The sequence below is a fragment of the Acidobacteriota bacterium genome (assembly GCA_039028635.1).
Lineage (GTDB): Bacteria > Acidobacteriota > Thermoanaerobaculia > Multivoradales > JBCCEF01 > JBCCEF01.
Window position 1 is genome coordinate 1 of sequence record JBCCHV010000044.1, and the last position, 52763, is coordinate 52763.

At 66.6% G+C, this 52763-nt stretch carries 46 protein-coding genes, 2 rRNA genes and 1 riboswitch; of the genes, 26 read left to right on the top strand and 22 right to left on the bottom strand.

Translation table 11 applies throughout. The annotated features are described in order from the left end of the window. Both AAF604_16960 and rrf read left to right on the top strand, forming a co-directional pair. Window positions 1-2147 (top strand): 23S ribosomal RNA (locus tag AAF604_16960); the annotation flags it as partial. A 71-nt stretch (window positions 2148-2218) separates the two neighbouring features. Next, window positions 2219-2335 (top strand): 5S ribosomal RNA (gene rrf, locus AAF604_16965). 240 nt (window positions 2336-2575) lie between these two features. On the opposite strand, the gene AAF604_16970 is transcribed toward rrf, so the two are convergent. Continuing rightward, window positions 2576-3382, bottom strand: a complete 807-nt coding sequence (locus AAF604_16970; GenBank protein ID MEM7051364.1) for a class I SAM-dependent methyltransferase — start codon at window positions 3380-3382, stop codon at window positions 2576-2578. A 501-nt stretch (window positions 3383-3883) separates the two neighbouring features. Continuing rightward, window positions 3884-5695: a TonB-dependent receptor gene (locus AAF604_16975; protein ID MEM7051365.1), complete on the bottom strand. Its 1812-nt coding sequence runs from the start codon at window positions 5693-5695 to the stop codon at window positions 3884-3886. A 103-nt stretch (window positions 5696-5798) separates the two neighbouring features. Beyond that, window positions 5799-6021, bottom strand: a riboswitch (cobalamin riboswitch). Window positions 6022-6217: 196 nt separating this feature from the next. Here AAF604_16975 and AAF604_16980 point away from each other — a divergent pair. Then, window positions 6218-6949, top strand: coding sequence for a sulfite exporter TauE/SafE family protein (locus AAF604_16980; protein MEM7051366.1), 732 nt, complete (start codon window positions 6218-6220; stop codon window positions 6947-6949). A gap of 427 nt (window positions 6950-7376) precedes the next feature. Here AAF604_16980 and ahcY read toward each other — a convergent pair whose 3' ends face one another. From ahcY to AAF604_17000, 4 genes are all read right to left on the bottom strand, one after another. Continuing rightward, window positions 7377-8867: an adenosylhomocysteinase gene (gene ahcY / locus AAF604_16985; GenBank protein MEM7051367.1), complete on the bottom strand. Its 1491-nt coding sequence runs from the start codon at window positions 8865-8867 to the stop codon at window positions 7377-7379. Between the two features lie 86 nt (window positions 8868-8953). After that, entirely contained in the window at window positions 8954-9931 is a 978-nt protein-coding gene (locus AAF604_16990) for a metalloregulator ArsR/SmtB family transcription factor (GenBank protein MEM7051368.1), read from the bottom strand. A 118-nt stretch (window positions 9932-10049) separates the two neighbouring features. Continuing rightward, window positions 10050-10520 carry an FxsA family protein gene (locus AAF604_16995; protein MEM7051369.1) on the bottom strand — a complete coding sequence of 157 codons (471 nt, stop codon included), beginning with the start codon at window positions 10518-10520 and terminating at the stop codon, window positions 10050-10052. Between the two features lie 121 nt (window positions 10521-10641). Continuing rightward, on the bottom strand, window positions 10642-11928 hold the full coding sequence (locus AAF604_17000) for a hypothetical protein (GenBank protein MEM7051370.1): 1287 nt from the start codon (window positions 11926-11928) through the stop codon (window positions 10642-10644). 153 nt (window positions 11929-12081) lie between these two features. Here AAF604_17000 and AAF604_17005 point away from each other — a divergent pair, with 153 nt between their 5' ends. After that, window positions 12082-13695, top strand: coding sequence for a M20/M25/M40 family metallo-hydrolase (locus AAF604_17005; protein MEM7051371.1), 1614 nt, complete (start codon window positions 12082-12084; stop codon window positions 13693-13695). A 403-nt stretch (window positions 13696-14098) separates the two neighbouring features. Further along, window positions 14099-15667: a beta-ketoacyl synthase N-terminal-like domain-containing protein gene (locus AAF604_17010; protein ID MEM7051372.1), complete on the top strand. Its 1569-nt coding sequence runs from the start codon at window positions 14099-14101 to the stop codon at window positions 15665-15667. On the opposite strand, the gene AAF604_17015 is transcribed toward AAF604_17010, so the two are convergent. Together AAF604_17015 and AAF604_17020 are read right to left on the bottom strand one after the other, a co-directional pair. Then, complete coding sequence (locus tag AAF604_17015; GenBank protein ID MEM7051373.1) at window positions 15657-16529, bottom strand: hypothetical protein; 873 nt, start codon at window positions 16527-16529, stop codon at window positions 15657-15659. The genes AAF604_17010 and AAF604_17015 overlap by 11 nt on opposite strands. A gap of 75 nt (window positions 16530-16604) precedes the next feature. Next, window positions 16605-17159, bottom strand: a complete 555-nt coding sequence (locus tag AAF604_17020) for an RNA polymerase sigma factor (protein MEM7051374.1) — start codon at window positions 17157-17159, stop codon at window positions 16605-16607. A gap of 99 nt (window positions 17160-17258) precedes the next feature. On the opposite strand from AAF604_17020, the gene AAF604_17025 reads away from it, so the two are divergent. The 4 genes from AAF604_17025 (at window position 17259) to lon (ending at window position 22988) form a co-directional block, all read left to right on the top strand. Beyond that, complete coding sequence (locus AAF604_17025) at window positions 17259-17663, top strand: GntR family transcriptional regulator (GenBank protein ID MEM7051375.1); 405 nt, start codon at window positions 17259-17261, stop codon at window positions 17661-17663. Further along, entirely contained in the window at window positions 17660-18514 is an 855-nt protein-coding gene (locus AAF604_17030) for an ABC transporter ATP-binding protein (GenBank protein MEM7051376.1), read from the top strand. Before AAF604_17025 ends, AAF604_17030 begins: the two co-directional genes overlap by 4 nt. Then, on the top strand, window positions 18511-20388 hold the full coding sequence (locus AAF604_17035; protein MEM7051377.1) for a hypothetical protein: 1878 nt from the start codon (window positions 18511-18513) through the stop codon (window positions 20386-20388). Before AAF604_17030 ends, AAF604_17035 begins: the two co-directional genes overlap by 4 nt. 119 nt (window positions 20389-20507) lie before the next feature. Continuing rightward, on the top strand, window positions 20508-22988 hold the full coding sequence (gene lon / locus AAF604_17040) for an endopeptidase La (protein MEM7051378.1): 2481 nt from the start codon (window positions 20508-20510) through the stop codon (window positions 22986-22988). An 85-nt stretch (window positions 22989-23073) separates the two neighbouring features. Here lon and AAF604_17045 read toward each other — a convergent pair whose 3' ends face one another. Continuing rightward, window positions 23074-23919: a phosphosulfolactate synthase gene (locus tag AAF604_17045; GenBank protein ID MEM7051379.1), complete on the bottom strand. Its 846-nt coding sequence runs from the start codon at window positions 23917-23919 to the stop codon at window positions 23074-23076. Window positions 23920-23928: 9 nt separating this feature from the next. Next, window positions 23929-25239 (bottom strand): MmgE/PrpD family protein, encoded by a 1311-nt coding sequence (locus AAF604_17050; protein MEM7051380.1) that lies wholly within the window; start codon window positions 25237-25239, stop codon window positions 23929-23931. A 361-nt stretch (window positions 25240-25600) separates the two neighbouring features. Here AAF604_17050 and AAF604_17055 point away from each other — a divergent pair, with 361 nt between their 5' ends. The 3 genes from AAF604_17055 (at window position 25601) to AAF604_17065 (ending at window position 27257) form a co-directional block, all read left to right on the top strand. Further along, window positions 25601-26167, top strand: coding sequence for a hypothetical protein (locus AAF604_17055; protein ID MEM7051381.1), 567 nt, complete (start codon window positions 25601-25603; stop codon window positions 26165-26167). A 128-nt stretch (window positions 26168-26295) separates the two neighbouring features. Continuing rightward, window positions 26296-27069, top strand: coding sequence for a fumarylacetoacetate hydrolase family protein (locus AAF604_17060; protein MEM7051382.1), 774 nt, complete (start codon window positions 26296-26298; stop codon window positions 27067-27069). Next, window positions 27066-27257 carry a hypothetical protein gene (locus AAF604_17065; protein MEM7051383.1) on the top strand — a complete coding sequence of 64 codons (192 nt, stop codon included), beginning with the start codon at window positions 27066-27068 and terminating at the stop codon, window positions 27255-27257. The genes AAF604_17060 and AAF604_17065 overlap by 4 nt, the downstream gene beginning before the upstream one ends. On the opposite strand, the gene AAF604_17070 is transcribed toward AAF604_17065, so the two are convergent. Continuing rightward, a complete protein-coding gene (locus AAF604_17070; protein ID MEM7051384.1) occupies window positions 27233-27433 on the bottom strand; it encodes a hypothetical protein in 201 nt (66 codons plus the stop codon). The two genes, AAF604_17065 and AAF604_17070, sit on opposite strands and share 25 nt — an antisense overlap. A 23-nt stretch (window positions 27434-27456) precedes the next feature. On the opposite strand from AAF604_17070, the gene AAF604_17075 reads away from it, so the two are divergent. Further along, entirely contained in the window at window positions 27457-28203 is a 747-nt protein-coding gene (locus AAF604_17075; protein ID MEM7051385.1) for an HAD-IA family hydrolase, read from the top strand. Here AAF604_17075 and AAF604_17080 read toward each other — a convergent pair. From AAF604_17080 to AAF604_17110, 7 genes are all read right to left on the bottom strand, one after another. Continuing rightward, window positions 28166-28396 carry a hypothetical protein gene (locus AAF604_17080; GenBank protein ID MEM7051386.1) on the bottom strand — a complete coding sequence of 77 codons (231 nt, stop codon included), beginning with the start codon at window positions 28394-28396 and terminating at the stop codon, window positions 28166-28168. The genes AAF604_17075 and AAF604_17080 overlap by 38 nt on opposite strands. 87 nt (window positions 28397-28483) lie before the next feature. After that, window positions 28484-28843 carry a cytochrome c gene (locus AAF604_17085; GenBank protein ID MEM7051387.1) on the bottom strand — a complete coding sequence of 120 codons (360 nt, stop codon included), beginning with the start codon at window positions 28841-28843 and terminating at the stop codon, window positions 28484-28486. Further along, the gene (locus tag AAF604_17090; protein ID MEM7051388.1) at window positions 28840-29178 is read right to left on the bottom strand and encodes a c-type cytochrome; all 339 of its coding nucleotides are present in this window, start codon (window positions 29176-29178) and stop codon (window positions 28840-28842) included. Before AAF604_17090 ends, AAF604_17085 begins: the two co-directional genes overlap by 4 nt. After that, the gene (locus AAF604_17095) at window positions 29175-29918 is read right to left on the bottom strand and encodes an SDR family NAD(P)-dependent oxidoreductase (protein ID MEM7051389.1); all 744 of its coding nucleotides are present in this window, start codon (window positions 29916-29918) and stop codon (window positions 29175-29177) included. The genes AAF604_17090 and AAF604_17095 overlap by 4 nt, the downstream gene beginning before the upstream one ends. Next, a complete protein-coding gene (locus tag AAF604_17100) occupies window positions 29915-30283 on the bottom strand; it encodes a phage holin family protein (protein MEM7051390.1) in 369 nt (122 codons plus the stop codon). Before AAF604_17100 ends, AAF604_17095 begins: the two co-directional genes overlap by 4 nt. After that, the gene (locus AAF604_17105) at window positions 30280-30753 is read right to left on the bottom strand and encodes an NUDIX hydrolase (protein ID MEM7051391.1); all 474 of its coding nucleotides are present in this window, start codon (window positions 30751-30753) and stop codon (window positions 30280-30282) included. The genes AAF604_17100 and AAF604_17105 overlap by 4 nt, the downstream gene beginning before the upstream one ends. Before the next feature lie 50 nt (window positions 30754-30803). Further along, window positions 30804-31385 (bottom strand): YqgE/AlgH family protein, encoded by a 582-nt coding sequence (locus AAF604_17110; protein ID MEM7051392.1) that lies wholly within the window; start codon window positions 31383-31385, stop codon window positions 30804-30806. Between the two features lie 304 nt (window positions 31386-31689). Here AAF604_17110 and acnA point away from each other — a divergent pair, with 304 nt between their 5' ends. The 5 genes from acnA to cysS all read left to right on the top strand — a co-directional run bounded on the left by acnA (window position 31690) and on the right by cysS (window position 39045). Beyond that, a complete protein-coding gene (gene acnA / locus AAF604_17115; protein MEM7051393.1) occupies window positions 31690-34458 on the top strand; it encodes an aconitate hydratase AcnA in 2769 nt (922 codons plus the stop codon). 481 nt (window positions 34459-34939) lie between these two features. After that, entirely contained in the window at window positions 34940-35308 is a 369-nt protein-coding gene (queD, locus tag AAF604_17120; GenBank protein ID MEM7051394.1) for a 6-carboxytetrahydropterin synthase QueD, read from the top strand. After that, entirely contained in the window at window positions 35305-36015 is a 711-nt protein-coding gene (locus AAF604_17125; protein MEM7051395.1) for a radical SAM protein, read from the top strand. The genes queD and AAF604_17125 overlap by 4 nt, the downstream gene beginning before the upstream one ends. A 203-nt stretch (window positions 36016-36218) precedes the next feature. After that, window positions 36219-37490: a citrate synthase gene (locus AAF604_17130; GenBank protein ID MEM7051396.1), complete on the top strand. Its 1272-nt coding sequence runs from the start codon at window positions 36219-36221 to the stop codon at window positions 37488-37490. 22 nt (window positions 37491-37512) lie between these two features. Next, window positions 37513-39045 (top strand): cysteine--tRNA ligase, encoded by a 1533-nt coding sequence (gene cysS / locus AAF604_17135; GenBank protein ID MEM7051397.1) that lies wholly within the window; start codon window positions 37513-37515, stop codon window positions 39043-39045. Here the strand turns inward: cysS and AAF604_17140 are convergent. Then, complete coding sequence (locus AAF604_17140; GenBank protein MEM7051398.1) at window positions 39042-39353, bottom strand: PGPGW domain-containing protein; 312 nt, start codon at window positions 39351-39353, stop codon at window positions 39042-39044. The two genes, cysS and AAF604_17140, sit on opposite strands and share 4 nt — an antisense overlap. 127 nt (window positions 39354-39480) lie before the next feature. Here AAF604_17140 and AAF604_17145 point away from each other — a divergent pair, with 127 nt between their 5' ends. The 5 genes from AAF604_17145 (at window position 39481) to AAF604_17165 (ending at window position 45578) form a co-directional block, all read left to right on the top strand. Further along, the gene (locus AAF604_17145; protein ID MEM7051399.1) at window positions 39481-39996 is read left to right on the top strand and encodes a Fur family transcriptional regulator; all 516 of its coding nucleotides are present in this window, start codon (window positions 39481-39483) and stop codon (window positions 39994-39996) included. A gap of 358 nt (window positions 39997-40354) precedes the next feature. After that, on the top strand, window positions 40355-41359 hold the full coding sequence (locus AAF604_17150) for an extracellular solute-binding protein (protein ID MEM7051400.1): 1005 nt from the start codon (window positions 40355-40357) through the stop codon (window positions 41357-41359). 6 nt (window positions 41360-41365) lie between these two features. Beyond that, window positions 41366-42985: an iron ABC transporter permease gene (locus AAF604_17155; GenBank protein MEM7051401.1), complete on the top strand. Its 1620-nt coding sequence runs from the start codon at window positions 41366-41368 to the stop codon at window positions 42983-42985. Next, on the top strand, window positions 42982-44025 hold the full coding sequence (locus tag AAF604_17160) for an ABC transporter ATP-binding protein (GenBank protein MEM7051402.1): 1044 nt from the start codon (window positions 42982-42984) through the stop codon (window positions 44023-44025). Before AAF604_17155 ends, AAF604_17160 begins: the two co-directional genes overlap by 4 nt. Then, complete coding sequence (locus AAF604_17165) at window positions 44022-45578, top strand: alkaline phosphatase family protein (protein ID MEM7051403.1); 1557 nt, start codon at window positions 44022-44024, stop codon at window positions 45576-45578. Before AAF604_17160 ends, AAF604_17165 begins: the two co-directional genes overlap by 4 nt. A 9-nt stretch (window positions 45579-45587) precedes the next feature. Here AAF604_17165 and AAF604_17170 read toward each other — a convergent pair whose 3' ends face one another. Then, window positions 45588-45785, bottom strand: coding sequence for a molecular chaperone DnaJ (locus tag AAF604_17170; GenBank protein ID MEM7051404.1), 198 nt, complete (start codon window positions 45783-45785; stop codon window positions 45588-45590). 277 nt (window positions 45786-46062) lie between these two features. Here AAF604_17170 and AAF604_17175 point away from each other — a divergent pair, with 277 nt between their 5' ends. After that, a complete protein-coding gene (locus AAF604_17175; GenBank protein MEM7051405.1) occupies window positions 46063-47742 on the top strand; it encodes a DUF4388 domain-containing protein in 1680 nt (559 codons plus the stop codon). On the opposite strand, the gene add is transcribed toward AAF604_17175, so the two are convergent. Together add and AAF604_17185 are read right to left on the bottom strand one after the other, a co-directional pair. Continuing rightward, the gene (gene add, locus AAF604_17180; protein ID MEM7051406.1) at window positions 47739-48758 is read right to left on the bottom strand and encodes an adenosine deaminase; all 1020 of its coding nucleotides are present in this window, start codon (window positions 48756-48758) and stop codon (window positions 47739-47741) included. The two genes, AAF604_17175 and add, sit on opposite strands and share 4 nt — an antisense overlap. A 21-nt stretch (window positions 48759-48779) precedes the next feature. Continuing rightward, a complete protein-coding gene (locus AAF604_17185) occupies window positions 48780-49769 on the bottom strand; it encodes a carbohydrate kinase family protein (GenBank protein MEM7051407.1) in 990 nt (329 codons plus the stop codon). Window positions 49770-50147: 378 nt separating this feature from the next. On the opposite strand from AAF604_17185, the gene AAF604_17190 reads away from it, so the two are divergent. Then, entirely contained in the window at window positions 50148-50729 is a 582-nt protein-coding gene (locus AAF604_17190; GenBank protein MEM7051408.1) for a CoA pyrophosphatase, read from the top strand. A 233-nt stretch (window positions 50730-50962) separates the two neighbouring features. Further along, window positions 50963-52663, top strand: coding sequence for a DNA/RNA non-specific endonuclease (locus tag AAF604_17195; protein ID MEM7051409.1), 1701 nt, complete (start codon window positions 50963-50965; stop codon window positions 52661-52663). The last annotated feature ends 100 nt before the right edge of the window (window positions 52664-52763 follow it).

Here is a 52763-nt window from a genome sequence, read left to right on the forward strand (position 1 = left end):
GCTGGTTCTCCGCGAAATGCATTTAGGTGCAGCGTTGCGTGTTCAGCCATGGAGGTAGAGCTACTGGATGGGTAAGGGGGCCTACACGCTTACCAACCCCAACCAAACTCCGAATGCCATGGCTCCATAACGCAGCAGTGAGACCTCGGGGGATGAGCTTCGATGGTCGAGAGGGAAACAGCCCAGATCGCCGGCTAAGGCCCCTAATTCTGGACTAAGTGGTAAACGATGTGAGACTGCTCAGACAGCCAGGAGGTTGGCTTAGAAGCAGCCACCCTTTAAAGAGTGCGTAATAGCTCACTGGTCGAGTGGTCTTGCGCGGACAATGTAACGGGGCTCAAGTCCAGAGCCGAAGCCGCGGGCTCGAAAGAGCGGTAGCGGAGCGTCGATCTCGCAGTGAAGCGGAAGGGGTAACCCACCGTGGAGCGTGGTCGAGTGCGAATGTTGGTATGAGTAGCGAAAGAGGAGTGAGAATCTCCTCCGCCGGAAGTCCAAGGGTTCCTGGGGAAGGTTCGTCCACCCAGGGTTAGTCGGGAGCTAAGACGAGGCCGAGAGGCGTAGTCGATGCACAACCGGTTGATATTCCGGTACCACTACAAGCGCGTCAGAGCCAATTCCTAGTTGCTAAGAGGCTGGTTTCCTTCGGGAAACCGAATCGACCCACTTGGAGGCGGCTAGCGATGGGGTGACGCAGGAAGATAGGTGAACCCAGGCGTTGGTAGACCTGGGGTAAGCGCGTAGGGCGGGGATTAGGCAAATCCGATCCCCATGAAGCCTGAGACGTTATACCGAGCCGTTTAGGCGTAGTCACTGATTCTATGCTGCCAAGAAAAGCCTCTAGTCAGTTCTTGTAGTGCCCGTACCCGAAACCGACACAGGTGGACAGGTCGAGAAGACCAAGGCGAGTGGGTGAACTGTGGTTAAGGAACTCGGCAAATTACCTCTGTAACTTTGGGATAAAGAGGGCCACGTTAACGTGACCGGACTTGCTCCGTAAGCGTGAAGTGGTGGCACAAACCAGGGGGAAGCGACTGTTTACTAAAAACACAGGAGCGTGCGAAGCCGTAAGGCGCTGTATACGCTCTGACGCCTGCCCGGTGCTGGAAGGTTACGGGGAGCGGTTAGTCTTCGGACGAAGCTGCGAACTTAAGCCCCAGTAAACGGCGGCGGTAACTATAACCGTCCTAAGGTAGCGAAATTCCTTGTCGGGTAAGTTCCGACCTGCACGAATGGCGTAACGATCTGGGCACTGTCTCCACAAGAGACTCAGCGAATCTGTAGTACCGGTGAAGATGCCGGTTACCCGCATGAAGACGGAAAGACCCCGTGAACCTTTACTGCACCCTGGCAGTGATCCCCGGTGCGTTATGTGTAGGATAGGTGGGAGGCTTTGAAACCGGGCCGCTAGGCTCGGTGGAGCCAATGGTGAAATACCACCCTTATCGTATTGGAGATCTAACCCAGGCCCGTTATCCGGGTCGGGAACATTGTCAGGCGGGTAGTTTGACTGGGGCGGTCGCCTCCTAAAAAGTAACGGAGGCGCGCGAAGGTTCCCTCAGGCTGATTGGAAACCAGCCGTAGAGTGTAAAGGCAGAAGGGAGCTTAACTGCGAGACCTACAAGTCGAGCAGATACGAAAGTAGGCCTTAGTGATCCGGTGGTCCCGTATGGAAGGGCCATCGCTCAACGGATAAAAGGTACGCCGGGGATAACAGGCTGATCTGGTCCAAGAGTCCACATCGACGACCAGGTTTGGCACCTCGATGTCGGCTCATCGCATCCTGGGGCTGAAGCAGGTCCCAAGGGTTCGGCTGTTCGCCGATTAAAGCGGTACGTGAGCTGGGTTTAGAACGTCGTGAGACAGTTCGGTCCCTATCTCATGTGGGCGTAGGATACTTGAAGAGATTTGTCCCTAGTACGAGAGGACCGGGATGGACGAACCTCTAGTGCACCAGTTGTCGCGCCAGCGGCACAGCTGGGTAGCTAAGTTCGGAAAGGATAACCGCTGAAAGCATCTAAGCGGGAAGCCCCCTCTAAGATTAGGTATCCCTGAAGACCCCTCGAAGACTACGAGGTTGATAGGCAGGATGTGTAAGCGTTGCGAGACGTTGAGCTGACCTGTACTAATCGGTCGTTTGGCTTGACCATTATTCTTGTTAAATTAGCGGATCCTATCGCTTTGAATCCCAATTCAGTTTTGCTTTATAAAGATCGATTTTTCCGGTGATCTTAGCGAGGGGGAAACACCCGTTCCCATCCCGAACACGGCAGTTAAGCCCCTCAGCGCCGATGGTACTGCGCTGGAGACGGCGTGGGAGAGTAGGTCGTCGCCGGGAGCTATATCGAGAACGGCCCTTGAGAGAAATCTCGAGGGCCGTTTGTTTTTTGGGTCGCGGAGGGCGACGGCCTGCCGTCGGCGAGAGGATCAAGCCGGGCCGCGGTGACGCGACGTCGGCGGTACCTGCCGCAGTACTGCCCATCGGAGGTGTTCTCAGAGCCACGGGCGCGCGCTGCCGACTCGGGATTGCCGAGTCAGAGGACTTCTTGAGCAGCCGCCGACTCCCGATCCGCGCGGTTCAGTGTTCTCTGCCAGAGGATCGGCCGACGCGAGAGAAGAGCGGCGGCACGGGGTTTTCCGTCGCCAGCCAACTCGGCAGGCCGGCGATTTCTTCGCTCGCCGCTAGGGATCGCGGGTCCCGAGGATCCCGGCATGAGAAGACCAGGTAGAGCGGCTCGCCCCGGTCGGAATCGTAGCGCTCGATGACGAATCGTCCTTGGGGGCGATGGTGATTTGTCGCGCTGGTGGTCGATTCCCGCAGGCTCCAGGCCTCGACCTGTCGGAAGTGGGAAATCAGGCACTGCCACCATTCGCCGTCGCGCAGCCGACGGGAGGGGGAGAAGGTCGCAATGAATCGTCCGCCTTGGTTGAGCAAGCGGGCGGCTGTCGCCACCGCCTTGTCTGGTTCCTCGAGCTCCTGAAGAACATCGATACAGACCGCCAGATCGACCCCGCCCTCGGCGCCCAGCCTCTGCAGCGGCGGGAGGACGTCCGGTTTTCCGGTGAGGTCGCAGACTTCGAAGAGGGCACCAGCCTTGGAGAACCGGCGCCGGGCATAGCGGACGCAGCGCGGATCGACATCGATGCCCACGACCTCTTCGGCGCCGGCGAGCATCAGCTCGTCGCAGCCATAGCCGGTGCCGCATCCCAGATCGAGGGCCCGCTGCCCCCCGGCGCCGCGGGCCGCCCAGCGGTAGAGGGCGCGATGGGCCTCCAGGCGCTGCGAACGTCCCCTGGGCACGAGGAGCCGCGGGCTCATGGGGAGGCGGTGAAGGCGCCGATGGAGCCAGTCCATGGCGCGCTGGTGGAGTGAAGAAGCGCGCATCGTTGCCCGAATTGGTCGCGCCCCTGCGACGCAACCGTGGCAAAGCCCTACAAGACATCAAAGGATAGGTAATTATTCTACGGGATTCGCTTGAGCGCTGGCAAACTTGGGCCGCAGAGGGGGCACGGACGATGGCTTCGCCGGGGGCGAAGCCCCGGGCACGCACTCTGAGGCCGAAATTGGCGGTCGCCGCCTGTACGGTGGCTCGAGGCGAAGGCTCCGGTGAACCGGGAGCGGCAGGGGGTGATCTCCGAGAAGGAGACCAAGATGAGGTCGAAACCTCGGAAAGCCCGAGGCCGATCGGGTTCCCTCGATCGGCTTTCATTGGCAGTGGATAGCCCGCCAGCGCTCTGATCGGCCGGAGCGGGAAGGCCCGCTCGGCGGCCAGCGACGGGGGAGACGCCAACTCACGCCTAGCCCGAGAATCTCACCCGCCCTCCCGGCGAGATTCTCGAGCTGGCCGGGATGACAACGACCGGCCCTGGGTTACCGGTCGAAGAATCAGAAGCTCAGGGACACGCCTCCCGAGACGGTGCGGTCCGGCGCCGGGAAGCCGGCGGCTTCTTCGTAGGATTCGTCGGTGACGTTCTCGATCCGGAGGAACGGACTGGCCCAGGATCTCACCACCCAGGTGGTGGCGAGATCGAGGGTGGTGTAGGAGTCGAGCTCGACTCCGCCGAAATCGAAGCGCTCGCCGACGAATTGGCCGACGGCATTGAGGGTCCAGTCGCCGAAGCGCCAGGTGAGCAGCAGATCGGCGCTTTCCTCCGGCCGGCGCAGCAAGGGGCTGTCAGTGTCTCGGTCCTCGGCCTCGAGATAGGTCGCCGTCAACCGGCCGACGAAGCGGTCCAGGCGGACTGTGGCCTGCCCTTCGAGTCCCTGGCTGCGGGCCCGCCCGACGTTGAAGGGCAGGAAGGTCGGGGGCGCGAACTGGATGAGGTTCTCCTGGTCGATGTTGAAGGCCACCAGGCCCCAGCGCCAGGCGCCTCTTTCGCCGTCGATGCCGAGCTCGTAGCTCTCGGCCCGCTCGGCCTCGAGATCCGGATTGCTGAAGCCCGGAAAGTAGAGATCCGACAGGCTCGGCGGGCGGAAGCCCTCGCCGTAGCTACCCCGCAGGCGCCAGCCGTCGCCCAAGGCGACAACCGAGCCGAGGCGTAGATTGGTCTCGGAGCCGAAGGTGTCGGCGTCGTCGTAGCGCAGCCCGGCATCGAGGGTCACGGGCCCGCGCTGCAGGCGGAGCTGGCTGAAGGCGGCCCAGGTGCCCTGATCGACCGTCGGCAAGACCGAGAAGGCGTCCTCGCGCTCTGCCTCCTGCTCCTCCCAGTCACCGCCGAAGGCGATCCACCAGCTCCGGTCGTCGCTCTGCCTTCGGGCGACGGCGCGGGCACTGCTCGAGGTGGCCTCCGTTTCGCTGCCCGAGAAGGGGTTGTCCGGATTGCGCGCCACCAGGTCTTCGCTGTATCGGCCGAGGCGACCGTCGACGCTCCAGTCCGAGCTCGTCCAGGAAACCGGCAGTTGAATCTGGCGCCGCTCGCGAGCGTTGGTCTGATTGGGCGTCGGATCGCCGAAGAAGCCGAAGGGAACGCCGACCTCGGAGTCGGTGCCGCTCAACCCGAGACCAACCATCAGGTCGGGGCGAGCCTGCCACTCGGCACGCGCCGCCAGGTCGTCGCTGTCGAAGAAGTCGTTGTCCACCTGGCCATCGCCCTGGCGACTCTGGGCGCTGAGCTCGAGATGGACCGTGCCGACGTCGAGGCCGCCGGTGAAGGCGCCGCGGCGGTAGCCGTCGCCGCCACCCTCGAGGCGCACTCCGCCGCCTTGGTGCTGGGCCGACAGCACCTGCACGACGCCGCCGACGGCGCTGCCGCCGTAGAGGGCGCTGAACGGCCCTTTGACCGCTTCGATGCGCTCGACGCCGTGGGCCGACAGGCCAGAGAGGTCGACGGCGCCGAGGAAGGGATCGTTGATCTCGAGGCCGTTCCACAGGAACAGGGTCTGATTGGAGTTGGTGCCGCGGGAGAACAGCGACGTCACTTTGCCCGGCGAACCCGAGCGCACCACCGCCAGACCGGGGACCGTGCGCAGCAGGTCGAGCACTTCGGAGACCTGGCGATCGGCGATCTCCTGGGTCGAGATCACGGTGGCTGAGGCTGAGATTTCGCTTTCCGGCTCCTCATCGAGGGTCGCCGTGACGATCACCTCGGCGGAGTACTGCGGAATCAGGTGAGAGGTAGAGCTGGGGGGCGAGGTCTGAGCTGCCACACCGCTCGTCACCCCGACGAGGGCGGTCAGCCACAGAATGCTGCGACGCATGGTCGGCTCCTTCTTTTCGGTACTGCGCACGGCAGGGGGAGCCCAGCGTCGTTATCGCGAAAGGTCCTCACCCCGAGGTCGGGCCGCCTTGATCGTTCGGGCCCGGGTGCGCGCGAGAGGGGGCAGGTCTCCTGACTTCCGGATCGTCTTACTGGCGGGTCCTTCCCGTGCGGGCAACCGAACGCCGAGCGCTCGATCCCTCCCACACAGTGGGTCCTTCCCGCTTTCATCCCCGGTTACAGTGGCGGGGGCCGTGCCGGTCTCTCACCGGACTTCCCTTTTCAGGCCTGCCCTGGGAGCAGGCCACCACCTCTCATGGGTCTGCAAAGATCGTGAAACGGATTCCGGGCCTCGCGGTCCGGCCCGTCAGTCTACCGAAGCCACCTTGGCGCGACAACCGCGCCGGGGTCGCGGCCGTCGCCGAGGTCTCTCGGCACTGGTGAGGCTGAGGGAGCCCCGGAATCCGACCGACGGCCGTGCCACCGGCAGGTGGTGACAAGCTCGGGCTAGAATCGCTCCACCTTGACCCTCTTGCTCCTCCTCTTCGGAGCCGGTCTGATGGCTGGGGCGCTCAACGTCCTGGCCGGTGGCGGCTCCTTCCTCACCCTTCCGATTCTGATCTTCGCGGGGCTGCCGCCGACCGTAGCCAACGGCACCAACCGAGTCGCGATCCTGCTGCAGAACGTCACTGCCGTCTGGGGCTTCGATCGCCGTCAGCTGATCGATCGCCGACTGGCCGCTCAGGCGATCGTGCCGGCGCTCGGTGGAGCACTCATCGGCACCGCCACGGCCTTGGTCGTCGGGGACCTGGCCTTTCAACGAATCCTCGCGGTGCTGATGATCGTGATCGTCCTGTGGAGCTTGTGGGGCGAGAACCCGCCGGCGGGGGAGCGGCGCCTTTCGCGCGGCGGTACCGTCGCCGCCTTCTTCGCCGTCGGCCTCTACGGTGGCTTCGTGCAGGCCGGCGTCGGCTTCCTGCTCCTCGCCGTGCTGACTCGCCTGGGCCTCGACCTGGTGCGCGGCAACGCCCTCAAGGTGCTGGTGGTGCTGTGCTTCACGCCCCTGTCGCTGGGTCTCTTCGCCTGGCAGGGAAAAGTCGATTGGACCCTGGGCCTCGTCCTCGCCGCCGGCAACGCCCTCGGCGCCTGGATCGGCGTCCACCTCACCGTTTGGGCCGGCCACCGAGTGCTCCGCGTCCTCGTTACCGCGGCGATTCTGGTGTTCGCGGTGGTGTTGTTTCTGCAGAGCGGGTAGCCGATTGCTCGGCGCCCTCCGGATGAAGGGTGAGGGTGCGCAACGCGAGACGTTGTCTCGGGGGTGAGGCCTGGCCGGCTGAGGTGCACGAAACAGGCGTGGGTTGCAAGGGAAGACTTCAGAGATCCCACTTGGCAGACTTTGGTGGCAGAACCGACCGCGCCTCCGGATGGAGGGTACGCGCCGCGAGGCGCTGTCTCGGGGGTGAGGCCCGGGGTGCTGGTTGAAGGGAGAGGTGAGCCCTGTTGCAGCAAGAAGCCGGGTGCTAGCTCAGCACCCGGCTCCCGAGGGCGAATCCCGAGGCGGCGCCGTCGGCGCCGAGGACGGGGGTGAGCCCACACGACATGTGCGTGTGGGCGAGGGGGGCGCCTTTAGCCCCCCTGAGACGAACGAACTATCGAACTAGTCGCAAGCTTTCAGCTTGCGACTAGTATCGATAGTGCTCGGGCTTGAACGGACCGTCCGCCGAGATGCCGAGGTAGTCCGCCTGGTCCTTGGTCAGGCGGGTGAGCTCGACGCCGAGGTGGTCGAGGTGCAGGCGGGCGACCTCTTCGTCGAGGTGCTTCGGCAGCACGTAGACCTTGCGCTCGTACTGGTCACTGTTCTTGTGCAGCTCGATCTGGGCCAGCACCTGGTTGGTGAAGGAGGCCGACATCACGAAGCTCGGGTGACCGGTGGCGCAACCGAGGTTGAGGAGCCGACCCTCGGCCAGCACCAGCACGCTGTGGCCGTCCGGGAAGACCCACTCGTCGTACTGCGGCTTGATGTTGACGGTGGCGATGCCGGGCAGCTTCTTGAGACCGGCCATGTCGATCTCGTTGTCGAAGTGACCGATGTTGCCGACGATCGCCTTGTCCTTCATGCGCGCCATGTGGTCGGCGGTGATGATGTCCTTGTTGCCGGTGGCGGTGACGAAGATGTCCGCCGTTTCGATGACGCTCTCGAGGGACTTGACCTCGTAGCCCTCCATCGCCGCCTGCAGAGCGCAGATCGGATCGATCTCGGTGACGATGACCCGGGCGCCCTGGCCGCGCAGCGACTGGGCGCAGCCCTTGCCGACCTCACCGAAACCGCAGACCACCGCCACCTTGCCGCCCATCATCACGTCCGTCGCCCGGTTGATGCCGTCGACCAGCGAGTGGCGGCAGCCGTAGATGTTGTCGAACTTGCTCTTGGTGACCGAGTCGTTGACGTTGATCGCCGGGAACAGCAGGGTGCCGTCCTTGGTCATCTGGTAGAGGCGGTTGACGCCGGTGGTGGTCTCCTCGGAGACGCCGCGGATACCGGCCGCCATGCGGGTCCAGAACTGGCCGTCCTTGGCGAGCTGGGCGCGCAGCACGTCGAGGATGACGCCCCACTCCTCGGGCTCACTGTTGGCGTCGAAGGCCGGCACGGCGCCGGCGGCTTCGTACTCGACGCCCTTGTGAATCAACAGGGTGGCGTCGCCGCCGTCGTCGACGATCAAGTCCGGGCCGGAGCCGTCCGGCCACAGGAGGGCCTGCTCGGTGCACCACCAGTACTCCTCGAGGGTCTCTCCCTTCCAGGCGAAGACCGGCACGCCGGTGGGCTCGTCGACGCTGCCGTCGGGACCGACGACGGTGGCGGCGGCGGCGTGGTCCTGGGTCGAGAAGATGTTGCAGGACACCCAGCGCACGTCGGCACCGAGCTCCACCAGGGTCTCGATCAGCACCGCCGTCTGGACGGTCATGTGCAGGCTGCCCATCACCTTGACGCCGGCCAGCGGCCGGTCGTCGCGGTGGCGCTCGCGCAGCACCATCAAGCCGGGCATCTCGTGCTCGGCGAGGCGGATCTCGCGGCGGCCCCAGTCGGCCAGGCTCAAGTCGGCGACCTTGAAGGACGGCCGTCCGGCCTCGCGGGCGATGTCGAAGGCGTGGCGGGTGGGAGTTGCGGTTGTCATGCTCGAAGTCTCCTCAGAGCCGGCCCGCAGGCCGGCGGTTTCGACCGATGAAGGTTTGAAGGTTCGATAGGTGGTTGAAAATCGGATCACGAGGGACGAGGACGGTCGGGGTTGCCGCCGCACCTCGCCGAAAGCACAAAAAGACTGGGACCCTTGGCCCGCGGATCGGGAGTCGGGGTGACGCGCCGAATGGCGTCGAAGCCGGCGTCCTCGAGCCAGCGATCGAGCTGGGCGGTGGCGAAGCCGAGCCAAAGATGGCCCATCTCTTGGCGGTACTGGACTCGATCATGAGGCAGCATGTCGACGATCAGGAGCTGACCGCCGGGGGCCAGAACGCGCGCCACCTCGCGCAGTGCCGCCTGCGGGTCGGCGACGTGATGCAGTACCAAGACGAGGAGCGCGGCGTCGAGCTCGTCATCTCCGAGGGGCAAGGCTTCGAGGCGGCCGCCTCGCAACTCGACATTGCCGTGGCCGGTCACTCGTTCAGCCGCTGCGGCCATCATCTCCGGGGATTCGTCGACGGCGATGACGCGCCCCACGAAGGGCGCCAGGGCGGCGCTCGCCTGGGCGGTTCCGCAGCCCAGATCGCCGACCGTCCAGCCGGGGTCGAGAAGGCCGAGCAGGGGGCCGAAGACGGCCTGCTCGCCGAACAGCTCACGGCGCAGCCGGTCCCACTCGCCGGCGGTCGAGGAGAAGAACTCTTTCGAGCGGGTCCGCCGCTCGGCGAGGACGGCGATCAAGCGCTCGCGGTCCTGGGCCGCCGACGGCAGATCGGCGATCTGGGCCCGTACCAGGCGCCAGAGGGAGCCGGCGTCGGCGGTCAGAGCGGCGTCCATGCTGTAGTGACGGCTGGTGCCGTCGCGCCAGGAGGTCACCCAGCCGCCGTTGCCGAGGACCTTGAGATGGCGACTGATGGTCGATTGCGGTTGCTGCAGGACGGCGCAGAGCTCTCCGACGGTGAGCTCATGCTCTTCGAGCAACACCAACAGGCGACCGCGGGTGGGTTCCGAGAGGACGCCCATGCGGTCGAAAATGTCGGGTCCGGCGCTGGTGATTGCAGTCATTAATCCGTCCATCCGGATTAATTGTTGAATACGTAGGCGGGAATGTCAAGGTGCTGCGGTGAGGAAATCCCACGGGGGGCGATCCGCGGCGGTTGAAGGCGGCCGGTGCGCCGTGATCTCAGGGCTCCGGAAGGCGACGGGGCGGCTCCCGAGGCTCGCCCCGCGGGGCCGGGTCGACGACCTCGTAGTCGACCTCGACGGCGCCGGGATCGCTGACCCTGACGCGGGTGAAGCGGCGGCCGAGAGCTCGCACCAGAGCCTGGGCGGCGCGGCGTCGGATCGCCGGAGCCAGGAGCAAGAAGCCGGCGATGTCGGTGAGCAGACCGGGAGTCAGGAGGACCGCCCCGGCGAGCAGAATGAGGGCGCTCTGGGCGAGCTCACGGTGGGGAGGTTTGCCGGCGGCGAGGGCCGCTTGCAGGCGCCCGAGGGTGGCGAGCCCCTGGTGGCGGGCGAGGGCGGCGCCGAGGATGCCGGTCAGCACGACCAGAGCCACCGTCGGCACCAGGCCGACCCGCTGACCGAGGGTGACCAGCAGGGCGAGCTCGATCAGCGGAACGGCGATGAACAGCAGGGCGAGGCGAAAGAACATGGCTCACTCTCGCCCCCGGCTGGCGGCCTCGTCAAGGGATTCGTCCGCGGAGACCGGATTTCGGCGGTCTCCGCAAGCCATTCGAGGGAGAAGCTTCGGCTCCTCCGTCAGGTGGCGCCCATCAGGGGGCGACGGCGGGTGAGACCAAGCCCTGCGGAATCTTGACCCGAGCATTCGCGGCGCCTTCCACGAGACGGCCGGAGATCCCGAAGTCGTCGTCCGTGTAGCCCTCCCAGGCGGCCATGAAGTCGCCATTGGGTGCCGTGGCGAGGGCCAGTGACTGGCTGGCCAGACGGTGCTCGTTGAGGCGAATAGGGTCGCCCGCCGGGCTGCCGTCGGCGTTCAGGCGGAGGGCGTTGGCGGAAGACTGGAGGTCCCCCATCCAGGCCAGCCAGCCGGCCACGAAGGTACCGTCCGCGGCGGCGTCGACGGTCGGGTAGGCGTGGGCGCGATGCTCGCCGCTGCTGATCTCCAAGACCGGGCCTCGAAAGGCCCCATCGGAAGCGATCACCTGACCGAAGATGCGGTAGTGCAGCGGCTCGTCGATGGCGCCGTGCCAGACGGCGAGGAAGCGATCTCCGCTGGTGGCCACGGCCGGTGAGCTCTGCAGGTCGGAGCTTTCCGGGTGCAGCTCGAAGGAGCTCCCGAGGGCCTGGCCGCGGGCATTGAGGAGGCGGCCGCGGGCGTTGCGATCGTCGTCGTTGCGGGTGGCCCAGACGATCAGGTGGACACCGGCGTCGGTGCGCGCGATCTGGGGGCTGCGGGCCCGGCCGCCCTGGCCGTCGTCGATGCGAATCGTGCCGCCGGCGGCCGCTCCGCGGGCGGTGAAGCGCCGACCTTCGATGGTCTCGCGGCTGGTCTCCGGGTCGTAGCTCTGCCAGGCCACCAGGAAGGCGCCATCGGAGGCCATCGCCACCTGTGGCCGGCTTTGCCAGCCGGCGCGCTCGCGGTGGACTCGGAAGCGCGCAGCGGCTGGCGTGCCGTCGGCATGGAAGCGCTGGCCGAGGACATCTTGCTCGAGTACGGTGATCTCTTCGTGGAAGATGGCGGCGCGCATGTAGGAGCGCTCCTCGGTCCAGAAGAGGTAGAAGTCACCGGAGGGGTGGAGGGCGATCGCCGGGTCCCGTCGCACGAAGATGTAACCCTCGCCGGGGTTGCTGTCGAGCATGCGGTTGCCGACCAGGAGGATCTCGTCCGAGGCGGCGCCGTCGGCCGGGAAGTAGCGCGCCGAGAGGCCGTGGCGCAGGTTGCGCCACACCATCAGGCAGCCGCCGTCGCGGTCGTAGGCGACGGTGGCCTCGCGCTGCTTGGCGTCGGCGTTGAGGTTGACGCGGAATTCCGGGGCGGCGGCGAGCGAGGTGGCCATCAGGGTGGCGATGGCGAGAGCGCATACGCGGGCGAGTGTCATAGGGCCTCTCCGGGTAGGAATCGACGTTGGATGCTCTTTGTCTATGTGGTTTTGACATTGTAGGAGCGCTCTGGGATGGGGTCAACCGGCAAACGCGTATGCTTGACCCAGGGACGCGCCCGACACAGCAGCCTCCACTAAAGGAGTGATTCGATGGCCGAAGCTCAACGGTCCAACCCCGCCGGTCCCATCGCCGGCGCCCGCCCCGCGTGCTGGGGGCACAGTCGCTGGCGACAGCTTGGGGGTGCGATTCTCCTGCTCCTCGTCGGGCTGCTGTGCGCTCGGCCCGCGCCGGCGGCCGATGAGCCGCCGGCTCTCGCCGCGGCGCGCGAGTATCGGAGCGTCCACGGCAGCGAGATTCTCCGCGAGCTCGCCGAGCTGGTGCGCTTGCCGAACGTTGCGGCGGACCGGCCAGCGATTCGCCGCAACGCCGCATTTCTCGAAACGGCCCTGACCCGACGTGGCCTGGCCGCCGAAGTGATCGAGCTCGCAGACGCGGCGCCGATCGTCTTCGCCGAGCTCGAGACTCCCGGTGCCCAGCGCACCCTGCTCTTCTACGCCCACTACGACGGTCAGCCGGTGGACCCCGACCAATGGCGTCACGGAGCCTGGGAGCCGACCCTCTACAGTGCCGCCATGGAGGCTGGAGGGCGGCCCTTTCGGTGGCCCTCGGCGGAGGAAGAGATCGACCCCGATTGGCGTCTCTACGGGCGCTCGACGGCCGATGACAAGGCGCCGATCATCGCCTTGCTGGCGGCCCTCGATGCCCTCGCCGCCGCCGGCCTCGAGGCGAGCGTCAATCTCAAGGTCTTGCTGGAGGGAGAAGAAGAGGCCGGCTCGCCGCACCTGGCGCGCTATCTCGACCATCTCGGGGAGCGTCTCGCCGGAGACCTCTGGCTGTTTTGTGACGGGCCGGTGCATCAGAGCGGGCGTCCCCAGCTGTTCTTCGGGGTGCGTGGATTCTCCGGTCTCGAGATCACCGTCTACGGCGCCAATCGTTCCCTCCATAGCGGCCATTACGGCAACTGGGCGCCGAATCCGAGCGAGCGCCTGGTGCATCTGCTGGCGTCGATGAAGGACGAAGCCGGGCGAGTGACGGTGGAGGGGTTCTATGACTCGGTGGTGCCCATCGGGGAGGCTGAGCGGCAGGCTTTGGACGAGGTGCCGGAGTTCGAAGCGACCTTGCGCCACGCTCTCGGCCTGGCCGAGTCGGTCGGTGAGGAGCGCTACAACGAGCGCCTGCTGTTGCCTTCGCTCAATCTGCGGGGCCTCGCCGGAGCAACCGTCGGCGCGACGGCGCGCAACGTCATCCCGTCGCAGGCGACGGCGTCGATCGACCTGCGCCTGGTGCTCGGCAACGATCCCGACGAGCTGGCGCAGAAGGTCGAGGACCACATCCGCCGCCAGGGTTACACCATCGTGCGGGAAGCTCCCGACGACGAGACCCGCCGAGCCCATCCTCGACTGGCGCGGGTGGTTCGTCAGGGTGGTTACCGAGCGGTGCGCACGGCCATGGACCTGCCGGCCGTTTCGGACCTCGTCGCCGCTGCCACCGCGGCCGCCGGCGAGCCGGTGGTGCGGGTACCGACCCTCGGCGGCTCGCTGCCTCTCTACCTCTTCGAAGGGCGGCCCTTGATCGGGGTGCCGATCGCCAACCACGACAACAACCAGCATGCGCCGAACGAGAATCTGCGGCTGGGCAACCTCTGGTACGGCGTCGACTTGATGGCGCTGCTGCTGACCCTGCCGCCGGCTGGCGCCGAATAAAAAAAGAGCCGGCAGGGGGGCCGGCTGGGGACAACGAATGGGCTGCTTGCCAGCCATCGAGGCGCGGAGACCCGCGAGGCTGGCGCACGAGGGTTTTCTACCGCGCTGGCGGGGTCGTGGCATGGAGCTCACAGGGCAGTGTTGTGACAGTGCGGCTCTGACCTTTATTGTCAATATTTTAGAAATGCAAATTTCGTTGATATTTGAGAGCGGCAGATCCGCGCTAGACTGCCGGTCGTAGGGTTGGATCAAGTCCCCTGCCCTTCTCGTTTTCAGCGCGACGCTCGTCGCGGAGAGACTAACGAGAGCCCAGGCGGGGAGCGGATTTCCATGGCGGAGGCGGAGTAGACGGCCAGTCAGACTCGCCACAGGTCGACGAGCTCTAAATTCCTCAGGGGGACATGTGCGCAAGGTAGGGATCTTTGGCTGGGGCATCATCGCCCCGCGATCGGCCGATGTGAACGAGTTCGCCGACAACCTCGCCGGCTCCGAGAGCTGGCTGTCGGCCTTCGATGGCTTCGGCCCGAACAACTTCCTGGTCGGCGATCCGAAGTTCGATTTCGCCGCCTACAAGCCGTGGGTCGATGAGCGCTTTCCGCCCAATCGCTTCCCACAGTTGGTCGACAAGATGGATCCCACCACCCAGTTGGCGGTGGGCTCCTATATTCAGGCGTTGCGTCAGAATCCCGGCCTCGAGCAGGAGCTCCAGGCGCTCGGGACCGAAGCCCACGTCTATATCGGCACCGGCCTCGGGGCCTTGCCCACCATCTACGACGTTTCGATCGCCCATCATCGCGCTCAGCGGCGCTGGAACCGATTCTGGGCTCAGCCCGAGCGCAATCGCGCCCTCGCCGATCATCTCGCCGATCCGGCGGCGACCCCCTTCGAGGTGCCGGCCTCGCCGGAGGGCCTCGCCGGCGAGGAGCGCGAGCTCACCGCCGAGCAGTGGGACGCCTTCTGGATGACGTGTTCCGATGGCCTGGCCGAGTTCCTCGACGAGCTGCGTGAGATCGAGGCCCTGCGGGTCGAGGGCGATGTCGAGTCGGGCAAGATCCGCTTGATCAAGACCAAGCGTCGTCGTCTCGCTCGCCTCAAGGCTCACTGGGGGGCGCCGCAGCCACCTTGGGAAGCGGTTTCCCCCAATCTGCTGTGGAACATCCACAACTCGCCGGCGGCGCAGGTGTCGATGCTAGGGCAGATCAAGGGCCTGGCCTTCGCACCGGTCGCCGCTTGCTCGACCTTCGGCGTTTGCTTGAAGCTCGCCATCGACACCATCGCCCGTGGTGAGGCCAAGGCGGTGGTGGTGGGGGCGACCGATCCTCCTCCCCACATGTTGACCGTCGGCGGCTTCTACAACGCCCGGGTCAGCTCGGCCGATGCCAGCGTCTCGAAGCCTCTCAGCGAGCTGCGCGGCACTCACGTCGCCGGCGGCGCCGCCCTCTGGATCGTCGGCGACTGGGAGCACATGACGGCGCGGGGCTTCGAGCCCCTCGGCATGGAGCCGGTTTCAGTCGGCGTGTCGGCCGACGCCGATCACATCATCACGCCTTCGAAGGAGGGGCCGCGAACCGCCGTCACCCAGGCTCTCGAAGGTGCCGGAATCGGGCCCGACGACGTCGGCACCTGGGATCTCCACGCCACCGCCACCCCCGGCGACTACCTCGAGGTCGAAGGCATGCGCGACGTCTTTCCCGACTCGGTGCTGGTGAGTGCCCGCAAGGGAACTTTCGGGCACGGCATGTCAGCCTGTGGCGGCTGGGAGCTGACGGCGCAGTACCTCGGCTACGCTCGCGGAGAGCTCTACCCGACGCCGTTGGTGGAGAGCGAGCTCAACGAGGAGATCGCCGAGGTCCACCGCTGCTTCGTCTTCGACCGGTCGGTGGCGGCACCGAGCAACTATGCCGGCAAGCTGTCGATGGGAATCGGCGGTATCAACGCCTGCGTCGTCTCGCGTCCGCTGGTCAAGGAGTGATTTCGAGGGCGTAGCTGCGCAGCAGCTGCCACTCGCCATCGCCGGTGCGGCCGCGCAGCTCGCCGCGTAGCAGCCCCGGCGTCAGCAGCTCGCGATCAACCAGCGCGGTGATGCGGCCGTTGCCCTGTACTTCGAGGCCGTTGACCCGCACCTTTTCATTGCCATCGCCGTCCAGCAGGCGGAGCTGGAGCTCGCCGTAGTCGGCCTGGTCCTCCGGGGCGTTGAGCTCGAACAGGTGGAGCTCGCTGCCGGGCCGCAGGGCGAGCTGGTTGGCGATCGCCGGCTCGCCACGCTGCACGCCGTCGGCGAGGAAGGTGACGGCGATGTTGGCGGCGGTGGTGAGGTCGCCGCCGGCGCTTGCCGCGAGACGATCGAGGGCGTCTTCCTTCTGCTGCTCGACCGCTGCCAGTTGCTGTTCGACGGCCTGCTTGTCGTCCGCCAAACGCAGGCCGTTCTGCCATTCGTTGAACCAGCCGCCACTGGCGACCAGCGTCATCAGGCCGGCGGCCATCGCGGCCGGCAGCCACGAGCGGCGCGCCGGCTGCGCCGCCGGGAAGGGCACCACCTCCGGGGCATCGCTGAGGCGCGCCAGGCTTTCCTTCAGCAAGGCGATCTCTTCCGGATCGGCGAGGCGCTCGATGAGCTCGCCGTCGAGGCTGGTGGCATCCCCGAAGACGTGGGCGACGAGCTCGGCGGTCGGGACCCGCTCACCGAAGGTCTTGCCCACCCGCCAGGTCTCCACCAGATCCCGCCGCAGCTCCGGATCCGCCGCCAGCGCTTCGGCGACGGCGGTGCGCTCCTTCTCTTCGAGGGATCCGTTGAGATACCAGGGTAGGAGCTCGCGAATTTGGTCTCGGTCCATGTACCAATCCTCGTACGGAGAGAACCTTCGTCAGGAAGGTTCCTCAACCCTCTAGGCGTTTCGGTGTCACAGCCGTTACGAAGAACTGTGATCGAGCAACTCGGAACGGAGCTCGTGGGCCCGTTTCCGGCAGCGCAGCACGCGCACCCGGAGGGTGCCCTCGGCGACTCCCACGGAGGCGCTCATCTCGCGGTAGCTCAGGCCCCGCAACACCATCGCCCAGAGTTGCCGACAATCGTCGGAGATCTGCCCGAGCACCCGTTGCAGCAGGTCCTTCGATTCCTGCCGTAGCTTGGCGCCGCTGTCCGTGAGGATGGTCTCCGCCTCCCACTCCGGCATGGCGTCGAGGTCGGCCCAGTTCCAGCGGCTCTGGGAGCGGATGCGGTCGAGGCAGGTGTGGCAGACCACTCGCCAGAGATAGGTCTTGAGGGACGACTCGCCGCGGAAGGTGCCTTGACTGAGCAGTCGGGTGACCTCGAGTCGAACATCTTGCAGCACGTCGTCCCAGGAGCTCGCCAGGCGCCGACGGTAGGGCTGGGCGGCGTGACGGATCCAGCCCTCGACGGAGGCCACCGCGGTGGGTTGGCCAGCGAGGTAATCGTCTGCCAGTTGGGCATCTTCGGGGCGCATGAAGACCGGATCCTTTCGCGCCGATGCTGTCGAACGCCAACCCCAGAGTCAAGGGCGGTGCTTGCGGATCCGAGTCGGCTGTACTAATGTACTAGTGTAATGGTACACCCTTCGAAGGCGGACTGGCTTCCGCGTCTCGATCTCGCCAGCTCGGTGCCGCTCTACGAGCAACTCGTCGAGCAGGTCGCGCTGGCGGTGGCGGCCGGGCACCTGTCGCCGGGGGATCCGCTGCCGTCGGTGCGGGTCTTGGCGTCGACTCTGCGCATCAATCCCAACACCGCCGCTCGCGCGGTGCGCGAGCTGGAGCTGCGCGGCCTGGCCCTCGCCCAGCGAGGGGTCGGCACGGTGGTGGCTGAGGGCGCTCCGAAGGTCGCCCAGGAGCGTGCCCGGGAGCTGCTGAGGCGCGATGTCTTGGCCCTGGTGACGGTGGCCCGCCGGCTGGGTTTCGAGGAGAAAGAGCTGATGACTGTGGTGGGCGCAGTTTGGAAGGAGCACGAGCCATGAGGTGGTTGATCGATGCCGATGGAGTCGGAAAAGACTATGGACGCTCAACGGCCCTTGCAGGAGTCAGCTTCGGCCTTTCGCCTGGTGAGGTAGTGGGCTTGGCGGGTGCCAACGGTGCCGGCAAGAGCACCCTCTTCCAGTTGGCGATGGGCTTTCTGGAGGCCGATCGTGGTCGCCTGGCGGTGCTCGGAGGGGATCCTCTGCAGCGGCGTCACCTCGGCCGGGTGGGCTGGATGCCGGAGCAGCCGTCCTTTCCTCGAGGGATGCGGGTGAGTCGCTTGCTCGGCCTGCAGCGGGCGACCTTCCCGACTTGGGATCCTGCCCTTTCGAAGGAGCTCGAATCCCGCCTCGAAATCGATCGCCGGGCCGTCGCTTCGGCCGTTTCGCGTGGCCAGAAGGCGCGGATTGCGCTGCTTTGTGCCCTCGCTCATCGGCCCCGGCTCTTGCTCCTCGATGACCCCACCCTCGGGCTCGACCCGGCGGCGCGGCGACTCCTGCTCGGTGAGCTTCTCGGAGCGGCCGTCGAGACCGGCACCGGGATTCTGATCAGCTCGCAGCTGCTCGCCGAGATCGAGCCCGCCCTCGATCGTGTCTTGGTGATCGATCGCGGTCGCCTACTTCTGGATGAAGAGGTCGAAAGTCTGCGGGCCCGCTGGCGGCGCTTGGAGTTGCCGTTGGGCGCGGATCTGCCGGCGGACCTGCAGCCGCTGGTGACTCGCGAGGCGGTGTTCACAGCCTGCTGGGATGCCGAGACCTGGGCTCACTACCGCCGACTGCACCCGGAGGCCAGCGCTCGCCCCGCCGGTCTCGAAGACATCTTTGTGGCCTTGACCCAGGAGTCCCCCTCATGACCGCTGCTCTTCACCTGCTCGCCTTCGAGCTCCGTCGTCACCTGCCGGGCTTGTTGGTTTGTCTCGGGGTGTTGTTGTCGATGCCCCTGTTCCACCGTTGGCTCGAGGGGCACTGGGACTTTTGGTCGGGCGATTGGCCCTTGTCCGTGGCGGCTCTGGGCTTCGGCCTGATGCTGCCCTTTCTCGCCCTCAGCACCGGCCTCGGTACCTGGGCCGCGGACCGCTCCCGGGGCACTCTCGGCTGGCTCTATGCCCGCCCCGTCGGCGGGGTGTTGCTGTTCTCGCTGCGGGTGCTGGGTGTCGTTCTGGTGGTGGGGATCTTCTTCGCTGCGGTGATGGTGATCACCGGTCTCGGGGTCGGGGGGCTGTTGCGAGACCTCTTGAACCTGACCGAGCTGGCGGGCTGGGTGGTGCGTGTCGGCCTGCTCTTGACACCCCTACTGGGAGCCATCGGTTTGCTGGCCTCGAGCCTCGGCAGCGGCCCTGGGCGGGCCGTCTTGATCGCTCTAGGGGTCCTTTTGCTGCTGGCGCTGGTCATTCCTTGGGTGGCTACTTCTCAAGGCACCCTGCCGGTGCTGTGGTCGAGCGGCGAACCTCTGCTGCTGCAGATTCTGATCGCAGCCGTCGGGGTCGCAGCCGCGGTACTGGTGCTGGCCGCAGGGCGAGCGGTGCGCCATTCGCCGTCCGATGCCAAGCGTGCTCGCCGAGCTCTCTGGGTGTTGGGTCCGGGGCTGCTGTTGCTGCTCGCCGGTCTCCTGCTGGCGGCGCGGGTCCCTCTACTTCCCCGGGGCGATGAGGTGCTGGCGACTCTGCCCATGGGAGGCGATCGGGAGCTGCGATTCGTGCCGGCCCGCGGTCTCGACCATGCCCTCGCCCGCCCCTTGCTGGTGGCGGAAGATGGCAGTGCCTCGGTGGTGAGCGACCTGTTCGTGCCGGTGGGCAGCGTCTTCGCCGATCCCGGGGGAGGCGGTGCGATCGTCGCCGACTACGGCGAGCTCGTCGAGTGGCGCTATATCCAGCCCGGCGGAGCCGTCGACCGGTTGCAGTTGAAGGGTCGTCGCCAACCCCCGATGACTCTACCGATCGGCTGGTCGCCCGACGGTCGACGGTTCGCCTGGCTGACCTTCGAGGCTCGCTCCTTCGTCTCCCAGGGTTTGATGGTCTATGAGGGTTCTTCAGAGTTGCGCTGGGTGCCCTTCGCGTCGTTCCTGCCCTATGCGACTCGCGCCCGTTGGTGGGATTCGGAGCACTGGGTGGTTCTCGACGACCCGGCAGCGCGGCCCGAGCGTTGGCGCATCGTTGCGCTCGACGGCGAGGAGGTGCGCGGTCCAGCGGTGCTGCCGCCGCAGGTATCCCTGGGCCACGCCAGCTTGCCCCATCGATTGGTTGGCTTCCGGTCCGGGGAAGACTCGTCTTGGGCTGTCGAAACCCGTCGCGCCAGTCACGCCACGCCGCGCTTCGGCGACCACTGGTTGGCTCGCCAAATTTCCGGAGAGGGTCGAGGCTGGGTGCTGGTGGCTCCGGACGGCAAGCTCGAGCCCTACCCGCATCTTTCGCTGCGGGGGTTCGTGACCGTCGGTACAACCGCCGAGGGAGCTCCCTTGCGGGCCACCGCGGAAGGTGTCATCGAGCGTCTCGACCGCGAGGGGGGCGCCACCGAGATCTGTCGCTTTCCCACCCGGGCGGGCTGGTTCGCCGGCTTCCGGGGGCCCTGGGCGGTGTGGTTGGCGCGGCGTCCTGCCGAGCTCCGGCTGGCCTGCCAGGTCGAGACCGGAGAGGTGCGCACTCGGCACATCGAAGGGCCGGCCGGGTTGTTCGAGGGCTTTGCCGAGTGGGAGAGGTATCCCGCGATCGACTTCGACCCAGAAGCTTAGTGGGAATTTGTTAGATCCTTCTTCGGTTGTGCTCCATCGACCGCTATATCCGGGCGATTTCGATCGGATATGAGTTGATGAAGCTTAGATTTTAGAGCCAGCCGGCGGAAGGAGTTGGAATGTCCGAAAGTATGACCCTCCCGGTCTTGCCTTTGCGGGACGCGGTGATGTTTCCTGGGGTCACGGTCCCCGTGGGGGTGGGGCGGCCGGGGACCTTGAAGGCTATCGAGGCGGCGATTCGGAGTTCCGAGAAGCTCATTTTCGCCGTCGCCCAGCGACAGAACACCGAAGAGGTCGGGCCGGAGGGCCTCTACACCATCGGGACGGTGGCACGGATCGTTCAGCTCCAGCGCGGCCTCAACGGCTCGCAATTGTTGGTGCGCGGTGAGAGTCGGGGCATCGCCCTGCGCCTCTCCGAGCACGACGGCTACCTCCAGGCGATCGTGCGCGAAGCCGAGGAAATGGGCCCGATCGATAGCGAAGACGCCGCCTTCGAGGCCCTCTACCGCGAGTCTCGGGAGCGTGCCGCCGAGCTCGGTCGCCGCTCCGGTCTGCCGGATGAGGTGGTCGACCAGGTGATCGACACGGCCGACGAGCCGAGTCGTTTCGCTGACCTGGTGGCGGCCTACACAGAGATGCCGATCGGTGATCGCCAGATGCTGCTCGAAACCCTTTCGGTGGAGGAGCGGCTGCGGCGGGTGCTGGTGCAGGTGCAGCGCCAGATCGGTGTCCTCGAGGCCCAGGAGAGCATCAAGTCGAAGGTTCAGGAAGAGCTCGGCGACCGCCAGCGCGAGATGTATCTGCGCGAGCAGCTCAAGGCGATCCAGCAGGAGCTCGGGGAGGACGACGGCGGCGGCGACCTCGAAGAGCTCAAGGAGAAGCTCGATGCCCTCGAGCTTTCCGAAGAGGTGCGCAAAGAGGTCGATCGTGAGTACTCCCGGCTGTCGCGCATCGGTCGCGAAGGGATGGAATCGCAGGTCATCCGGACCTACCTCGAGACCATCACCGAGCTGCCCTGGAACGAGCGCACCGCCGAGCACCTCGAGATTCCGCAGGCGGCGGAGATTCTCGACGAGGATCACTACGGTCTCGCCGATGTCAAAGACCGCGTGCTCGAGTTCCTGTCGGTGCGGGCGCTGCACGACGAACGCCAGCGCCGCGCCGGCGAAGTCGAGGCGCCGGCCGACGAGGCGCCGGCCGAGCAGGAGGCCGAGGGCCAGTCGTCGGCTCCCACCGTCGAAGGGCGCAGTCCGATCCTGCTGTTCGTCGGCCCGCCGGGAGTCGGCAAGACTTCCATCGCCAAATCCATCGCCCGCGCCATGGGGCGCGAGTACGTGCGCGTCGCCCTCGGCGGAGTGCGCGACGAGGCCGACATTCGCGGCCACCGCCGGACCTATGTCGGTGCAATGCCGGGCCGCATCCTGCAGGGCATGAAGCAGGCCGGCACGCGCAACCCGGTGTTCCTTCTCGACGAGGTCGACAAGCTGGGAGCCTCCTTCCAGGGCAATCCCGCGAGCGCTCTTCTCGAGGTGCTCGATCCGGCCCAGAACGACACCTTCACGGACCACTACTTGGGGGTGCCCTTCGATCTCTCGGAGGTGCTCTTCATCGGTACCGCCAACTTCATCGAAAACATTCCGGCGCCGCTCCTCGACCGCATGGAGGTGGTCGACTTCTCCGGCTACACGGAGGCCGAGAAGCTGGAAATCGCGCGCCGCTACCTGCTGCCCCGGCAGCTCGAGCAGAACGCCCTGACCGGTGAGCAGCTCGAGGTGCGGGACGAGGCCGTCTCGACGCTGATCTCGGGCTACACCCGGGAGGCCGGCGTTCGCCAGCTCGAGCGCGAGCTCGGTCGTCTCGGCCGCAAGGTGGCGCGGCGCTTCGCGGCGCGCGAGGCGGAGGGCCTGGTGGTGCTCGAAAAGGACGACATCGGCGAGCTGCTGGGACGACCCAAGGTGCATCCCGAGCGGGCGGCCCGGGAAGACCAGGTGGGGATCTCGACGGGCATGTACTACACCCCCGTCGGCGGCGACATCATGTTCGTTGAAGCGGCCACCATGGCGGGCAAGGGGGAGCTGGTGCTGACCGGCCAGCTCGGCGACGTGATGAAGGAATCGGCGCGTGCCGCCTGGTCCTTCGCGCGCTCCCACGCCGCCGCCCTCGGCATCGACGAGGAAGCCTTCAAGGCCGATGTCCATCTGCATGTGCCGGCCGGCGCCATCCCCAAGGACGGTCCCTCCGCCGGCGTCACCATGGCGACGGCGCTGGTTTCCCGCCTTTCGGGACGGCCGGCGCGCCACGACGTCGCGATGACCGGTGAGATCACCCTGTCCGGTCGGGTTCTGCCGATTGGCGGGGTCAAGGAGAAGGTGCTCGGCGCGGTGCGCGCCGGGATCAGCAAGATCTTGCTACCGGCCGCCAACGAGCCGGATCTCGAGGATCTGCCGGAAGACGTTCGGCAGCAGATCGAGGTCTATCCGGTGCAGGACCTCGGCGAAACCCTCGCCCTCACCTTGCGCGGTGCGTCCTTCGAGGACGGTCGCCTGTTCTTCCCGGAGTCGCTCTCCGGCGGCGGCGACGCGGTGCGCCTGTCGCACTAGCCCGACCGGAGTTGCAGAGAGTGCCCCCAGCCCGGCTTTGCCGAGCTGGGGGTTTTTCCGTTGGGGCCGGCGGCTGCCGGCCTGATCAGCGGTGGGTGGTGATGCGTCCGAAGGTGCTCTTGGTGCCCCAGATGCCGCGCCGCAGACACTCGAGCTGCACGATCTGGCTATGGTCGACGAACAGGTTGACGTCGATGCCGTAGTTCTTGATGTACCAAGAGAAGACCTCCGGATCGGCGGCCTCGAACATGACGTTCTCCATGCCGACCTGCTTCATGATCTTGGCAGCGACATCGGTGCGCCATGGGTCGGCGTTCTCGGTGATGCCCTCGCTCTCGATCATGATGATCGAGGCGCCGGCGTTAAGGCAGTCGTTGGCGGTGTCGATCAGGATCTGCGGATCACGGGTGCCTTCGGCTTCGAGCTCGGCCTGGCTGGTGTCACCGCCGGCGCCGAACTGGATACCGATCTCGGGCTTGGGCTTGAGACCGGCTTTCTTGACCTTCTCGATCAAGCGGATCAGATCCGGCGTCGGTAGCTGGATGAAGCCCGTCGAGAGCTCGATCATGTCGAACTCGAGACGCTTGCACTCGTCGATGTAGGCATCGATCTGGGAGGGAGCGCGGGCCAGCACGTTCTCGATCCAGCCGCCGGTCGAGACGTAGACGCCGTGGTCGTGGCAGATGCGGTTGATCTTGCGCACGTAGTCGGCCGGCATCAGGCTGAAGGAGCCGCCGGCGTACTTGTAGCCATCGACGTGCTCCCCCATGCCCTCGAGCAGCTCGCGGGTATAGGTGGGGGTGGTCATGGCGTAGTAGGGACCGCGGATCTCGGTGATCGATTTGTCGCGCGGCTTGTGGTCGCGCTCGTTCATCGGGATATAGGGGAAGGACCGGTTGGCCCAGATCTCGGAGGGTTGCTTGTCAGCCATGGTGGTCTCCTAGGCGTTCAAGTTGCCGAGGATGGCGGCGAAGTCCCGCGCCGGCATCTCCTCGATATGTTGCACCGCCTCGACGATCGCGTGGCGGGTGCGCTCGGAAGTGAAGGGGGTGGCGAGGTCGGTGAATTTGGCGATTACCGTCGGCCAGCTCATCGGCCGGGTGTTGAAGCCCTCGTAGTCGGTCTTGGTGATGCTGTGGACGGTGCCGTCCTCGAGGGTGATCGCGACGTCGGTGCAGACCTCTTCCGGGAAGCGGTCCGTGTAGGCCTGCTTCGGACGCACCGTGAAGCGCTGCAGCAGCGACTGGACATCGTCCCGCGTCACCCGATCGCCTTCGTACTGGGCCGGCAGCACGTTGCCGTCGATCAGCGCCACGCCGACCATGTACTGCAGCGAGTGATCGGCCTCTTCCTTGGTGCGGATGATCGTCTTGTCGCCCTCTTCGCCGCCACCGATGATGTGGAACGCGACGTCGAAGATGTCGATCCCGATGTGCTCGATCTGATCCCAGGTGAAGCCGTGCTCGGCCTGCAGCTCGAGGGCGCCTTCGATCGACGATTGGGAGTGGATCTCGGCGTTGTACTTCTTGATGATCGACTTCTTGACGTTCTCGAGGTCTTCCTGCGCCCAGTCGATGAAGAACTCGCCGGCGATCGACTCCTGGAAGCCCTTGTTGCCTTCGAAGACCTCTTCCGGCCCGGTGATGCCGCGGTAGGCGAGGAAGGCGGCGTGGGTGCCGACGAAGGCGGTGTTGGGGTAGGCCAGGCCCTTCCAGTGGGAGAGGGCGCCGGTGCGGGTACAGCGCAGGGCGTTGTTGCAGGTGCCCGAAATGGCGATCGCGTTGGCCGTTTTCTCGCCGTCGAGGCCGAGGGCGCGGGCGACGCCGGCGGCCGAGGCGTAAGCCCCTTGCACCGTGTGGTCGAAGCCCTTGGCACGCACCGGAGCTTCGTCGCAGAGGCGTCCCTGCACCTGGTACGCGGCAGCCATGGCGGTCAGGAAGTCGTGGCCCGAGGCGTCGGCGTACTCGGCCGCCGCCATCACCGCGCCGAAGTTGTCCGATTGATGGCAGGTCTCGCCCTTGGCGAGATAGCTGTCCATGAAGTCGAGGTAACGGCTGAGGGCGCCGTTGTAGAAAGCCGCTCGATCGGGCGCCGTCTTGCCGCCGCCGATCAAGGTGCAGTGGGGGTTGCCGCCGAAGTCCTCTTGGTGTTGGCGAATCATCCGAATGGGTTCGCCTTCAAGAGCGCCGATGGCGACTCCGAGGGTGTCGAGAATGCGCTTCTTGAGCTCGTCCCGAGCCTCCGGGGACATGGTTCTGTGGTCGCTATTTGCAACGAACCGGCCGAGCTGCCGGACGATCGTATCCGGCAGTCCTGCTCCACTGTGCGTGGTCATCAGGCCTCCATGATCTTGCCTTCGATCGTGCTGTAGATTTGAGAATGATCCGGGAAGGAATCTTCGCCGGCACACCGAGGCGAGCTCGCTGCGCCGTTCGGTTCCCTCGACCGCCGGGCGGCGGTGGATAGCCACAATTCTATGTGCTGCACGCCTCCCTGCACAGGCCTTTCGCCGGACCGCTGGCGGCCGGTTTCCGGCGTCGGCTCTGCAGGCCGTGCTAAGCTCCTCGAACGATTAGGTTTCGTGCGACGCAACCGCTCCCGGAGGAGTAGTCATGGCTCAAGGCCCTTCGATCACCCGACGCATTCTTCTGGCCCTTGCCTTGCTGGCGCTGGTGGCTGGATTGTTCGCTCTGCCGGCCGCGGCGGAGACCTTTACCATCGAGCTGCACAACGGTGAGGTGATGTTCTCCAAGTATCGGCCTCAGGAGTCGAGCTGGAGCAGCGAAGAGGTGCTGCTGTTGACGGACCAGGGCAACTGGGTCGGCTTTCCGAAGGCCGACATCAAGTCCGTCGTCGCCGAGACCGAGGCGCGCGGCTTCGGGCGCGTGATCGACACCACCACGGTGGTGCTCGGTTGGGCCGCCAACGATGCCCCCTTGGAGGAGGACGAGAGCCAGTACTCGGCGGTCGAGCGTTTGCAGCAGCTCCTCGGCGGCCAGGAGCAGGACTACTCGGTACCGCAGTTCGTGTCGCCGTCGCAGGCCGGCCAGGGCGGCATTCCGGCGACCGGCATCACCACCGCGCCGGGAGCGAGCATCGGCTATATCGGCGTGCCGCAGCCGCCCGTTGCGGCGCCTCCGGCGGCGCCCTCTCCGCCCGGCGAGGTCATCAACCCCTAGCTCCTCCGGCCTCCGATGATGCAGAACCCTGCGGGTTCTCGACCGCCCCGCCATCTCACCGATCGGCGGGGCGTTTCCGTTTCTGAGCCGCGCTCGTTACACCACGTTCCCGCCCGGCGACCCTCTTGATGCTCCTCTTTCGTCTCGCGCCCGAGGGCTTCTTCGCTGCCGGTGAATCCGTCGACGACCTGCGAATGCTGTTTTCCGATCCCTACGAGACCCTGCCCGGTGGCTGGGAGCTCGGACGGCGGGTCGATCGGCGAGATGTCCTGCCGCTGTCGCCGGTGCTGCCGGGCAAGATCGTCGGCTTCGGCCGCACCTACCGGCGCCACGCCGAGGAGCTCGGCAACGAGGTGCCGACGGAGCCCTTGATCTTCCTCAAGGCGCCTTCCGCGGTGATCGGTCCGCGGGCCCCGATCGTGCTGCCTGCGCAGAGCGAGAGGGTCGACTTCGAGGGCGAGATCGCTCTGGTGATGCGCCGCCGCCTGCAGCGGGCGACGGCGGAGGAGGCGCTCGACGCGGTGCTCGGAGTGACCTGCGCCTGCGACGTCACGGCCCGTGATCTGCAGCGCCGCGATGCCACCTTCGCGCGCGCCAAGTCCTTCGACAGCTTCTGTCCCCTGGGGCCGGCGATTCGGGTCCGCCCGGACTTCGAGGCGCTCGAGGTGGTGACCCGGATCAACGGCGAGGAGCGTCAGCGGGGGCGGATCGATATGCTTGTCTGGAGCCTGGCCGAGCTGCTCTCCTTCGCCTCCCAAGCCATGACCCTGGAGGCGGGCGATGTGGTGCTGACGGGAACGCCGTCGGGCGTCGGGCCGCTTGCCGATGGCGACGAGCTGGAAGTCGAGGTTTCCCAGGTCGGCACCCTGGTCAGTCCGGTGGAAGCGAGGAGGACCCCATGAGTATGGTCGTCAAGGTAACCATCGCCGTGGTGGTGGCGATGGCGGTCTTCAGCCTGGCGCTTTTCTGGCGCGGCTTTTTCTACCCCCATGCCTTTCTGGTCGCTGTCGCCTGCGGCGCCCTGGCCTATTCGACCCTGCGCGCCGTCGAGCGCCTGGGCAACCTCTACCGCAAACGCGACGATTCCTGATCCTCGGGATCGAGCGGCGCCAAGGGCAGGACGTGTCGCCACCACGGGGCGATGGCGAGGGCCGCGAAGAGCAGCAGGTGGACCGCGCCGGCGAGCGGATGGCCGGTGAAGAGCAGCACCATCCAGAGAGAAATCAGCAGCAGTGCGAGGACCGCTCGGCGGGAGGATTTCGCCATGCAGGCAGGCTAGCATAGGGCCCGTGAGCGCCTTCGAGCAGAGCGGACCGGTACCGCGCGGGATCACTTTCGATGTCACCGGCACGCTGATCCACAGCCCTCGGCGGGCCGAGATCTATGGCAGCGTGCTCGCACGCCACGGCGTCGAGGTCCCTTCCCGGGACGCTCTCGAAGAGGTGCTAGTGCAGGTCTGGCAGGAGCTCGAGTGCCTGGCCGATCCGCGCCGCGATCGCTTCGCGGACCATCCCGGCGGCGCTGGTGGCTGGTGGCGTCGCTACGTGGCGCGGGTCGGGGAGCACCTCGATCACCGGACGCCGATTCCCTTCGCTGCGGCCGAGCTCTTTCACGAGTTCGGTCGCGCCGCGGCCTGGGAGATCTATCCCGAAGTGGTGCCGACTCTCGAAGCCCTGAGTCGTCTCGAGGTGCCGATGGCGGTGGTCAGCAACTGGGATGAGCGCCTTCCGGGGCTGCTGGCGGATCTCGGCCTGGGGCGCTTCTTCGAGGCGATCGTCTACTCCCAGGCGGTGGGATTGGAGAAGCCCAGTCCGGAGATCTTCACTCGCGCCCTCGCCGATCTCGCCGTCGCTCCGGCCGAAGGCCTGCACGTCGGGGATTCGGCGCGCCACGACCTCGAGGGGGCGCTCGCCGCCGGCATGGAGGCACTCCTCCTGCGGCGGCGAGGCGAAGGTGGCGATCTCGGCGATCTGGCGCGCTTGCCGGAGCTCGTCCGAATCACCCGCCGGGCGAATCGGCCGGGGGTTGGTTCGTGATGCCGGCGAGCATCAGCTGAACGATCTCCTTCAGCTCGACACTGTACTGCGCCAGGTGGCGCAGCTCTTCCTCCAGCCGTTCCGTCGACGGGCGCGTCATGGTGGTGCGCGAGCTCGGACGAATCTTGTGGGTCAGCCGGTCGTCGAGGGCCTGGAGGCGAATGATCGCCTGTTTCAGGTGTCGGGGGTCCATGTCGGGGCCTTTCGCGGTCGGTTGAATCGAGGGCGGCGGGAAGGTGCCGGGTTCGAGGTCGAGATCACGGGCGTGAAGTCCTGAAACTCAGAGGTTTGGTTCCGTCGGCGCGTCGCCGATCGCGGGCTCATCCTGTCGGAATCGCCGGGTGAAGTCGATGAGGGCTTCGATCTCCGCCGGCGACAACCGGTTACGGAAAGACGGCATGGTCTTGTAGCCCTCGGCGATTCGGCGATGGGCATCCTGGCGATCACCGCTCAGCAGGGTCGATTCCCGCAGGTCGAGGTTGGGGCGGTCGAGGCGAGGATTGCCCTGCCCCTGGTCGCCGTGACATTGGGCGCAGTAATAGCCGTAGAGAGCCGGCGGGCTGCGGTCCTCGGGCCCGCAAGCGAGGGCGAGAAAGGACCCGGCCGAGAGCAGGAGCAGGGCCGTGGCGGCGGGCTTCACCGGTTGCGGCGCAGCTCCTTGAGGTACTCCATCACCGCCCGCACCTCGTCCCGGCTGAGCTCCGGCGACGGCGGCATCTTGCCGAGGATGCCGTCGCGAATGGCGGATTCGATGGCGACTTCGTCGCTGCCGTAATTCCACGAGTCGTCGAGCAGGTCGGCGTAGGGCTGGCCCATATAGCGCGGCGTGTTGCCGGCGCCGTCGAGACCGTGGCACTCGGCGCAGCGCTTGCGCCACACCTGCTCGCCGAGGGAGCGCTTCGGCAGCAGGTCGCAGGCGGTGAGGCCGACGGCGAGGCCGGTGCTCAGCAACAGGTATCCAGAGGCTCGCTTCATGGTGTCGGCGGAGGTTCCCGGTGGACCTGCGTCGACGTCGCCTGATCGCGTGGGCGGACGACGATCTCGTCGATGTTGACGTGGCTCGGCCGGGTGGCGGCCCAGGCGATGCACTCGGCGACGTCCTCGGCGGTCAGCGGATTCATGCCGGCGTAAACGGCGGCGGCGCGTTCGGCGTCGCCATCGAAGCGCACCAGCGAAAACTCGGTCTCCACCAGCCCAGGATTGACCGCCGTCACCCGCACCGGCTGGCCGAGGAGCTCGAGCCGCAGCGTGCCGGTGAGAGCGCGCAGGGCGTGCTTGGCGGCGGTGTAGCCGGCGCCACCGGGGTAGACCTCGAAGCCCGCCGTCGAGCCGACATTGACGATCTGACCGTCGCCCGAGGCCACCAGCTTGGGAAGCAGCTGGCGGGTCATGGCGAGGGTGCCGAGGACGTTGGTGCGGTACATCCACTCCCAACGCTCGTCGGAGGCCGATTCGACGGCGTCGAGACCCCAGGCGCCGCCGGCGTTGTTGACCAGCAGGTGAACCTCCTCGAGGTGGGCGCAGAAGGCGGCAACGCTCGCCGCGTCGGTGACGTCGAGGGGGTGGCAGCGCGCTCCGATGGCGCTGGCGGTGTCTTCCAGGGGCTGCTGGCGGCGGGCGCCGAGGACGACCTCGAAGCCGGCTCGGCGGAGCGCTCCAGCGGTCGCGGCTCCGATGCCCGAGCTGGCACCGGTGACGATGGCGGTTTTGCTCACGAAGGACCTCCAGCGCCGCTCTTCTTTCGGCTCCAGCCGCGGATCAGCGCATTCACCACCGCCAGCACCGCACCGCCGAGGATCGCCGGCAGCCAACCGGCGACCTCGAAGCCTGGAACCAGCCAGGCGGCAAGGCGCAGCAGAAGACCGTTGATCACGAGATAGAAAAGGCCCAGCGTGACGATCAGCAGCGGCAGCGAGAAGAGCGTCAGGAAGGGCTTGACCAGACAGTTGAGCAGACCGATGGCGAGGCCGGCGAAGAGCAGCGTCGGCAGGTCGCCCTGGTGGCCGATGCCGGGCACCAGATGGGCGATCAGATAGAGGGCGAGGCCGTTGAGGGCGATTTGGAGGACGATGCGGGTCACGAAGCGGCCTCGGCGAGATGCTCGCGCCAGCGGTCGATGCCGGCGCAGGCGACGCTGCGCTCGTTGTCGAAGGTCAGCCGCTCGATGCCCTCTTGCCACGGAAACCAGGCGGCGCCGGAGACCTCCTCGGGATCGAAGTTGGCGGTCGAGCCGCCGATGAACTCGAGCAGGAAGTAGTCGACCCGCTTGAGGACTTCGCGGCGTCGGTGAGGGAAACGGTACTCGATATGGGGCAGCGGAGCGATCACGCGCCCCTCGATGCCGGTCTCTTCGAGCACTTCCCGGAGGGCCGTCTGCTCGAGCGTCTCGCCCTTCTCGATATGACCCTTGGGGAGCTGCCAACGGCGGCCGTCTTGCAGCGAGATGAGGAGGATCTCCTGCTCGCGAACCACCAGGCCTCCCGCGGAGTGTTCATGGCGCAGCTTGCCCTTCTTGCCGGCACGCTGCCTTTTTTTCTTTTTCTTCGTCATCGCTCGCTGCGGCCCGGCGGGCTGCCGGCGGTCCTCATGCGGGGGCCGGCTCAATTGGCGGTGTCACCGTCGGCCGGCTGGGACCAAGCGAGTCGAGCCGGATCGACCCCGGCGGCGCGCACCGCCTCCTCCCACATGGTTTCGGGCTCGTCGCTGAAAACGAAATCCGGCGGCAGCGGTGTGGTCAGCCAGTCGTTGCGCTGAATCTCCGAGATCAATTGTCCATCGTCCCAGCCGGCGTAGCCGAGGAACAACCGCAGATCGCTCGGCGGTGTCTTGGCGAGGAGGTCGAGCACTTCGAGGTGTTGGGTCAGGGAGAGACCCGCCGCCAGCTCGCGGCTGGCTTCTGGGGGGCCGAGCGGCTGACCGCCGTAGAGGACGGTCCCGAGCTGCTGCTGCACCGGACCACCGAAATGGGCGAGACTCGCCGAGTCGCCCTGCCAGGCGAGCTCCAGGCCCTTGAGGATCTCGCGCACTTGGAGCGGCGCGACGCGATTCAACACCAAGCCGAAGCTGCCTTCCTCGGTGTGCTCGATGAGCAGCACCACGGAGCGCAGAAAGTCCGGATCCCGCACCTGCGGCATCGCGATCAGGAGAACCGGAGGCGTGAGCTCGAAGCGGTCTTGCGACATTGGTGCGATTCTAACCCGGTGGCCGGTCCGATCTGCCTTTTCCGCCGCGTCGCGGCTTGTTCTACAATGGAGACTGGAGTCGGATTGCTTGTCGCGCTTACCCTGGCCCGACCAGCCCGCCTCGCAGTTCTGTCCCCCGCACCATCCCGGGGGCCGGAGCCACGGCGGGGTTTCTCCGATTTCGCTACGCTGTTTATCCGCCGGTGAGCCCTGGACCCGCGAGTCTGTTTGGTCGTCCCGTTCGGCGGGACCGGGCAGCGCCGTCTGTCGCCGGCATTGAATTTCTTGCAGGAGAAAGCGAGCTATGGCCGATACCTTCGGAACCCACGGATCCTTCACGGTCGACGGTGAGAGCTTCGCCATCGCCCGGCTGCCGGCACTGGAGGATCGCGGGCGGTCGATCGCGCGCCTCCCCTATGCCCTCAAGATCCTCCTCGAGAACTTGCTGCGCCGCGAAGACGGCCTGGTGGTGACGATCGACGATATCGAGGCGCTGATCGACTGGCAGCCGCAGGCGGTGCCGTCTCAGGAGATCGCCTTCATGCCGTCGCGGGTGCTGCTGCAGGACTTCACCGGCGTGCCGGCGGTAGTCGACTTGGCGGCGATGCGCGATGCCATGAACGAGCTCGGCGGCAGTCCGACGAAGATCAATCCGATGCAGCCGGTCGAGCTGGTGATCGATCACTCGGTGCAGGTCGACGAGTACGGCAAGGCGGCGGCGCTGCTGATCAACTCCGAGAAAGAGTTCGAGCGCAACCGCGAGCGCTACGCCTTCCTGCGCTGGGGGCAGCAGGCCTTCGACAACTTCAAGGTGGTGCCGCCGGAGACCGGCATCGTGCACCAGGTCAACCTCGAGTACCTGGCCCGGGGCGTGATGGTGTCGCCGCGGGACGCTGCTTCCGGGAGGCTTCCCTTCGCTTTCCCGGACACCCTCGTCGGCACCGATTCCCACACCACCATGATCAACGGTATCGGCGTTCTCGGCTGGGGCGTCGGCGGCATCGAAGCGGAGGCGGCGATGCTCGGCCAGCCGATCTCGATGCTGATTCCGCAGGTCGTCGGCTTCCGCCTCGAGGGTCGCCTGCCGGAAGGTGCAACGGCCACCGATCTGGTGCTGATGGTCACCGAGAAGCTGCGCGCCAAGGGGGTGGTGGGCAAGTTCGTCGAATTCTTCGGTCCTGGCCTTACTCAGCTGGCGCTGGCGGACCGCGCCACCATCAGCAATATGGCCCCCGAGTACGGTGCCACCTGCGGCCTGTTCCCGGTGGACGACGTCGCCATCGAGTACCTACGTTTCACCGGCCGCTCCGAGAGCCAGGTCCGTCTGGTCGAGACCTACTACAAGGAACAGGGCATGTTCCACACGGCCGCCACCCCGGATGCCGAGTACAGCGACACGCTGGGCCTCGATCTGAGCACCGTCGAGCCATCCCTGGCGGGCCCCAAGCGGCCGCAGGACCGCATCTACCTCGGGGCCGTCAAGAAGTCCTTCGAGGATGGCCTCGGCAATCTGCGGGGAGTTGCCAAGGGCGGCGGTGGCCGCGTCGCGGCGGCCGCTGGCGGCGGCGGGACGGCCGTCGCCGAACCGGTGGTGTCGGACGACGGCTCGGTCTTCGTCACCCGCGGCGAAGAAGAGATCGTGCTCGATCACGGATCGATCGTGATCGCCGCGATCACGAGCTGCACCAACACCTCGAACCCTTCGGTGATGGTGGCCGCCGGATTGGTGGCGAAGAATGCCGTCGAACGGGGACTCGAGGTCAAGCCGTGGGTCAAGACCAGCTTGGCGCCGGGGTCCAAGGTGGTGACCCGCTATCTCGCCGAAGCCGGCCTCACGCCCTTTCTCGAAGCCTTGAAGTTCCACACGGTGGGCTATGGCTGCACCACCTGCATCGGCAACAGTGGTCCCCTCGACGGGGAGATCTCGGCCGGCATCCACGCCGGTGGATTGGTCTGTGCCTCGGTGCTGTCGGGCAACCGCAACTTCGAAGGTCGCATCAGTCCCGACGTGCGCGCCAACTACTTGGCCTCGCCGCCCCTGGTGGTGGCCTACGCTCTGGCCGGCCGCATCGACATCGATCTCTACAACGAGCCCCTCGGGACCGATCGCGACGGTAACGATGTCTATCTCAAAGAGCTCTGGCCGAGCCAGGAGGAGATTCGCACCACCGTCGGCAGGGCCTTGCGGGCGGAAATGTTCGAGAGCGAGTACAGCAGTGTCTTCGCCGGGGACGAACGCTGGCGGGCGCTGCCGGTGCCGGAGGGTGAGACCTACGCCTGGGACGACGACTCCACCTACGTCAAGCTGCCGCCGTTTTTTGCCGGCATGGGAGTCGAGCCGCCGATGGTCGAGGACATCCACGATGCTCGCGTGTTGGCACTCCTCGGCGACAGCATCACCACCGATCACATCTCGCCGGCCGGCGCCATCAAGGCCGACAGCCCGGCGGGCAAATACCTGGTCGAGCGCGGCGTGACGCCCAAGGACTTCAACTCCTACGGCTCCCGCCGCGGCAACCACGAAGTGATGATGCGCGGCACCTTCGCCAACATCCGTCTGCGCAACAAGCTGGTGCCGGAGATCGAGGGCGGCTGGACCCTCCACCTGCCGGACGGCGAACCGATGACCATCTTCGATGCCTCGATGAAGTATCAAGACGCCGGCGTCGCTTCTATCGTGCTCGCCGGTCGAGAGTACGGCACCGGCTCCTCCCGCGACTGGGCCGCCAAAGGGCCTCGGCTCCTCGGCGTGCGCGCCGTCATCGCCGCCAGCTACGAGCGCATCCACCGCAGCAACCTGGTCGGCATGGGCATCGCCCCTCTCGAGTTCGTCGATGGCCAGGATGCCGAAGCCCTGGGCCTCAACGGCCACGAGGTCTACGACATCGATGGCCTCGCCGCCGGTGTCGCCGCCAGCTTCGCCAACGGTCGCCGGGTCCAGGTCACCGCCCGCCGCGACAACGGCGAAACCGTCGAGTTCGAAGCCAAAGTGCGCCTCGACACACCGCAGGAGGTGTTGTACTACCAGCACGGCGGCATCCTGCATTACGTCCTGCGTCAGCTCAGGGGGTAGGGCAAGGAGTGACTGCCCGAGGCGGCGCCGTGTGGGCGCCGAGGACGAGGGTAAAGGCGCACGACATGTGCGTCGCCGGGCCGCGCAGGCCTGAGGTGGGCGCCTAGCCCCCTCTGAAGCTGTTGGAGAGAAACGCTGCCGTCTGCTAGTGGAGCAGGCGGCATCCGAGGGCGCAGCCCGAGGCGGCGCCTTGGGCGCCGAGGACGGGGGTGAAGGCGCACGACATGTGCGTGCGCCTGAGGGGGGCGCCTAGCCCCCCTGGAAGAACTAGCCCCCCAATGGAAAAAGCCCCGCGGCGAAGAGGGGATCGGCGCGGGGGAGGAGAGGGAGCTTTTTTTGTGGGCTGGAGCCGGGGAGGCTCCGGTTGGGCGGGTCGTTGAGCTCCCGACGGCCCGCGTCGAGGAAGAGAACACGCAGTGCCGGCGGAAGATTCCGGAAAGGGACGAGAATCGTCGGGGCGAGGCGACGCGGTCGAGAGCACATGTATACCGTTTTCAAAGACTTCACCTTCGCGGCGGCGCACTTCATCGTGGGGCACCAGGGCGGCTGTGAAAACCTCCACGGTCACAACTACCGGGTGCGGGTCTTCGCCGCCGCCGAGAGCCTCGACGAGCTCGGCATGGTGGTCGATTTCGCCAACCTCAAGGCGGTCATGGCGCAGGTGCTCGATCCCTTCGATCACCGGGTGATCAACGACATCCCACCCTTCGACCAACGCAGCACCACCGCGGAGAGCCTGGCGTCCTTTGTTCACGGCGAGGTGGCTCGGCGGCTGAGCGACGATCGGGTGACCATTCCGCGGGTGGAGGTGTGGGAGAACGACACCTCCTGCGCCATCTACGAGCCATGACCACCACCTCGGCCCAGCGGCCGGTCTCCGAAGTGAGGCGGTTGCCAGCGACGCAGCGGCTGCGGATTCACGAGATCTTCTACTCGCTGCAGGGTGAGTCGACGGCCATCGGTCGGCCTTGCGTCCTGGTGCGCTTGACCGGTTGTCAGATGCGCTGCCGCTGGTGCGACACGGAGTACGCCTTCTACGAAGGGGATTGGCGCTCCCTCGACGACGTGCTGAAGGAGGTCGAAGGCTATGGCTGCCCGCTGGTCGAGGTCACCGGCGGCGAGCCCCTCCTGCAGCGCGGCGCCCGTCCCCTGATGACGGCCCTCTGCGATCGCGGCTACGAAGTGCTGCTCGAGACCGGCGGCGGCGTCGACATCAGCGATGTCGACCCGCGGGTGCGACGGATCGTCGACGTCAAGTGCCCGGGCAGCGGTGAGGCCGAGAATAACCACTGGCCCAACCTCGATCTTCTGACGGCGCGCGACGAGATCAAGATGGTGATCTGCGACGAAGCCGACTACCTCTGGGCGCGGGATCTGCTGCGTCGTCTCGAGGGCCGCGGCCGCCTGGCCGAGATCGGGGCGGTTCACCTGTCTCCGGTGCACGGCGAGCTCGACGCCCCCGCCCTCGCCGAGTGGATCTTGCGGGACCGCCTGCCGGTGCGTCTCGCGCTGCAGCTCCACAAGCTTCTCTGGGGAGCGGACCAGCGCGGCGTATAGGTCCCGCCGGGGCCTGATCGAGGCTCCGAAATCGTCGGTCTTTCGTGGCCCTTGGTGGTTTGCCGCTGTGCGGCGAAAGGTCCTTGCGCGGTTCCTGGAAGACCCGATACAATCGCGTTCCGAAGCCTTGCCCGAGGAGTTTGCTCCTTCACCTGCTTTCTTGACTTCGCTCACCGCAGCGCAGTTTGATTTTCGGAGTTGTTATGAGTACAGCCAAACTGACTTTGGACGATCGGCAGTTCGACTTGCCCGTCACCTCGGGTTCGGAAGGGGAAGTGGCGGTCGACATCGCCAAGCTGCGCTCTTCCACCGGTGGGGTGATCACCCTCGATCCCGGATACGGCAATACCGGTTCCTGCGAGAGCGCCATCACCTTCATCGACGGTGAGAAGGGCATCCTGCGCTACCGCGGCTATCCGATCGAGCAGATCGCCGAGAAGGCCGATTTCCTCGAGGTCAGCTATCTGCTGATCTACGGTGAGCTGCCGAACCAGGAGGAGTACGACGCCTTCCGCCACAAGCTGACGTACCACAGCTTGCTGCACGAGGACATGAAGAAGTTCTTCGAGGGCTATCCGCCGACGGCCCATCCGATGGCGATCCTGTCCTCGATGGTGGCCTCCCTGTCGGCCTACTACCCGGAGGGCGAGGACGAGAGCGACGACACCAATATCGTGCGCCTGCTCGCCAAGGCCCACACCATCGCCGCCTTCTCCTACAAGAAGACCATCGGCCATCCCTTCATGTATCCGCAGAATCACCTCGATTACTGCTCGAACTTCTTGTACATGATGTTCGGCGTGCCGGCGGAGCCCTATGTGGTGCCGGAGGTGTTGCGTGAGGCCCTCAACCTGCTGCTGATTCTGCATGCCGATCACGAGCAGAACTGCAGCACCTCGACGGTGCGCATGGTGGGTAGCAGCGAAGCCAATCTGTTCGCTTCGATCGCCGCCGGAGTGAGCGCCCTCTGGGGGCCGCGCCACGGGGGCGCCAACCAGAAGGTGATCGAGATGCTGGAGCAGATCCAGCGCGATGGCAGCAACTACCGCAAGTACGTCGATCGGGCCAAGGACAAGCGGGACGAGTTCCGCCTGATGGGCTTCGGCCATCGGGTGTACAAGAATTTCGATCCCCGGGCACGCATCCTCAAGGCCACCGCCGCCAAGGTGCTCGGTGAGCTCGGTGTGGTCGATCCGTTGCTCGAGATCGCCAAGAACCTCGAGGAGGTGGCGCTCCACGACCCCTACTTCGTCGAGAAGAAGCTCTACCCCAATGTCGACTTCTACAGCGGCATCATCTACCGGGCGATGGGTATTCCGACGAACATGTTCACGGTGATGTTCGCCCTCGGCCGTCTGCCGGGGTGGATTGCCCACTGGCGCGAGATGCGGTCGGCGCCCTACAAGATCAACCGACCGCGGCAGATCTATACCGGCGAGACGGAACGCCCCTACGTGGCCCTCGCCAAGCGCTGAGCGCTGCCCGGAGACCGTCGCCGTGCTCGATCGTCCACTCCAGCTCTTCAACAGTCTCGGACGCGAGCTCCAGGAGTTCAATCCGGTGGTACCGGGGCGGGTGGGGCTGTACACCTGCGGCCTGACGGTCTACAACTACGCCCACATCGGTAACCTGCGGGCCTATCTCTTCACCGATACGCTGCGCCGGGTGCTGCAGTGGAAGGGCTACGACGTCAACCACGTGATGAACATCACCGACGTCGGCCACCTGACGTCCGACGCCGACGAGGGCGACGACAAGATGGAGCTGGCGGCGGAGCGCCGCGGCAAGACCGTCTGGGAGCTGGCGGAGTTCTACACCGGGGCGTTCGAGAAGGATCTCGTAGCCCTCAACATCCTCGCGCCCTCGGTGTGGTGCAAGGCGACGGATCACATCCAGGAGATGATCGCCTTCGCCCGCCGCATCGAGGACAACGGCTTCGGTTACCAGCTCGAGGACGGTCTCTATCTCGACACCTCCCGGGTGAGCGACTACGGTGCTCTCGCCCAACTCGACCTCGAGGGGCAGCAGGAAGGGGCCCGGGTCGAGACCAAGGAAGGCAAACGCCAGGCCTCCGACTTCGTGGTGTGGCGACGGTCGCCGGAGGACTCGAAGCGGCTGATGGAGTGGCACAGCCCGTGGGGTGTCGGGGCGCCTGGCTGGCATCTCGAGTGCTCGGTGATGAGCATCAAGTACCTCGGTCACCACTTCGACATCCACACCGGTGGCATCGATCACCGGCAAGTGCATCACTGCAATGAGATCGCCCAGAACGAGGCTTTCCTCGGTCGCGGTTGCTCGGCGGTCAACTACTGGATGCACAACGAGTTCCTCACCTTCGGTGAAGAGGCCGAAAAGATGTCGAAGTCGACCGGCCGCTTTCTGCGCCTGGCGACCCTGGTCGACTGGGGTATTCATCCCCTGGCCTACCGGCACTTCGTGTTGATGGCGACCTATCGCCGGCCGCTGGAGTTCTCCTTCGAGGCCCTGGTGGCGGCGAAGAACGGTCTCGCCCGCACTCTGCGGCGCGTCGCCGCCATCCGGGAGGAGGCCGGCGAAGTGGCCGGCCTCGAGCTCGCCGCCGAGGTGCGCTTCACCCAGGGCGGGCCGCTGAGCTACTTGCTCGAGCAGTGGATCGAGCCTCTGAGCGAAGCCGCTCGCGGCTACGTCGAGCGCCTCGACGAGTCGGTGTCGCGGGACCTCAACACGCCGCAGGCGCTGGCCCACCTCGGCGAGCTGCTGGCCGACGACGCCCTGGAGCCGGCCGATGTGCTGCGCCTGGTGGCGATCTACGAGCAGGTGCTGGGCCTCGGCCTGCTGACCACCGCCGCCGCCGATCTCAATTTGCGACCGGCGGCCGCCAGCCTCGCATCGTCCGAGGTCGACGCTCTCTTGGTGGAGCGCCAGGAGGCGCGCGCCAGCCGTGACTTCGCGCGTGCCGACGAGGTGCGAGATCAGCTTCAGGCCGAGGGCGTGTTGATCCACGATTCGCGCGACGGCACCACCTGGGAGTGGAGCCCGCGGTCGGATTAGTCCTTCCGCCGGAAGCGGCGGTACAGCTTGTGGCGCAGCCGTTCCATGCGCTCCTGCATCGCCGGCCAGCGCTGCAGTCCGCGGCGGATCCAGCGATGGATGGTGCGACTGACCACCGAGAGCAGGGCCAGCCCTGCGGCGATGGTGAGGACACCTTGAATCCCCGGTAGCACGAGGCCGGCGATGCCCACGATCACCAGGGCCCAGCCGGCGGTGAACAGGACGATCCTCATCCCGGGCGCGATCTCGCTGCCCAGCGGGCTTTCCGGTGGATTCGGCTCCGGCTCTGGGGGCGTGGTTTCGGCCATGCTGTTCTCGTTCACGCCTCTTTTACGCAGCAACTCGCGGGGTCGGTTGACAAAAGGGACTAAATTGGTCCAGAATCGCTTCACTCTTTTGAGATCGAATCTCAAGAAGGCAGGGGAGTCGAAAATCATGGCCGACGAACGAGAAAGACAGCGATTTCTGTCGGGCCTGCGCCAGCGCGGCATGCGGGTGACATCGGAGCGCTTGGCGCTGTTCGACGAAATCTTCACCCTCCATGGACACATCGATGCCGAGCATCTGGTCAAGACTCTGAAGGCCCGCGGCGCCAAGATCTCGCGCGCCACGGTGTACCGCAATCTCGAATTGCTGGTGGATTTCGGCTTGGTGCATCGTCATCGCCTCGGAAGAAATCGCTTTCTCTACGAGCACGTCCACGAGGGGTTGCGTCACGACCACCTGGTCTGCGCCGGCTGTGGTCGCGTCGTCGAGTTCGTCAGCCCGGGAATCTCAGCCCTCCAAGGCGAGATCTGCCGCGCCCACGGTTTCGCCGCTTCCCAACATAGCCTGCAGATTACGGGAATGTGCCTCGACTGCGCCGATTCCGGAGATCAACCCCCGAGCCCTCGGCCGGCCGAGGAAGCGCACCATCCTGCGCCGGCCGTCGCCGCCCTCGGGGGTGCCTGAGGAGCTCGATCTCCGCGAGTGACCCGCTGGTCCCGCCCGGGATCAATCTCCTCGCGGTCGGTTCGGCGTGAGATCACTGAAGTCCGCCACGATTTTCGAGTATATACAGGTCGCTCCGCATGCATCGGTACTGCCGCTGGATCTTTGCGTCGCCTGGTCGAGCCGTCATCGCCGACCGTGGCTCGCGCCCGTTCGTTGAGTTGCTCCGAGGTCGCTGCCTGCGGCCGACGAAGGGCTTCTTTTCCGTCTTCCAGTCTCCGGCCTTTCGGCCCGCCACCCGCCGCGGGTGATCGGGCTGATCGCTGGGACTTCCGAGAACCGAGTTACGATGGGCCCGATGGCCCCTGGAGGACTCGCCTTGAGAGCTTTGAGTACCCTGATTGTTTTGATGCTTGCCCTGCTCGCCGGCTGTGCCGGCGAGGCTCCGCCGGAGCCTGTGGTCGAAGAACCGGTGACGGTCTACTCGGGACGCAATGAGAACCTCATCGGCCCGCTGCTCGACCGCTATCGCGAGAGCACCGGTCGCGAGGTCGAGGTGCGTTACGGCAAGACCGCCGAGCTGGCGGCGACCCTGCTCGAGGAGGGTGATGCCTCGCCCGCGGATGTTTTCATCTCGCAGGACGCGGCGGCCCTCGGGGCGGTCGCCGATGCCGGCATGCTCCGGCCCTTGCCGGACACAATCACCGGCCGGATTCCCTCGCGCTTCCAGGCTCCGGACGGGACCTGGGTCGGTCTTTCCGGACGTGCCCGGGCCGTGGTCTACAACACCGACAGCATTCAGCCCGAAGACCTCCCTCAGAGCCTTTCGGAAGTCGCCGATGAGAAGTACCGGGGTAGTTTCGGGATCGCGCCCCTCAACGGTTCCTTCCAGGCCCACATGGCGGTGGTGCGCGCGGTTGAAGGGGAGCCGGTGCTGGCCGAGCTGCTCGCCGGCATCGCCGCCAACGAGCCGCGGCGTTATCCCAAGAACAGCGCCATCGTCGAAGCGGTGATCAACGGCGAGGTGGCCTGGGGGCTGACCAACCACTACTACCTCTGGCGCGCCCTGGCGGAGAATCCCGAGGCGCCGGCGAGGAACTTCTTCATGCCCGACGGCGAGACGTCGTCCTTCGTCAATGTCGCCGGTGTCGGCGTCCTGACGGACAAGTCGGAAGCCGTCGATCTGGTGAACTTCCTGGTTTCGGACGATGCTCAGCGCTACTTCGCCGAGGAGACCTTCGAGTATCCGTTGGTGGCGTCGGTCGATCCGGCGACGGATCTGCCACCGTTGGCCGAGGTGAGCTCGCCGCGGGCCGACTTCGCGGCCGTCGCCGAGGTCTTGCCGGCCACCCTGACGGAAATCCGCGACAGCGGTCTCGAATAGGGGGCGATGACGGTCGAGGCGGTAGAGCCGACGGCGCCGGCGGCCGGGGACATTCCCCGGCGACGGGCACCCCTTTGGCTCGCCGCTCCGGCCGTGCTGACCGCTCTGGCGGTCTCCCTGCCGCTGGTCTATCTCTTCGTGCGCTCGGCCCAGGGCGGGCTCGGGCCGTATCTCGAAACCGTCCTTTCCGAGCGCACCGGCGAGCTGCTGGTGGCGACCTTGGGCCTGGTCGTGGGCACCGTGGCTTTGGCCCTGCTGGTGGCCGTGCCACTGGCCTGGCTGGTGGCGCGCACCGATCTGCCCGGCCGTCGCCTGTGGGCGGTGGCCGGAGCCCTGCCGTTGGTCTTCCCGTCCTACGTTTCGGCATTCGCCCTGGTGGCGGCGCTGGGTCCCCGGGGGTACTTGCAGTCGTTCCTCGGGGTCGAGCGTCTGCCAGAGTTCATCTATGGCTATGGCGGCGCCCTCGTCGCCCTCGGCCTGTTCACCTACCCTTACGTCTACCTGCTGCTGGTGGCTGGATTCCGCCAGCTCGACCCTGCCCTCGAGGAGTCCTCGCGCACCCTCGGCGCCGGTCGTTGGAAGACCTTTTTCCGGGTCATCCTGCCGCAGCTCCAGCCCGCCCTTTTCGGCGGCTCGCTGCTGGTGGTGCTCTACACCCTGTCCGACTTCGGCGCCGTTTCGATCGTGCGCTACGATACCTTCACGCTGTCCATTTACAGTGCCTATCAAGGCCTCTTCGATCGCACCGTCGCCGCTTCGCTGGCGACCGTCCTGGTGACCTTGACGGTTGGATTCATCCTCCTCGAAGCCCTTTTGTTGCGCCGCTTGCGACCTCGTCCGGCCCGCGTTGGTCGGCTTCCGGAGGTGGTTCCACTGGGCCGCTGGCGGCTGCCGGCCCTCGCTTTTGTTGTGCTTTTGAAGGCCGTGACCCTGGGGGTTCCTGGAGTCGTGATCACCCACTGGGCGCTGCGCGCTTTCGACGCCGCGGCCTTCCTCGCGGGCATCGGGCCGGCCGCCCTGGGCTCCCTGTCGGCCTCTCTGACGGCCGCCCTGCTGGCGATGGTTCTGTCGCTACCGCTGGCTTCCTGGGCCTTGCGCTATCCCGGCCTGTGGAGCCGTTTCGCGGAGCGCGCCAGCCATTCCGGCTACGCTCTCCCGGGGATCGTGATCGCCCTCTCCTTGGTGTTCTTCGTCGCTCGCTACCTGCGCCCCGCCTATCAGACTCTGGGGCTGTTGGTGGCGGCCTACGTGATTCGCTTCCTCCCGGAGGCGCTGGTCGCCAGTCGAGCCGCCCTGCAGGCCGTCGGACAGCGTTTCGAAGAAGCTTCCCGCAGCCTCGGACGAGGCCCCTGGCGCACCCTCACCGGTCTCACCGTGCCGCTGGCCCGCAAGGGCGTGCTGGCCGGCGGTGGGTTGGTGTTTCTGACCGCCATGAAAGAGCTTCCGGCGACCCTCATCCTGCGGCCGATCGGCTTTGAAACGCTCGCCACTCGGGTGTGGAGCGCGGCGTCCGAAGGCATCTACTCGCAGGCGGCGGCACCGGCCTTCGCCCTGGTGGCGCTGTCGGCCGTGCCGGTCTATGGCTTGATCATTCGGCCGGCTTTGCAGGGCCGGGAGGTGGCATGACCCCCTGGGTCGAAGTACGTCGTCTGGAGGTGGCCTACGACGGCCAGGTGGCGGTCCGCGGCGTCGATCTCGACATCCCGCGCGATGGCGTGACCGCCCTGCTCGGCCCCTCCGGCTGTGGCAAGACCAGCCTGCTGCGCGCCATCGCCGGATTCGAGCGGCCGGTCGCCGGTTCGGTTCACCTCGGCGGCGAGCCGGTGGTCGCCGCCGGCTGTTGGGTGCCGCCGGAGAAGCGCCGGGTCGCGATGATGTTCCAGGAGGGTGCGCTGTTTCCCCATCTCACGGTGGAGGGCAATGTGCGCTACGGCCTCGAGCGCGGTCCGGCGGCGGCGGAGCGGGCGCGGGAAGTTCTCGAGCTGGTCGGCATGGCGGATCTTCGCGAGCGCTTTCCGGACGAGCTCTCGAGCGGTCAGCAGCAGCGCGTCGCCCTCGCCCGGGCCCTCGCCCCGGGGCCGCGGCTGGTGCTCCTCGACGAGCCCTTTGCCAACCTCGATGCCGCCTTGCGGGCGCAAGTGCGGGAAGAGGTGCGATCGATTTTGCAGGCCGCCGGCGCCACCGCCGTGCTGGTGACCCACGACCAGGAGGAAGCCCTCAGCATGGCGGACCTGGTGGTGGTGATGGAAGGCGGGCGGATCTTGCAGACCGGAGCCCCGCAGGCGGTCTACGATCACCCCGCCTCGCCGGTGGTGGCTCGTTTCCTCGGGGACGGTCAGCTCCTGCCCTGCGAAGTGCGCGCCGGCAGGGCCCGTTCCCTCTTCGGCGAGGTCGGCACCGATGCGCCGGACGGTCCCGGGCTGTTGTTGGTTCGTCCCGAAGACCTTGCGGCGCGGGCCGGGCCGGTGGAGGCGGGCGCCGCCGGGACCGTCGAGCGGCGGCGCTTCTTCGGTCACGATCTAATCGACGAGATTCGCCTCGCCGATAGCGGCGAGCTGGTGCGGGTTCGCTGCCTGACGGTGCCGGGTTACGGTCCCGGATCGCGGGTGGCGCTGACCCTGCGGGATCGCACCTTCCGGGTATTTCCCCCGGCGGCGGACGAGTGAGAACCGGCGCAGTTCTGTCGCTGCTGGCGGCACTGCCGCTTCTCCTGGGTTGTGCCCGCGAGGCACCGCCGGCGCCGCCGATGTTGGTCGTCGGTATCGATGGTGGCGAGTGGAAGGTGATCGAGGAGCTGTGGCGCCAAGGGCGCTTGCCGGTGCTTCGGGACCTCGCCGAGCGCGGGGTCCACGGTCCCCTCGACACCGACTACGCCGCCTCGCCGGTGATCTGGACCACCATCGCCACCGGCCGGCGGCCGCGCGACCACGGCATCACCGACTTCGTCGTGCCCACGCCGCGGGGCGACGTGCCGATCTCCTCGGATCTGCGGCGAGTGCCGGCCCTCTGGAACATGCTGTCGACCACCGGCCGTCGAGTGGCGGTTCTCGGCTGGTGGGTGACCTGGCCGGTGGAGGAAGTCGCCGGCGTCATGCTCAGCGACCGCTCCTTGCTCGGCCTCGACCGCGCCGAGTTTCCCCCCGGCCTCGAGGGGCGCCTGGATCCGGCCCTGGCGGTCCTCGATGGCTCGCCCGGTGGCTTCGACCTCGGGGATCCGGTGCAGCGCCGGGACCGCCTGGTGGCGGAGCTCGCCAAGGATCTGGTGACTCAGCCCTTCGATCTCTGGATGGTCTATTTCCGCAGTGCCGACGTGGTCTCCCACCGCGACTGGAAGTACTTCGAGCCGGAAGCCTTCGAGTCCGTCGACCCGGCCGCCTTGGCGGCCGGCGCCGAGCGCGTGCCGCGGGCCTACGAGGCCATCGACCGCGCCCTCGGCGAATTGCTGGCGGCGGCGCCGCCGGCGACCAATGTCCTGGTGGTCTCGGACCACGGCTTCGTGGCCTCGCCCAAGGAGAAGGCTCAGGTGCTGTTCGACCTCGACGCTGTGCTCGAACGGCTCGGCTACCTGGAGCGCGGCGCCGCCGGGGTCGACTTCGCCCACACCAAGGTCTACTCCTTCAACTCTCCGAAGCACCGCAAGGGCAAGACCGTGCGCTTTTCCCTCGCCGGTCGCGAGGCCGGCGGCGCGGTGCTGCCGCGGCAAAGGGCCGAGGTGCGGGCGGCGCTCGATCGCGACCTGCAGCGGGTCACCTATGACGACGGTGTGCCGGTTTTCTGGATTCGCGATGCGCGGCCAGCGGAACGGCGAGACGGTGCCGACTTCGTGATCGGGGTGTCGAACGACGCCCCCAGCCGCACCCTCTGGCTCGACGGCGAGCCCTTCGAGGGACCGGTCGAGGGCATCACCCGGATCACCGGCACCCACGATCGCCACACCCGCGGCATTTTCCTCGCCGCCGGTCCGGACATCGCTCCCGGTGCCGCGCCGGCGGGGATCGATATTCACGATCTCGCCGGCACCATCCTCTATGGCCTCGGCTTGCCCGCCGGCGAGGACTTCGCCGGCAGCGTTCGCCAGGAGCTCTTCTCGTCGGCTTTCCGGCGCCGCTTTCCGGCGCGTACCGTGACCTCCTGGGGACGACGAACGGCCGGTGAGGTCTCGACCTCCGAGGCAGACGATCGCCTGATCGACGAGCTCGGGGCTCTCGGCTACCTGTGAGCCCGGTTCTCAGGGAACCTGCCCTTTGCCGTCGCAGTTCGGGCAGACCCCCTGGGCGTTGCAGTGATCGCAGTTGACCCAGCCTTCGCCGCGACAGACGAGGCAGCCCTCGCCCTTGCAGTTGTCGCAGTTGGGAGTGCCCTGTCCGTTGCAGGCTGGGCAATCGCCGGTGCCGTCGCAGTCGCCGCAGTGAACGGGCTCGCTCATGATTTCTCCTCCTCTCGGGTTCTCGGCTTCGGACTTCGAAGAGGAGTGGCTCAGTCTTTGAGACTATTTCGCGCAATCTAAATTACGTCCACCGAGCGGGCGTGCGAACGGACCGCCTCCGGCGAGGAGCCGGGCTCGCCAGAACGGTGGAGCCCGGACCGAGAGCAGGGCTCGGCTGTGACTTTGCTCCCGTCCAGCGGTCTAGAGAGGCATAGCTCGCCGAAATGGCTCGGCGGAACACCCGGTCGAGGTGGATGCATGTTTCGAATCGATTAAAATGCTGGTCATGTTTCTGGATCGCTCCCGTACCGAAGAAATCGCCCGCCTTTCCCATGGACGCCTCGACGAGGTTCCGTTCGCAGCGGTGCTCCATGCGCTGGCCCTCGAGGAGCGCACGGCGGTGCTCTCGATCCAGCGGGGACCATTGAAGAAGGAGGTCTTTTTCGAAGACGGCTTCGTGGTGGATTGCCGCTCGAACTTGATCCACGAGACCCTCGGTCGCTTCATGATGGCGCTCGGCAAGATCTCTGCCGAGGATCTGCATCGCACCCTGAACGTCTCCTTCGAGCGCGGCGTGCGCCTCGGCGAGGTGTTGCAGGAAGAGGGCATAGTGACCGCCGTCGAGCTCGCCCGGCTACTGCAGCAGAACCTCGCCAAGAAGGTGCTCGACCTCTTCACCTGGCGGGATGGCTCCTACCAGATCGTCGACGAAGTCCCGGCAACCGGCTCGCCGCTGAAGATGAAGGTGCCTCAGTTGGTGGTCACCGGCGTGGCGAAGTTCACCTCGACGGAGGAGATTCGCCGCATGGTCGATGCCTTGCGCGAGGCCGGAGTGTTCTGGGACCACATGCGGCAGGGTCTGCTGGAGGATCTCCGCCTGAGCTCCGAGCAGCAGCACCTGGCTCATCTGCTTGCCCAGGGATGGGGCGTGGACGAGGTGGTGGCGGCTTCGCCGATCGAAGATCAGGAGATCTTTCGTCTGCTCTATGCCTTCGGGGTGCTCGGCCTGATCGCGGCCGCACCGCAGCGGATCGAGACCGGAGTCGAGGCCGGCGTCGAAGCGGTGCCGGAAGCCGCCGTCGAGATGGCGCCGGCGCCGGTCTCGTCAGCGGAGGAGGCGGCGCCCGTCACCACCGCTGACGAGGTCAGCTCTGGGCTTTCGGCCTTGGCGGAGATCGCCGCGGTGGACCCTGCCGCGGACGACCTCGTGCCGGTGGTGGCGCCTTCCACGGCAGTCGTACCCGAGTTCGGCGAGACCGATCCTCAGCCTGCCGCCGAGCCGTCGGAGGCGCTCGCCCAGATCTACCTCGACTACCGTGGACGCGATGCCTTCGACCTTCTCGGCGTGCCGGAGACCGTCACCATGTCGCGGTTGCGGGTCGCCTTCTTGGCTTTTTCCGAACGCTTCGCCCCTTGGTCCTTTCCCGAGGCGGGTCTCGCCGACAAGGCGCGCGACCTCTTCCTGGCCGGCGCTCAGGCCTTCGGTGACCTCGCCGATGGCGAACGTCGGCAGGCGCTGATCGAGGGCCGTCGCAGCCGGGTCGAGTCGCCGGTAACCTCGTCGATGGCGATCGAGACCGACCTGCTCGATTCCGAAAAGCAATTCGAGAAGGGCAAAGGGGAGATGGAGCGGGGGGATTTCGAGCAGGCCGTGACCACCCTGCAGTTCGCCGCCGACTGCGATCCCCAAAACGCCGAGTACCGTGCCGAGCTCGCCTACTGTCGCTATCTGGCCGAGCCCCAGCGCCTCGATCACGCCATCATCGAGCTGCAGGATGTGCTGCGCCTCGAGGCCGACTGCGGCGAAGCCAACCTCTACCTGGGAGAGCTGTTGATGGAGCGCGACGAGTGGCAGCGCTCCGAAGACCACCTGCGGCGCGCCAACCGCATGCTGGCCCCCGATCGGCGGCCGATCGAGAGCCTCAAGGCCCTCGCCGTCCGCCGTCGCCGCGGCTAGGAGGGTCGATTCACCAGCGCTTGGCGTTCTTCGGCGTTGAGGAAGGCACCTTCAAAGGCGTTGCGGCGCAGGGTCTCGAGCTCTTCGGGTCCGAGGCCGAGCTCTTCCTCGGCGATGCGAAACTCGTGAGCCAGATCGATCCCGCTGATCGCCGGATCGTCGGTGTTGAGGGTCGCCTTGATGCCCGCCGCCAGGAGCTGCTTCAGAGGGTGCTCGGCGTAGCTGCCGAAGGTGCTGGTGTGGACGTTGCTGGTCGGGCAGACCTCGAGTGGGATGCCGCGCTCCACCAGCAGGGCCAGCGTCGCCTGGTCTTCGATCGCTCGCACGCCATGGCCGATGCGCTCCGCTTCGAGACCGAGTACCGCCTGCCGCACGCTTTCCGGGCCCGCCGCTTCGCCGGCGTGGGCGATGGTGCGCAGGCCGGCCTCCCGCGCTCGCCGGAAGTGGTCCACGAAGAGCTCGCCCGGATAGCCCGCTTCGTCGCCGGCGAGATCGAGGGCGACCAAGCCGCGGTGACGGCCGGCGAGGCAGGCCTCGAGCTCCTGCCAGCCGATCTCGGTGCCGTAGTTGCGCGAGATGATGCCGATCAGCTTGGCCTGGACCTCGACCTGCCCGCGGGCCTCTTTGAGGGCATCGCAGGCGGCTTCGACTACGCCCTGCGGGTCGAGGCCGTGGGGCTCGGCCATGAAGTAGGGGCTGAAGCGCAGCTCGATGTAGTCGATTCCCTCGGCGGCGGCGTCCTCGAGGTTTTCGCGCACGACCCGGCGGACCGCGTCGTAGTCGACCAAGATGCCGCGCAAGAGCTCGAAGCGGGCGAGGAATGCCAGCAGATCCGGCTTGGGCTCGGCGAGCTCGATGTGAGGCCGCAGGCCCTCTACCGTATCCGCCGGCAGGGCGATGCCGTGGCGTTGGCCGAGGTCGAGGATGGTCGAAACGCGGACATTGCCATCGAGGTGCCGATGGAGCTCCACCAAGGGTGTTCTCGGCGATTCTGCGGGCGTGCCGGTTGCGACCACGTTCTCTCCGCGGAGGGCGCCTCAGGCGCTCTCGGCTGCAGCGCCGAAGTTCGCCGCGTAGCGGTCCCAGAACTCCTCCGCCGAGTAGGCGTGACTCTGGGTGCCATAGCGCTCCACGACGTAGGCGGCGGCGACGCTCCCCATGCGTCCGCAGACGGACAGCGGCGCATCGCGCAGCAGGCCGGTGACGAAGCCCGAGCGGAAGGCGTCACCGGCGCCGGTGGGATCGACCATCTGCTCGATCTTGGCCGGCGGAATCTTGATCGAATTGCCGGCGGCATCGAGGATCTCGCTGCCTTCCTCGCCATAGGTCACCACCCAGTAGGTGGCGATCTCGCGCAGCTCTTCGGCACTGAGCTCGGTCTTCTCCTGGAAGACGGCGTACTCGTAGTCGTTGAGGATCACCATGTGGGCACCGCGGGCCGCCTCGAGCAAGGTTGGACCGTCCATCGCGATGACCTGGAAGGAGGGGTCGAAGATCAGCGGGATGCCGGCCTGGCGAGCTTCGTTGCAATGGCGCACCATGGCCTCCGGGTCATCCGGTGCGACCACGCAGTAGGCGGCGCCGCCGCGGCTCTCGGCGATCGCCTGCAGGCTGAGCTCCTTGGCCCGCGCCATGGCGCCGATGAAGAAGCCGGTGATCTGGTTGTCGGCCTGGTCGGTGGTGATGAAGCACGAGGCGGTGACCTCGTCCTCGTGGGTCACCACGTCGTCCACCAGGACACCTTGCTCCACCAGCCATTGGCGGTACTCATCGAAGTCGGCGCCGGCGGTGGCCACCAGGCGGGGAGTCTCGCCGAGCAGCGCCATGCTGTAGCCGATGTTGCCGGCGCAGCCGCCGCGCTGCTTGCGGAAGTCACTGACCAGGAAAGAGAGATTGATCATGTGGATCTTGTCCGGCAGGATGTGGTCCTTGAAGTAGCCCGGGAAGGTCATGATCTGGTCGAAAGCAATGGAACCGGCCACCAACACGGTGCGGCCAGAGGGGGAATGTGCCTGGGATGAGGCCATGGGAGATCTCGCTCGATTTCGTCAGGTGTTTGGATATCGCGAACGGCGCAACCGGGGGATTGTCTCAAAACACGCCGCCGGCTCCAAGCCTGGCCGTGGGGCACGGCACACGGTCCTTCTCCCAGAGAAGGCTCGCAGCGACACCGCGGGCTGGAACTGAGGAAATGTAGGGAGGGAAAACGGGCTCGGCGCGGTCTGAAGCGCGTCCTCGAAGGGCCTGCCGCCGCGCCGAGTCCGAGGTTTTATACGGGTGCCTTCGAGAATGGTTCACCGATTCCGGACTTTTGTCCGGGATGCCGGCCGGCAGCGGTCGTCGGCGGTGCTCGCTGGCGTCCTTTTTGGTCGCCACCAGGCGCCGCGAGGGTAGACTGCGGCGCTATGAACCACTCGCCCTTCGGCTCGCTGGGAGAGATGCTCGCCGCCCGTTCGGTGCGTCGTTTCGAGCGCGACGACACGATGGGAGAAGCCGCCGTCGCCGTCGTCCTGCGCTGGCGCGACGAGGCCGAGCTGCTGCTCATCGAGCGGGCGCAGCGCAGCAACGATCCCTGGTCGGGCCACATCGCCCTGCCCGGCGGCCGGCGCCAGGTGGAAGACGTCGACCTGCGCGCCACCGCCGAGCGCGAAACCCTTGAAGAGGTGGCCCTCGACCTGAGCGCCGGCGAGCGCTGGCTCGGCGCCCTCGACGAAGTGCGCCCCAACACCCGGCGCCTGCCGCCGCTGGTCATCGCCCCCTACGTCGCCCTCGCGCCAGCCGAGGCCACTCTCCGGCCCGACCCACGGGAAGTCGCCTCCATCCACTGGGTCGCCCTCGCCGAGCTCCGCCGCGGCAGCGCCCAGAGCGAAGTGCGCATCCCCTTCGGCGACAGCGATCTCTACTTCCCCTCCTTCCGCTTCCAGGGGCACGAGATCTGGGGCCTGACCCACCGCATCCTGGTGCAGTTGCTGGGGCTGATGGACTGAGGCGGGTCTGGACTGAAACGGACCCCCCTGGGGTCCGTCGAGGATTCTGTAAGTATTTACTTTCAGTGAGTCAGGGTGTCAGGAGAGGGTCTACTTTTGTGGGTAAGTGGTCTCCGGAGTCTGCGAAATTCAAGTAACATTTACACATTGTTCTATTGACATGTTAATAAATTAGATTATCTTGGAAGCTGTTCGAAGGGACTGATCCCCTCGAACCCATGTCAGGAGGTCTGATGCATTCTTCCAAGGTGCTCGTTCCCTTCGTTCTTTGCTTGCTGATGGCGATTCCTCTCACCCTGTCGGCCCAATCCGCGGTTCCGGTTTGGGAGACCGAGGCGCTCCTCGGGGCGCTGGCCGAGGATCTCGGCGGTTGGGATGAGGCCGAGCAGTTCCTCGCCGACGCCACCGACCAGGAGCTGGCGACCAAGCTCGAGGAGCTGCGCGTGGTCATTGCCACGGCCCTGCCACCGACTTCCAGCAACATTCGGGATTGCCCGGTCCGGTTTGGCTCGAGCCTGCGCGGGCTGCCCCATCAGCTCGGTACCCAGACCGTCTTCATCGACACCCTCGGTCGCCCCCGGGAGGTCCTGCAGATCCTGCCGGCGATCCCGGCACTGCGCGACAATCGCTGTCAGCGCGATGTCGGCAACCTGGGCAACAACCTGGTGACGGCGCCCCACAAGCCCTACGACGGCGGGCACTTCATCGCCGCCATTCTCGGTGGCTGGAAGCGGCGCGCCAACCTGGCGCCGATGAACCGCACCCTCAACACCGGCAACTGGGCTCGCGCCGAGCGCCGCATCGCCTCCTGCCCGGTCACCCGCCTCGGCACCATGCAGGTGCTGGCCCTCTACGAAGGCGCTTCCGATGTTCCCGAGAGCTGGCGCATGAAGCTCACCTTCCCGGTGATCGACCCGATCCACAAGCGCGGTGGCACCATCGACTGGACCTTGGGCAACGAGCCGCGCTCGAGCTCTAACACCCAGACCGCCGACCGCCGCACCCTCGAAAACGCCCTCGCCCAGCTCGGCTGCGGCCGTGCCCTGCGCAAAGCGGTGTTCGACGACACCGGTTCCATGGGGCCGGAAGCGGACGGCATGAAGGCGGCCCTGAACGACTTCGTCGACCAGGGCGACTCCACCGAGAACATCGAGTGGGGCTTGATCACCTTCAAGGACAACGTCACCAACGTCGGATCGACCTTCAGCCGGAGTACCTTCAAGAATTGGATCAACGCCGTCTCCGTCTCCGGTGGCGACGATTGCCCGGAGGAGTCCATCGGTGCTCTGTGGGCCGCCGCCCAGGAGCTCGCCGCCGGCGATGCCGATGACCTCAAGGAGATCGTCCTGGTCACCGACGCCGATCCCCAGCCCGGCGACTACCAGGGCCTGGCAGCCTTCGCCAAAGACAACGAGATTCGCATCAGTACCCTGCTCACCGGCACCTGCGGCTCATCCCGCGGCACCGGCGAGCAAAAAGAAGGTGGCGATGAGACCCTGGCGGTCGGTCCGACCTCGTCCTTGAACGGCCAGACCGTCTTCTCGACCCTCGCCAACGAAACCGGCGGCATCTACCGCTTCGCTCCCGGTCTCTCCGCCAACGGTTACCGCGACCTGCTCGCCGAGACCTTCTTCGAAGGCGGCCTCGCCGGCACCCGCTCGGTCAGCAAGCTGACCCTCACCTCGATGTGCTGGGTCGACAACTCCACCCACATCATCCGGGTGCGCAACCCCAACGCCTTCGACGTCTACTTCGAGTGGGAGCGCTACGGCTCCTCCCTCGAAGGTGACGGCCGGGCCAAGGCCAGTAGCGACACCTTCGTCGAGATCTCCGGCCTCAACATCAACTCCGGCAACACCATCAAGCTCTACTGGGAAGACGGCAACGGCAACCGCCGCTCCACCACCAAGGCCCTGAACCGCAACAACTGCTAGACCGAGAGGTGATCGGTCGGGGGATAGGCGGGGCCCCCCGCATACCCCACCCAAAAACCACATACGTCGGCAGCCAACCCCCCCGTTTGTACACTCGCGA

Coding starts and splice junctions, on each gene's coding strand:
- AAF604_17035 (MEM7051377.1), top strand. CDS start 18,511: ATGACCGCTGCTCTTCACCTGCTCGCCTTCGAGCTCCGTCGTCACCTG.
- AAF604_16975 (MEM7051365.1), bottom strand. CDS start 5,695: ATGCGTCGCAGCATTCTGTGGCTGACCGCCCTCGTCGGGGTGACGAGC.
- AAF604_17005 (MEM7051371.1), top strand. CDS start 12,082: ATGGCCGAAGCTCAACGGTCCAACCCCGCCGGTCCCATCGCCGGCGCC.
- AAF604_17175 (MEM7051405.1), top strand. CDS start 46,063: ATGCTGGTCATGTTTCTGGATCGCTCCCGTACCGAAGAAATCGCCCGC.
- AAF604_17045 (MEM7051379.1), bottom strand. CDS start 23,919: ATGGCTGACAAGCAACCCTCCGAGATCTGGGCCAACCGGTCCTTCCCC.
- AAF604_17195 (MEM7051409.1), top strand. CDS start 50,963: ATGCATTCTTCCAAGGTGCTCGTTCCCTTCGTTCTTTGCTTGCTGATG.
- AAF604_16995 (MEM7051369.1), bottom strand. CDS start 10,520: ATGTTCTTTCGCCTCGCCCTGCTGTTCATCGCCGTTCCGCTGATCGAG.
- ahcY (MEM7051367.1), bottom strand. CDS start 8,867: ATGACAACCGCAACTCCCACCCGCCACGCCTTCGACATCGCCCGCGAG.
- AAF604_17070 (MEM7051384.1), bottom strand. CDS start 27,433: ATGGCGAAATCCTCCCGCCGAGCGGTCCTCGCACTGCTGCTGATTTCT.
- AAF604_17080 (MEM7051386.1), bottom strand. CDS start 28,396: ATGGACCCCCGACACCTGAAACAGGCGATCATTCGCCTCCAGGCCCTC.
- AAF604_17015 (MEM7051373.1), bottom strand. CDS start 16,529: ATGGACCGAGACCAAATTCGCGAGCTCCTACCCTGGTATCTCAACGGA.
- queD (MEM7051394.1), top strand. CDS start 34,940: ATGTATACCGTTTTCAAAGACTTCACCTTCGCGGCGGCGCACTTCATC.
- AAF604_17130 (MEM7051396.1), top strand. CDS start 36,219: ATGAGTACAGCCAAACTGACTTTGGACGATCGGCAGTTCGACTTGCCC.
- AAF604_17160 (MEM7051402.1), top strand. CDS start 42,982: ATGACCCCCTGGGTCGAAGTACGTCGTCTGGAGGTGGCCTACGACGGC.
- AAF604_17090 (MEM7051388.1), bottom strand. CDS start 29,178: ATGAAGCGAGCCTCTGGATACCTGTTGCTGAGCACCGGCCTCGCCGTC.
- AAF604_17055 (MEM7051381.1), top strand. CDS start 25,601: ATGGCTCAAGGCCCTTCGATCACCCGACGCATTCTTCTGGCCCTTGCC.
- AAF604_17000 (MEM7051370.1), bottom strand. CDS start 11,928: ATGACACTCGCCCGCGTATGCGCTCTCGCCATCGCCACCCTGATGGCC.
- AAF604_17050 (MEM7051380.1), bottom strand. CDS start 25,239: ATGTCCCCGGAGGCTCGGGACGAGCTCAAGAAGCGCATTCTCGACACC.
- AAF604_17125 (MEM7051395.1), top strand. CDS start 35,305: ATGACCACCACCTCGGCCCAGCGGCCGGTCTCCGAAGTGAGGCGGTTG.
- AAF604_16970 (MEM7051364.1), bottom strand. CDS start 3,382: ATGCGCGCTTCTTCACTCCACCAGCGCGCCATGGACTGGCTCCATCGG.
- AAF604_16990 (MEM7051368.1), bottom strand. CDS start 9,931: ATGACTGCAATCACCAGCGCCGGACCCGACATTTTCGACCGCATGGGC.
- AAF604_17060 (MEM7051382.1), top strand. CDS start 26,296: ATGCTCCTCTTTCGTCTCGCGCCCGAGGGCTTCTTCGCTGCCGGTGAA.
- AAF604_17170 (MEM7051404.1), bottom strand. CDS start 45,785: ATGAGCGAGCCCGTTCACTGCGGCGACTGCGACGGCACCGGCGATTGC.
- AAF604_17105 (MEM7051391.1), bottom strand. CDS start 30,753: ATGACGAAGAAAAAGAAAAAAAGGCAGCGTGCCGGCAAGAAGGGCAAG.
- AAF604_17155 (MEM7051401.1), top strand. CDS start 41,366: ATGACGGTCGAGGCGGTAGAGCCGACGGCGCCGGCGGCCGGGGACATT.
- AAF604_17185 (MEM7051407.1), bottom strand. CDS start 49,769: ATGGCCTCATCCCAGGCACATTCCCCCTCTGGCCGCACCGTGTTGGTG.
- AAF604_17145 (MEM7051399.1), top strand. CDS start 39,481: ATGGCCGACGAACGAGAAAGACAGCGATTTCTGTCGGGCCTGCGCCAG.
- lon (MEM7051378.1), top strand. CDS start 20,508: ATGTCCGAAAGTATGACCCTCCCGGTCTTGCCTTTGCGGGACGCGGTG.
- AAF604_17025 (MEM7051375.1), top strand. CDS start 17,259: ATGGTACACCCTTCGAAGGCGGACTGGCTTCCGCGTCTCGATCTCGCC.
- AAF604_17020 (MEM7051374.1), bottom strand. CDS start 17,159: ATGCGCCCCGAAGATGCCCAACTGGCAGACGATTACCTCGCTGGCCAA.
- acnA (MEM7051393.1), top strand. CDS start 31,690: ATGGCCGATACCTTCGGAACCCACGGATCCTTCACGGTCGACGGTGAG.
- AAF604_17110 (MEM7051392.1), bottom strand. CDS start 31,385: ATGTCGCAAGACCGCTTCGAGCTCACGCCTCCGGTTCTCCTGATCGCG.
- AAF604_17065 (MEM7051383.1), top strand. CDS start 27,066: ATGAGTATGGTCGTCAAGGTAACCATCGCCGTGGTGGTGGCGATGGCG.
- AAF604_17030 (MEM7051376.1), top strand. CDS start 17,660: ATGAGGTGGTTGATCGATGCCGATGGAGTCGGAAAAGACTATGGACGC.
- AAF604_17190 (MEM7051408.1), top strand. CDS start 50,148: ATGAACCACTCGCCCTTCGGCTCGCTGGGAGAGATGCTCGCCGCCCGT.
- AAF604_17140 (MEM7051398.1), bottom strand. CDS start 39,353: ATGGCCGAAACCACGCCCCCAGAGCCGGAGCCGAATCCACCGGAAAGC.